This window comes from Bacteroides muris (ex Afrizal et al. 2022) (genome assembly GCF_004793475.1).
Lineage (GTDB): Bacteria > Bacteroidota > Bacteroidia > Bacteroidales > Bacteroidaceae > Bacteroides > Bacteroides muris.
Window position 1 is genome coordinate 1 of sequence record NZ_SRYZ01000010.1, and the last position, 57,671, is coordinate 57,671.

A 57,671-nucleotide genomic window follows, 5' to 3' on the forward strand; every position below is an offset into this window, starting at 1 on the left:
AGATACAAAGATAGCGATTTTATCTGACATTCACAAATAGAATCACTGTTATTTTAATGATAATCAGAGGATTATTCTAAAATTGTTGCTGACCAACCTGATTGTATTCGATTCGCTGAATAGTTACGAGGAATGGAATAAAACAAAAAAAGACTTAACTCCTAAAAGTTAAGCCTTTTCTGTCGGAATGAGGCGACTCGAACGCCCGACCCCTACGTCCCGAACGTAGTGCGCTACCAACTGCGCTACATTCCGATTGCTTTTGAAAAGTGGTGCCACCAGGAATCGAACCGGGGACACAAGGATTTTCAGTCCTTTGCTCTACCAACTGAGCTATGGCACCTTTTTCGTTTGCGGGTGCAAAGATAAAGAGTTTTTTTTATACTGCAAGACTTTTTGAGGAAAAAATATCTAAAAAGGTGCCTCTTACTCTATGGAACGAGGCACCTTACTTTTGAGAATCACTTGCTATCGAAGAAATTAGTCGATATTCGGATTGATGCTGTGCCAGTCTTTGATGGCAGGCAGTACACCCATTTCTATCACCTCGTCACGAAGTTTGCAGAGGTGGGCATAGCTTTCTTTCAGCTTGGTTTCTTCTTCGGGTGTGCCGTTCAGCTCCTTGTAGTGTACACCGTCTTTGGTAATTTCAGTTTCCATTGCCATCATGATGTGGTCGAAGCCGTGGCTGTGTACATATGTACCGGCAGGCCAGCGGAACGGTTTGCCCCCCATCGCTGCGGCTATCATTTCGATGGAGACGTATGCCGGGCTCTGGAAGGAAGAACGTCCACGGAGGGCGATGATGTTGGCACCGCCTTTGGTTACCTTAGTCTGGATTTCAGCCCATTGTTCTTTGGTCAAGGCAGGGGTACCGATGATGTCGAGCAACGGTTTACCGTCCACTTTGGCGGTAGAGGCGTATACGGCCATCTGCTCACCATGACCGCCATAGGTACGGCAATTTTCGATTTTGTCGGGAGCAATGCCGAAGTGCTTGGAAAGCTCGCTGCGCAGGCGGGTACTGTCGAGGGCAGCCAGTGTGGTCACTTGTGAAGGTTTCAGGCCGGAATACAATAGGGTAATCAGACCGGTGATGTCGGCAGGATTGAAAATAACAACCACGTGCTTTACATCGGGGCAGTAGGCTTTTACATTCTTACCGAATTCTTCGGCAATAGCGGCATTCCCCTTCAATAAGTCTTCACGTGTCATGCCTGCTTTGCGGGCGGCACCACCTGATGATACTACATACTTAGCGCCGGTCAGCGCTTCCTTGATGTCGGAGGTAAATGTGATGTTCATTCCTTCGAATCCGCAGTGGAACAGCTCTTCGGCCACACCTTCCAGTCCGGGAGCATAAGGGTCGTACAGACATAGGTTCGGAGTGAGATGCATCATGATTGCTGTCTGCGCCATGTTTGAACCAATCATGCCGGCTGCGCCGACGATTGTCAATTTGTCATTTGTCAGAAATTCCATAATCTTTTTTTATTTAAAAGTGAGTAATATCTTTTCTTGCTGATTGTCACGATACAAAGATAACCCTTTTTGAAGAGAGTTGTTCATAGAAAAAAGTTATCTTTTAGAGCAAAAAGTTATTTCTTCTTTCCTAACTGCTGTATTGTACCTAAATTACTTATCTTTGTTGGGAAAATGAAGATAAGTAAGAAACTATGAGCATTGAGTTAGGAAAGTACAATACGCTGGAAGTGGTGAAAGAGGTAGACTTCGGCATGTATCTGGACGGTGGCGAAGAAGGTGAAATTCTGCTCCCGTCGCGTTATGTTCCCCAAGACTGTAAAGTGGGAGATGAACTGAACGTTTTTATATACCTTGATAATGAAGAACGCCTGGTTGCCACTACCTTGACACCGCTGGTGCAGGTCGGACAGTTTGCCTGCTTGGAGGTGGCGTGGATTAACCAGTATGGCGCTTTCCTCAACTGGGGATTGATGAAGGATCTTTTTGTCCCTTTCCGCGAGCAAAAGATGAAGATGCAGGTGGGAAAGAAGTATGTGGTTCATGCCCATCTGGACGATGAGAGCTATCGCATCGTGGCATCGGCCAAGGTAGAACGTTATCTTTCCAAAGAGAAGGCTGCTTATGAGCCGGGGCAGGAGGTGGATATCCTGATTTGGCAGAAGACGGACCTGGGATTCAAGACAATCATAAACAATGAATATGGCGGCTTGCTGTACGAGAACGAGATATTTCAGCCACTGCACACGGGCATGACGATGAAGGCATACGTGAAGCAGGTGCGTGAAGACGGCAAGATAGACCTGCTGCTGCAAAAACCGGGGCAGGCCAAAGTGGAAGACTTTTCGGTCACCCTGCTGGACTATATCCGTGACCAGGGCGGACGGACGACCTTGAATGACAAGAGTCCGGCGGAAGAAATCTATGCAACTTTCGGTGTCAGCAAGAAAACCTTCAAGAAAGCTGTGGGCGACTTGTACAAGAAACATTTGGTTGTATTGGAGGAAGATGAAATCAAGATTAGGAATTAGTTCCTGTCATTAGGAATTTCCCTACTCGCAAATAGAGATAATCATTAGGGAGGGGAATTTCCTCTCCCTATTTTTGTCGTACAATAAAAAAAGAAAAGTTATGATACGTCATTTAATACTGAGTGGTTATCTGCTTCTGGCAACGTTGCCCGCAATGAAAGCGGTGTCCATAGATGGAATCCGTATAGAAAGTCCACACCGTAAAATTGTGGTATTGGTTGACGGGCAGCAGATTTGCCTGCCTACTTTCAGTTGTTTTGTTGCCAATCTGCATGGTAGTTACCAGGTGGAGGTTTATGAAGCACCATCCCATGGGGAGAATCCCCGAAGAGGAAAACTGTTGTATGATGAACGTGTGCATTGCTCCATCAATGAAGTGAAAGATATTCTCATTCCGAAAGACAAAAGAGTCAGTGGAAACCGGGGTACTTCCAATCATCACAAACCCGGCAGGCCAGGTGACAGACCGATAGAAGGACAGTATGAACGGGTAATGTCCCCTTCTGCCTTCGAACAGTTCATGGGGCTGATGGAAAAACAGAACTTCGATTCAGATCGCAAGGAAGTACTAGACCATGCCTTGCTGACCTCTTGGTTCACTACTGACCAGTGTATCCGTCTGATGGATTTTTATCGTTTCGATAGTGAGAAGAAGCAGTTGATGAAGAAGATTTATCCTAAAATAGCCGATAAACCGAATTTCTATTATGCGATAGACAAGCTGACCTTCTCGTCGGACAAGAACGAGATAAATGCTTTCATTAAACAATATCATGAGAAGAATAACTAAAAAAGGAGGGATTATGAAACGGATTATATTTATATTTCTTGCCGCTATGATGAGTACAGCTGTTTGCAGTGCGGCAATGAGCAACAGCAAAGTGCGTAAAGAGACCCGCTTTCTTACGGACAAGATGGCTTATGAATTGAACCTGAATACAGAACAGTATAATGACGTGTACGAAATAAACTATGATTTCATTTCCGGTATACGCTATTTGATGGATGACGTACTTCGGGGGGAGGAATGGGCTTTGAATCGCTATTACGATTATCTGGATGTGCGCAATGACGACCTTCGATGGGTGCTGAATAACCGACAGTACGGCCGTTTTATGCAGGCCGCCTATTTTTACCGTCCGGTTTATGTAAGTGGTGGGCGTTGGTCTTTTAGGGTTTACATCACTTACACCAATCATAATCATTTCTATTTCCCGCGGCCGTATCATTACCGTACATATTGCGGTGGGCATTGTCGTACGCACTATCACAACAGCTATTATCGCGGGCGTTACCATCATCCGCACTATACCGGTTCGTGGAGTATTCGGAATGAAAAGTCGTATCACACCAGCCGCCGTTCAGATTTCGGTTCGGTGAACATCCGCCCTAATTCGCATAAGCGTCCGGCAGGCAGGGATGATGTATATACCACGCGACGTAGCAACGGTAGTAATAATCGCATTAGCACAGGTACACGTAACAGCAGTACGCGACGTAGTAGTGTGGATAGTGGCAGAAAGTCGAGTAAAGAGAAAATAGAAACCACAAGAACTAAAAATAATGATAAGAGCCCCAGCCGTAGCAGGGTAAAGACGGCAAGCAAGGAAAGAAGAAATGCTTCCGGCGTACGGAGTTCCGAAAGCCGTCGCAGCAGCTCTTCAAGCACTACCCGCAGTTCTACCGGCAGTAGCTCTTCCCGCTCTTCGGAAAGGAGATAGAAGAACAAAAAACTCCCCTCTTGTCAGCCTGGAGGCAGGGAGAGGGGAGAATCAAACACAACAACTAAAATTATACATCTTTTTTTATTCAATCGGTTCTCCCTTATAGAAATCCAGAATCTTGGTACGGAACAGATAGTCATACTTGGCTTGCAACTCGTCTGATTGGGATTTCATAAGGTTCTGTTTTGCTTCATTGTATTCTACGGCATTTGCTTTTCCGTTCTCATACTTTTCGCTCATCAGCTTGAAAGACTCTTCGCTGGCAACGGTGGCTGTATGGCTGCTGGTATATTTGCTTTCGGCAGCAGCGGCGTTGTACCATGCCTGCTGGATTTCCTTGTAAAGCGTCTTTTTGGCATTATCCAGTTGCAAGGCATAGTTCTCGCGTTGCAGGCGTGCCGTGCGTACCCGGTTACGGGTAGAGAGGCGGTTGAAAATAGGTACGCTGAGGTTGAAGCCTACATATTTGTTGAAGTTATCGTTCATCTGCTGGCTGAAGGTACGGTCAATGGTAGAATAGTAATTCGTACCGAGACTACCGTTCAGACTCAGTTGTGGGTAGTAGTTGCTCTGGGCGATGCGGATGCTGTGCTTGCTACCCTCCAGACGGAACTGTGCAGCCTGGATGGAGGCTTTACTTACCATAGCTGTTTGGAATATTTCATCCGGAGGAGTGAGAGGAACCAGATTCAGATTGACTGCCGGAGATTCCAGATTGAACCCTTCCGGTGTTTCCAGTTCGATAAGCTGGCTAAGGTCGAGCAGGGCCAACTTATAGTTGTTGTTTGTCTGCACTACATTCATCTCGTCTTGTGCCACACGTGCTTTGGCTTCTGCCAGTTCTGCCGGAGAGGCTTTTCCCAAGTCGGCAAGCCGGCTGATGCGGACATATTGCTCTTTGCTCAATTGCACTTGTCCCAACGCCACCTGGTGGAGCTCTTCATTGAACAGCACCTGAAGGTAGGCCGAAGCTATATTGATGGCAATGTCTTCCTTGGCTTTGTCCAGGTCGGCAATGGCAGCTTTGAGGTTTAGTTTGGCCAATGCATACTGGTGGGGAATTTCCAGACCGGTAAAGATAGGTATGCTGGTATTGACAGACATATTAGTGCCGTGGCTGCTGGTGTTGACGTATACAGTGGAATAGTCTCCCGTATCCTCATTTTTGATGGCTGTTTGCGTACGTCCCCAGTTCCAGCTCTGACCGGCACTGGCATTCAGGTTCGGCAGTCGTGCCCATTTGGCTGTATTTACTTCGACAGCACTCTGTTCGGCAGCGTTGGCTGTCTGGCGGATACTGATGTTATGCTCGATGGCATAGTCTATGCATTGGCGTAAAGACCATCGTTCCTGCGCCTGCACTGAGATACTGCCGAATATTGCGAGGTATAAGAATATCTTTTTATTCATATCGTATATCTTTTTAAGCTATTCCGTTTGTTAATCCTTTTTCTCTGCACTGCGAATTTTGTCTTGGGCAGTGATGCCGCTTTTGATGGCAATTTTTATGCCGTCACTCATGCCGACCTGGATGGGGCGGCGTTCGAACTTCTGTACCGGTACGCTGTCCGTCATTACGTATACAAAGGTGCTGTCACCATTGAATTCAACGGTACTTTCCGGTACGGCAAGTATTTTCCGGGCACGGTCTAATACGATTTCTGCGTTGGCAGAATAGCCGGAACGTATCTGTACGCTGTCCGGTGCGGCAATGGCAGCTTTGATTTCAAACTGGTTGGCACCGTTTTCTTCCACACCCTTCGGAGATATGTATTCCAGCGTGGCATCGAACGAAAGATTCTGCAGGGCGCCGATTGTCAGTTTCACCGGCATGCCTTCGTGCACACGGCCCACTTCCGTTTCGTCAATGTTGCCGCGGAAAATCAAATCGTTCATGTTGGCAACGGTAGCGATGGTGGTTCCGTCATTGAAAGTGTTACTCATGATAACCGAGTTACCTACTTTGATGGGCACATCCAGAATCAGACCGGTGATGGTAGAACGAATCAATGTGCTGCTGAAAGAGGCGCTGTTCTTGGTGATACCTTCTTTCACGATTTCCAGATTGTCTTTGGCTGTTTGTAACTCTTCGCGCGCCTGCTTTACGCTCACTTCGCCTTTTTCGTATTCTTCGGCGCTGATAAGCTTGTCATTGTACAGTTTCTGGGTACGTGCAAAATCTGTCTCTGCTTGGGTTGCGTTGATTTCTGCCAATCGTACACGGCTTTCGGCAGAGTTCAATTGTCCTAATTCGGGTATTACCTTTACTTTGGCAAGTACTTCCCCTTGCTTTACGCTTTGTCCTGCTTCCTTGTATACTTCGGCAATGATACCGGAAATCTGTGGCTTGATAAGGACTTCATCTCTCGGTTCCACTTTGCCGGTGGCTACGGTAGTCTTTTCAAGGTCTGTCACTTCCGGAACTATTGTTTCGTATACTGTTACTTTAGGTTGGGACTTCTGGTACAGAAATATGAATGTCCAAATGAATAAGGCAGCAATTACTACCAATAATGCGATTTTCAGAAACTTCTTTGTTTTCATCTTATATTTACGATTTAATTATTTACGATTGATATAGCCATTATTTCATGGCTTACGGTTAGTGGTCTCTCTATAGTTTATTCATCCCTGATTGCTTCAATTGGCTTGATTGCCATGGCACGGTAAGCAGGTGCCAGTCCCGCAAGCACTCCCAATGCGATGAGGAGGATGCAGGTTCCGATAGCCAGTCCGAATGAAACCTGATAGTGGGTTTTGATGACTCCAGGGGCATTGGCTGCTTTTTCCAATATTTGCAGCACAAATACTGCAAAAGAAATACCTGCCATGCCTGCTATGGTTGTCAGTACCATGCTTTCCGAAAGAATTTGTTGCAGGATGTCTTTAGGACGGGCACCGATGGCACGCCGTATGCCTATTTCCGTAGTACGTTCCTTGACGGTTACCATCATGATATTCGATACGCCGATGGCTCCGGCGAACAATGTGCCCAGACCTACCATCCAAATAAGAAAGCGTACTCCGGTCATTAGGTTGTCCATCATGGAGAACATGGCTTCCGCATTCAGGAACATGACGGCTTGTTTGTCATCGGGAGCAATGTAATGTGCTGCTTTTACGAGGCGTTCTACTTCGGGTTGCACGTCTTTTACTCTTATTCCCGGTTTCATGATGAAACATATCAAATCCAGTTTCTTTCCGAGGTTGTAGGTCTGCTGCATGGTGGAGAAAGGCAATACAATGGCCTCGGAGGCTTGTCCTTGTATGTTGACATTACCTTCGGATGAACACATTCCGATAATCTGGTAATAGATGCCGTTCACCCGAACATATTTGCCGCAGGGGTCTTCTCCCGGTTTAAAGAGACTTTCGTATACACGTTTGCCGATAACACATACTTTACGTGACTCTTTGATGTCGACGTCGTTGATAAAACGGCCGTAAGCCATTTCCTGATGTTCTATCTGCTCATACTCCGGGTACAGCCCCTTTACGCTACATTCATATTTATTTTCTCCATAGACAGCGGTCTGTCCCCAAAGGGCAAATGAAGGTGTGGCGAGTGCGATGCCGTCCACACTGCGTACGCGGTCTACATCTTCCATCTCCAGATCCCACCAGCGTCCCTTGCGGAATCCCTTGTAGGCTTCGCTTGTCTTTTGTGTGGCGATAAAGCCCGAATTTGTAGCAAATCCTTCGAACTGGGATTTCAGTTCTTCCTGCATGCCTTGTCCGCCACCGATTAGCGCCACCAGCATAAAGATGCCCCAGAATACACCGAATGCCGTCAGCAGGCTTCTTGTCTTGTTTCTTGTTATTGTGATGAGGATTTCCTCACACGTATCTATGTCTATTCTCATAATCTTTAATCTGCTCTAAGTGCTTCGATAGGACTGATGCTCACGGCTTTCTTTGCCGGGAAGAATCCGGCAAGCGTACCCGCTATGATGAGGGTCAGAGTGGCTTGGACGGCAATGCCGAGGTCTACGGTGGGGTCGGAAAACATGGTCTGCTGGAACATGCCGGCATCCATCGTCTGGCTACCGAAAGCAGAGTTCATCCATTCCGTTACTCCGATTCCTGCTACCATTCCGATATAGCCGAAGAGTGTAGTGATGGTCACACTTTCCACAATAATCAGCCAAAGGATGGAGAAGGGCTTTGCTCCCAATGCCTTGCGGATACCGAATTCACGGGTACGTTCTTTAACGGTAATCAGCATGATATTCGATACACCGACAATGCCGCTCAACAATGTAAAAATGCCGATTACCCAGATGGCGGTGCGTAGAATGCCCATTGCGTTTTGGGTTTGCAGATAGTTGGTGAAACGGTTCCATATCCAGATGGCGCTGTCGTCGGTGGGGTCGAAGCGATGGTTGGTGGCAATGGCTTTACGGTATTCTTTTTCGAAGGCCTCATTGCTTTCCATGCTACTCAGGTTCTTGGTCGTAAAGATGATGTTATTCAGCTTGTCTCCTTTATTATAGATGGTTTGCAAGGTGGAGAAGGGGATATACGCTTCGTTTGCCTCGCGGTCTCCCTGGTCATTGTAGAGGCCTACTACTTGATAGGCCACTCCACTGGCATTGACAAATTGTCCGATGGGTTCAGTATGCGTTTTTCCGAAAAGGATATCTGCAGATTTCTTATGGAGGATGATGACTTTACGTCGGTCTTTCAGGTCGTTGTAGTTGATGAAACGTCCGTCCGCTGTTTTCACGGTTTCCACTTCGGTATAGTTGGGATATACGCCCAGCAGAGAGATATTGATATATTCTTGTCCGAAGCTGACGTTTACATTGCTTTGGCGCACTGTAGCACCGGCACTAATGACATTTTCAGTGAATTGCTTCTCCGTGTCATCCATGTCCCGGTTATCCAGTTGGACGCGGCGTCCTTCTTTCAGACCGTCGTATGACTTGGTGGTCCAGCCGGGGAAGATGCGGATAGAGTTCAAGGCACGCTCCGACGCATTTTGCTCGAAGGCATGTATGATACCGTTTCCGGCTCCGAGCAGCACGATGAGCATGAAGATTCCCCATGCCACGGCAAAGCCCGTCAGGAATGTACGCAGTTTGTTGCGTTTGATGGTTCCGTATATTTCTTGCCAAAGGTCTATCATTGATAATTAAAAATTAAGAATTAAAAATTAAAGGGGGAGGGGGCTCTTCCTTTATTATTTCATGAATCCGTCTTTTCCGAACGGGCTTGCATCGTGGTTCAGATTCGTCTCGATGCTACCTATGATACCGTCTTTGATATGGATAATCTTGTCCGTCTGGTTGGCAACACCGCTTTCATGGGTCACGACTACGATGGTCATGCCCGTATCGTGCAGTTCCTTTAGAATCTGCATCACCTCTACGGAAGTCTTGCTGTCGAGCGCGCCGGTCGGTTCGTCGGCAAGGATAATCTGCGGCTGGGTGATGAGGGCACGGGCGATGGCTACACGTTGTTTCTGTCCACCGGACATCTCATTCGGCATGTGGTGTGCCCATTCTTTCAGCCCCAGGCGGTCCAGATATTCCAGTGCCAGCGCATTACGTTTGCGGCGGCTCACTCCTTGATAAAAGAGAGGAAGCGCCACATTCTCCACTGCATTCTTGAAGGAAATGAGATTGAAGGACTGGAAGATGAAACCAATCATACGGTTGCGGTACTCGGCTGCCTTCGTTTCGCTGAGGTTCTTGATGAGGGTACCGTTCAGATAATATTCCCCCGTGTCGTAACTATCCAGAATACCCAGTATATTGAGTAAAGTGGACTTTCCTGAACCCGATGAGCCCATGATGGAAACAAATTCGCCTTTCTGAATGTCGAGGTTGATGCCTTTGAGCACATGCAGCGGTGCTCCGTTGTTGTAGGTCTTGTTAATGTCTTTTAGTTGTATCACTGTTTTCCCTGTTTTTGGCTTTACTCTTATTAATTTTCACTATTAGACGAAGCAATGCTACGAAAAGTTGCAAAAGTTGCAAACTTTTTTAAAAAAAGATTTTGCAGTGTCGTTTTTCTTTGTGATTTTTGTAACCATGAATGTGATTAACTAACCCTTTAAACAAACGTAATATCATGAATTCAAACATGGAAAAGCCCTATGTAGTGGGCATTGACATAGGCGGAACAAACACCGTCTTTGGTATTGTAGACGCACGCGGAACTATTATTGCAAGCAGTTCCATCAAAACCGGAGCTTATGAAGACGCTAATGATTACGTAGACGAGGTTTGCAAGAACTTGTTGCCGCTCATTATTGCCAACGGTGGTGTAGACAAGATAAAAGGTATAGGTATAGGTGCTCCTAACGGAAACTATTACAGCGGTACCATTGAATTTGCCCCGAACCTTCCCTGGAAGGGTGTAATTCCTTTGGCTGCCATGTTTGAGGAACGCTTGGGTATTCCCACAGCTTTGACAAACGATGCCAACGCTGCCGGTGTCGGTGAAATGACTTACGGTGCGGCTCGTGGTATGAAAGATTTTATCATGATAACTCTTGGTACCGGTGTAGGTAGTGGTATTGTTATTAACGGTCAGATGGTATATGGTCATGACGGTTTTGCCGGAGAGTTGGGACATACCATCATCCGTCGTGAAAACGGTCGTCTCTGCGGATGCGGACGTCACGGTTGTCTGGAAACTTACTGCTCGGCTACGGGTGTGGCACGTTCTGCCCGCGAGTTCCTGACCAAGAGTACCGAACCGAGTTTGTTACGCGACATTCCGGCAGAAAGCATTACTTCCAAGGATGTGTATGATGCTGCGGTGAAGGGTGACAAGATTGCTCAAGACATCTTTGAGTTTACCGGAACCATTTTGGGTGAGGCTTTGGCTGACTTCATCGCTTTCTCCAGTCCGGAAGCTATCGTATTGTTCGGCGGTCTGGCAAAAGCGGGAGACTATATCTTCAAGCCTATCCAGAAAGCTATTGATGATAATGTGCTGAATATCTACAAAGGCAAGACCAAATTGCTGGCTTCCGAGTTGAAGGACTCTGATGCTGCTGTGCTGGGTGCCAGTGCATTGGGCTGGGAGTTGAGAGATATCAAGTAATTAATATCAGGGAAACTGATAAAGGAGGGGATGTGTTAAAACTCCCCTTTTATCGAAATCACCCTCGCTACACCTATCTGTAGCGAGGGTGATTTTTAGTTTATGAGAGTTTCGACACACCTTTTTTGGGGGGATGGTACATATTCCTCAGCAATAAAGTTCTGTACAAGTTGCTTTCACACTTCCCCCATTCTCTGTATCCCTTTATTCATCGGGGTTGCGGATGCTGTGGACGCAACTTTTTCTTCTACCTTAAATTTACGCTGAATAATATGTTAATATATTGTAGTACAATAAATTAATAGGATGTGGAACAATTTATCAATATCGTGTAAACAAGCTATTAGTTTCCTGCAAACACGGTATTAACTTCGTAAAAGCCCGTGCGATAATAGGTGGAAGCCAGGCTTTTGGTATGGATAAGATAGGTATTCAGTATGGAAAAGCTATGCATATGACAGTTGTTTAACGGCCGTGAGGTGCTGATAAACTAACATATCAGCAAGAAGAAAGGCTTATGTGAAAGGAAAGGAGCGCAGGTTTACAATGTTTTGAATGAGGTAGTAGCAGTAGAGTATTGCATGGTGTGTATGCATACTGTGTATATTGCTAAAAAAGGGAAACCGACGCTGTCAGCTTCCCTTTTTTATTTCGAAATAGGAGTTCGGTATTAACCGTTAACTCTTTTTTCTTTGATTCTTGCTTTCTTACCGGTAAGAGCGCGCAGGTAGTACAGTTTAGCGCGACGAACTTTACCCACTTTGTTCACTTCGATGCTGTCGATAGCCGGTGATTCAATCGGGAAAATACGTTCTACGCCTACGGTTCCTGACATTTTACGTACTGTAAAACGCTTCTTGTCTCCGTGTCCGGCAATTTTGATAACAACACCACGGTACAGCTGTACACGTTCCTTGTTACCCTCGACAATACGATATGCTACTGTTACAGTGTCACCTGCCTTGAAGCTCGGGTGCTGTTTTCCGGTAGCAAATGCTTCTTCTGCAATTTTAATTAAATCCATTGTTTTTATTATTAAATTGTTTCATCGTTACAACGCAACATACCAGGCTTCTCTCTTGGTGTCCTGACAGCGATTGCGCGAAAGCGGTGCAAAGGAACGAATTATTTGCCAGATACACAAGTGCTTCAAACTTTTTTTTACCAGTTGGGCATGGCTTTTTCATTTTTATTTGAACTTTTATCTACACGACTCCCTGCAAGAAAACACGTTGAGCCTGAATCTGCATAAACATGCAGCGTATCGCATATCTATTTGCAAGATGCTGCATCTATAAATGTAGCACACCGGAAATATAGATGGAAAAAAGTGTATAAAGTTTCACCGGAAAAGCCGATGGATAGGGCGATATGCAGAAAAGGTAAAAGAGGCGAAGGGTGATAACTCCTTCTAACTCCCGATAACTCCTTTTTAAATGAACTTCCAAATTCAAGCCATCGGTCTGATGTCCGGTATGCGAAAAGTTACAGCTATCCCGATGACATGAAACAGATATTGGGCACCGGTGCGCAAACAATGAGTGCCTTGGAGTTTGATCGCGACGGTGAGATAGCCCAACAAGGAAATATTGCGCATCATCACCGCCCATCCCTTGCCCGATGGCAACGCCAAGCTGCTGATTACCGGCGGAGGTGCATTCAACAAGTTCCTCATAGAACGCATCAATGCCTTGTGCCCGTGTGAAATAGTGATTCCCGACTTACAAATCATAGAGTATAGGGAAGCCCTAATCTTTGCTTTCCTGGGTGCGCTCTATATGGCGGACAGAACCGGATGCCTCGACTACCAAGCGGTGTCCTATGAATATGCCCACTGCTTCAACAGCCGCTGCCACTCGCCGCCCCCTGTCTACATACTTCTGGAATCTATGATACCCATGCTGGGACTTTCCTGTTTACCGATTGATTTCCTTGCCAACTTATGAAGAACATCCGACAATTCCTCCCACACTCCTTCCGGTTTCTACTTGCGAAAATAATAATAAACTGTTTGCCGGGGGCAAAATCAGTCGGAAGCATACGCCATTGACATCCGCTCTTGATGAGATGAAAAATAGCGTTTATGATTTCTCTGAGAGAAGTTTTTCTGCTTTTTTCTTGTGATTTTACGATATTATTGATAACTTGCCATTGTTTTTCAGTTAGGTTAGTTGAATAATCGCTCATAACTTTTTTGATTAGGAATCTTAAAACTACGAGTTTTCTTAATTAACTAACTGACTAATAGGGTGATATTTCTTGTTTAATCATTTCAAATAAGGTGTATGAAAAAGAACTATGGAATTTACTTGTTAATTGCCTTTTCAATGTTAAGTTCTTGTAAGAACGAGGATATGGAAGACTACCAGTGCGCATCAACCAGAATGGTTTCTTCCATCATACAAGACGAATTTGATTGGGAAAATGCTGACTTTATGCCAACACCTGCAGGGAGCACACCCATTTCAACCCCATGGATAGGTCAAGGTAGTCTCATTGGTACTTATGAATTAGACGTCATTAATGACCGAAAAAAAACAGAGGGATGGTGTTTGTTATATAATTCCTTTTCAACAGACCCTAAAAACTACCAACAAAATCCATTCTTTATACTTTATAATGAGTATAGAGGAATAATGCGCATTTTTTATTATGCCACAGATAGTTTTGTCCAAACATCTTCTAATGTAGTAGATAATTTATCCATTATTTCTCCCTATCCTGTAAAAATGTTTAATTTTGCTGATAAGGAAATTGTCAAAGGGAGTGATACCAGAACCTCATTACGGCACATTCAGCCGAAGCCTTTTGACGGATTCCAGCCATTAGCGTCACAACGTTGGTATATGGCTTAATACGAACTTGCTTATAATCCTGAACTAAATTAAATTGTCACATTAAACGAAATACAAATTATGCATCAAAATTTTATTCTTACATCTGCAAAAAAAGCATTTAGGGTTATAGGACTACTCTTTATAACGCTGATATTTGCATCATCTTGTTCAGAAGATGATACAATTTATACAGGCATACTAAACATTGAAATTACCAATTGGCAGCCGGAATGGATTAGCCACTTGTTTGTTATAATATCTCCTCTTGAGCAACAAGATGAAATAATAAAGATTGTTAAATTAACAAGTGATGCCCCTAATCATGTAGAATTAAATCCCGGAAATTACAAAATTCTAATTAGAGCTGATAATAATGATTATACACCCTATATCACCGAATCTGTACAAATCCAAATAGGAAAGACAGAAACCGTTGTAATATAGCGTTGTTTTTCTGAAAGATACGGAAATTCCTGTTACTTTTGCCCTTTGCCTACCCCGGCAAGGGGTAATTTTTATGTGTAGGAGAACCTAATTGTGGCATCCCCAAGCATGAACCTCGATGTATAATGCGCCGAAATCATCTGCCAACTCTTCGCTACGGACAATCCGGAAGTACTGAAGAAAATACAACGTACACCGAAGAATACACAAAAAAACAGCAGGAGGTAATAGATGAACTTTTATCTTCCACTACAATAGTCACCGTACCGATGAGATTCTTTTTCTTGCGCACAAACATGCGCAAAGATAGCAAAAACAAAGCTTACGTCACCCAAAACACCCTTTCAGCTTTACTGTCTTATTGATAATCAAATAGAAGAAACACACAGGGTCAAAGTCAAACGCGGCTCTTTCATTTAAGGGAGTTAGAGGAAGTTAAAGGGAGTTAGAAGCCGATAGTATAGTTATACATCAATAAGAGTATCGGTCTTTAACTCCCGATAACTCTTTTAAATGAAAACTCCATGCATTAAATTATCATTTATTTGTGTGGCTCAGTCGCAAAAGAAAAGTATATTTGTAGCAATTTAAAACTAAATGAATATGAAGAAACAAACTTTCAGTCTCTTTTCGGGGGCAGTGTTGGCGGTTGCGCTTCTATTGGTTTCCTGCCATTCTTCCTACGAAGTGACCAAGGTGGAGGGAGGCAGAATTCCCATGAACTCTGTTTGGGATGCCGAGCCGGATGCCGAAGCCGTGGCTCTGCTGGCGCCTTACAAAGCCCGGATGGACAGCGTTATGTATCATGTGGTGGGAACCGCAGAGATGTCGATGGACAGATTCCGGCCCGAAAGCCTTTTATCCAATCTGATTGCAGATGTACTGCGTGAGGCTGCGGTGGAAGTGCTGGGCAAACCGGCCGATATGGGGCTAATCAATATCGGTGGAATCCGGAATTCCCTGACGGAAGGAGACATCACCATCGAAAACATCTATGAGATATTGCCTTTTGAGAATTCGCTCTGTGTGCTGACGATGAAAGGCTCTGCCATGAAGCACTTGTTTGAAAATATTGCGGTGAGACTTGGTGAAGGGGTGAGTGGTATGCAGTTGGAAATCAGCAAGGATGGCAAGCTGCTCCAGGCTTCCATTGCCGGCAAGCCGGTGGAGGATGACCGTGACTATACGGTTGCCACGATTGATTATCTGGCTGATGGAAACGACGGACTGACGGCTTTCCTGCAGGCGGATAAAAGGGAGTGCCCGGATGGGGCTACACTGCGTGGTCTGTTCATGAAGTATGTGGAGAAGCAAACGGCAGCCGGCAAGAAGGTGACTTCGCGCATGGAGGGAAGAGTGGTTGTTAAAGAGTAAGCATTAAAAAAAGAAGTTCTATGAAACATATATATTCCTTGGCAGCCCTGCTGCTTTTCATGCTCCCCGCATCGGCACAACAAGAGGAGCGTGTCATTACTGAAGAACCCCTTTGCCTGGTGTCCGCCGATTCGGTATCGTCCGGCCAATCCGGAAAACAACTGTTTATCCTGCACACCAGCGATACGCACAGCCGTATAGAACCCATCAGCGCCGAGGCTGCCGACGAGTATGCCGGGATGGGCGGTGTGGTGCGTCGTGCCGGTTTTGTAAAGCAGTTTCGCGGCAAGCATCCGGATATGCTGCTGCTGGATTGCGGAGACATCTCGCAAGGCACCCCTTATTATAACTTTTTCAAAGGCGAGCTGGAGGTCAAGATGATGAACCTCATGGGCTATGATGCCATGACGATAGGTAATCATGAATTTGATTTCGGACTTGAGAATATGGCGGAATTGTTCCGTATGGCGGATTTTCCCGTGGTCTGTTCCAATTATGACGTGACGGGTACGGTACTTGAAGGGCTGGTGAAGCCTTATATCACCTTGATGCGCGAAGGGGTGAAAATCGGAATCTTCGGCCTGGCCCCCAAGATGGAAGGGCTGGTGCAGGCGGATAAGTGCGTAGGCATTGTCTACAACGACCCGATAAAGGTAGCCCAGGAAATGACAGACCTTCTCAGGGAGAAGGAAAATTGCGAGGTCGTGATTTGCATGTCCCATTTGGGTATCCGCAGTGCAAATCCCGAAGGCGCTTCCGACGAGAACCTGGTAGGCAAGACGCGTGGCATTGATGTCATCTTGGGCGGACATTCGCATACCTTTATGGAAAAGCCTGCCGTTTATCTGAATGCGGACGGCAAGAACGTTCCCGTGCTGCACACCGGCAAGAGTGGCATCTACATAGGAGAAATGGTACTTACTTTAACAGAAAAATAGCATGATGAAAAAACTCACCCTCCTTTTATGGGTTGCAGGATTGTTTATATTGGGATTATCTTCACTTCACGCCCGAACGGGAGGTCCGTTTCTTCCTTCGGCTGCAGACGACCGGTGTCGGCAATGGGCAGACTCCGTGTTGTCAGGTCTGAATGTGTATGAAAAAGTGGGGCAACTCATCGTTGCCACCATTCCGGCCAGAGCAGACAAGGTCACGAAGAAACAGATGCGCGAGCTGGTAAGGAAATACAAGGTCGGTGGCTTGCTGTTTTCCGAAGGTACTCCGGAAGAGCAGGCTATCTTGACAAATATGGCCCGGAAGGATGCCAAGATTCCCGTTATGGTTACTTTCGATGGAGAGTGGGGACTGTCAATGAGGCTGCAAGGTGCTCCGGACTATCCTCGCAATGCCGCCTTGGGATGTATCGAAGACAATGGGCTGATTGAAGAATACGGGCGCGAGGTGGCCCGCCAGTTCCGCGAATTGGGGGTACACGTCAATTTTGCACCCGATGCGGATGTCAATACGAATCCGCTGAACCCGGTGATACACGTACGCTCCTTTGGCGAGAACCCGCAGCGGGTGGCGGAAAAGGTAGTGGCATACAGCCGTGGGCTCGAAAGCGGGGGCATACTTTCCGTTTGCAAGCATTTCCCCGGACATGGCGACACGGATGTGGATTCTCATAAGGCGCTTCCCGTTTTGCATTACGACCGTGCACGCCTGGACAGTGTGGAACTTTATCCCTTCAAGGAAATGGTACGTGCCGGATTGGGGGGTGTGATGGTAGGCCATCTGCAGGTGCAGGCGCTGGACCCGGACGGGGTGACTCCTTCCTCCTTGTCGCGGAATGTGGTGACCGGGTTATTGAAGGATGAACTCGGCTTTAAGGGGCTGGTATTTACTGATGCCCTGGACATGAAGGGTGTGTCTGCCATTCCGCAGGTAACTACCAAAGCGCTGTTGGCAGGAAATGATATGGTGCTGGTACAGTTCAATACGAAGAATGCCGTGCAGGAATTGGTAGATGCAGTGGAATCGGAACAACTGAGTAAGGACGAACTCGATGCTAAGTGTCGCAAGGTGTTGATGTACAAGTATATGCTTGGCTTAAGAGACCGCCAACCGCAACTTCGGGTCAGCGGAATGAGCTATCGCATCAATACGGAGGAAGCACAGGCGTTGGCTACCAAGTTGCGCCGTTCGGCAGTGACTGTATTGAGCAATTATTTTGATGTCCTGCCGCTGGCACCGGTGGAAGGTGATATTGCCGTGCTCAGCATCGGAGAGAAGGAGGCGGATGCTCCCTTTGTGGAAGCTATGAAAAAGAATGCAGGCATCAGCCATTTCCACTTGCCTTGGAATGCCGATGAGGCTTTCTGGCAGGAAGTGCAGGGACAGTTGGCTGCTTTCCGTCGCGTGGTTATCAGCATCACCGGTTCGGCTTATGTCAGCGACCGTGATGTGGCCTTTCTGGAAGGCTTGAACCTGCGTGCTCCGCTGGTCTATACTTTTTTTACTTCTTACCGTACATTGCAACCTCTGATGCCCGCACTTGCCAAATCCAGCGCTGTGGTGCTGGCACATTCGGCAGAGACGGATTTGCAGCAATACGTGGCTGATGTTCTTTTTGCCAAAAAGCCGGCCAATGGCAGAATGTCGATGAGTATCGGTAAACTGTTTCCGGCGGGAACGGGTTGTATAATTGAGCCGGGCATGAAACCGGGGAAGACTGTTCCGGAAGATTACGGCATGAAGTCGTATGTGCTGCAAAGTATCGATGCTGTTGCCCGGAAGGGACTGGAAGCGGGAGCTTATCCCGGTTGTCGCGTGCTGGTGTGGAAAGACGGACTGCCGGTATATGACAAAGGTTTCGGTACCCACTCTGATAAGGATACCACTGCTGTCCGTTCTTCAGACCTTTTTGATTTGGCTTCGCTGACCAAAACTACGGCTACGTTGCTTGCCATCATGAAACTGTATGATGAGGGCAAAATAAAATTGGATGATAAGGTTTCCGCTTATCTGCCCTTCTTGCGCAATGGTAACAAGCAGAACATTACTATTCGCGAACTTTTGTTTCATGAATCGGGGCTTCCTCCCTATATCCGTTTCTACCTGGACATTATAGACCCGAATTCGGTACACGGTCCGTACTCCCAGAGTTGGGTAGACGAATGGCACCGCACGCAGGTGAGCGAACATAGCTATTATTGTTCCGATTTTAAGTTCCGGAAAGGGGTGGTGTCCGACAAGAATACACCGGTTTATACCCTGCACATGGCAGACGGCATGTGGCTGAACAAGAGTTTCAAGAATTCTATCCTTCAGCGGATAGCCAAGTGTGAGTTAGGCGGCAAACGTTATGTTTATAGCGACCTCGGTTTCGTACTGTTGCAACAGGTGGTGGAGAAGGTGACGGAACTGCCGATGGATTTGTATCTTGCCCGTGAGTTCTATGCCCCGATGGGATTGCAACGTACTATGTTTCTGCCTTTGATGAAGTTTGCCAAAGCGGAAATCATGCCCACGGCATCCAATGACTTTCTGCGTCGCCAGGATATATGCGGATATGTGCATGACGAGACTGCTGCCTGCATGGGTGGAGTGTCTGGCAATGCAGGACTTTTCTCTACAGCCGAAGAGGTGGCAAAGGTTTATCAAATGTTGCTGAACGGCGGTAAATTCAATGGCAAGCGTTTCCTGAGTGAGGCTACCTGCCGTTTGTTTACGACGGAGAAATCCACCATCAGCCGTCGCGGTCTGGGATTCGACAAGCCGGATGTATCCATTGTGAAGCGCAGTCCTTGCGCTCCTTCCGCTCCGGAAACGGTATATGGACATTCCGGATTTACGGGTACTTGTGCTTGGGTAGACCCAGAAAACAAGACGGTGTATGTATTCCTCAGCAATCGCTTGTGCCCCAATGTATGGAACACGAAGCTGGGTGACATGAATATAAGAAGAGATATCCAGGAATTGATTTATAAAAGTATTATTTCGCAAATCCCCTAAAAATAATCTATCTATAGAAAAATGAAGAGAATATACCTGCTTGCCTATATTGTTATATTGTGTTGTTTTTGTCCGCTTCTGAAAGCGCAGCTTGGTCCCATGCCGTTTACTCCGGTGCCGCTGAACGATCCTTCGCTTGTACGTCTCTTGAACAGTGACGTGCGGTGCAGGCAGTGGGTGGATTCCGTCTTGCAGTGTCTGACTTTGAAAGAACGCATCGGACAACTGTTTATTTATACGATTGCCCCCCAGCAAGACAAGGCCAATAAGGAACTGCTTCGTAAAGTAGTGGAAGATTACAAAGTAGGTGGTCTGTTGTTCTCCGGCGGATTGATGCAGAACCAGGTGATGTTGACCAATGAGGCGCAGCGGATGGCGGAAGTTCCGCTGATGATTACCTTTGACGGTGAGTGGGGACTGGCCATGCGTCTTCGCGGTACCCCGAACTTTCCGCGAAACATGGTGCTTGGCTGCATACAGAACGATACACTGATTTATGAATATGGGCGAGAGGTGGCCCGTCAGTGCCGTGAACTAGGGGTACAAGTGAATTTTGCCCCCGTAGCGGACGTGAATATCAATCCCAAGAATCCGGTTATCAATACCCGTTCCTTCGGTGAAAGTCCGTTCAATGTGGCGAACAAGGTTGTTGCCTACTCCAAAGGGTTGGAGGATGGTGGTATACTTTCTGTCAGCAAGCATTTTCCTGGGCATGGGGATACGGATGTAGATTCTCATAAGGCGTTGCCTGTGCTGCCTTTTACCCGTGCCCGTCTGGACAGTATAGAGCTTTATCCTTTCAGAAAAGCCATTCGTGCCGGACTGGGAGGTATGATGGTGGGGCACTTGGAGGTGCCTGCCATAGAGCCGCAAAAGGGGCTTCCGTCTTCGCTTTCGCGTAAGGTAGTTTCCGGTCTGTTGGTGAATGACCTCGGCTTTCAGGGGCTTGTCTTTACGGATGCCCTTGCCATGAAAGGGGTATCGGGCAATGAAAGTGTCTGTTTGCAGGCGCTGAAAGCTGGCAATGATTTGCTGCTTGTCCCCCGACGTATTAAGGAAGAAGTGGAGGCTGTGCTTGCAGCTGTGAAAAAAGGGGAGCTGACAGAGAAAGAGATAGAGGCGAAATGCCGTAAAGTGCTGAAATATAAATATGCCCTTGGGCTGGAAAAGAAACCCCATGTGCGGCTTTCCGGTTTGGAGACTCGTATCAATACTCCGAAAACGCGCGATTTGATGCGCCGGCTGAACTTGGCGGCCATTACTGTACTGGATAATCGGGGCGAGGTACTTCCGCTAGACCCTTCTATCGGTGAAGTTGCCGTGCTCAATGTGGGAGAAGTGCAGGAAATCCGGCCATTCCTCAAAGAACTGTCGCGGTATACCCGTCCTGTGGAGTTCCATTTGGGCAAGAATCTGCCGGAGGCTGACGGGAACCGTTTGAGGAATGCTCTGGCCAAGTACAAACGTATTCTGGTCTGTGTCACCGAACACCGTTTGACGCCCTATCAGAATTTCTTTGCAAAGTTCGCTCCTGACGTACCGGTGGTTTATCTGTTCTTTATTCCTGGCAAGCAGGTATTGCAGATAAAGCAAGGGGGCACTGCTGCCGAAGCGGTGGTTTTGGCACACTCTTCCAACGAGGAGGTACAGCGGCAGGTCGCTCGGATTGTTTATGGAGGTGCTTGTTCGGAGGGACGCTTGTCTGCCAGTATCGGTAGTCGGTTTGCTGCCGGTGCGGGGGTGACGCTGACTCTTCAAAGTGTTCCCCGCTTTGTGCCCGAAGAGCATGGCATGAATTCCCGTCTGCTGGCTGAAATAGACAAGATAGCTGAAGAAGGCATTCGTGAAGGGGCTTACCCCGGCTGCCAGGTGGTGGTGCTGAAGGATGGCAGGGAGATGTATAATAAAGCTTTCGGTACCCACGTTTGGAACAAGGCCGGAAGCAAGGCGCCTCCCGTGAAGAAAACAGATGTGTACGACATCGCCTCGCTCACAAAGACCACGGCCACGTTACTTGCCGTAATGAAGTTGTACGATGGTGGGCGTCTCAGTCTTACAGACCGGGTGTCGGATTATCTGCCTTTCCTGCAAGATACGGACAAGAAGAATATTACGGTACGCGAGCTATTGATGCACGAATCCGGTCTACCTTCCACTTTGCTGTTCTATCAGGAAGCGATTGATGAGGAAAGCTACACCGGTACTTTGTTCAAGGTGCGCCCTGATGCCCAGCATTCCGCACGCATCGGACGGCAGACTTGGGCGAATCCTAAGTTCCGTTTCTGTCAGGGACTGACGTCGAAGGTGCAGACACCGGAATATACGATGCAAGTGTCCGATAGCCTTTGGCTGAACCGTTCCTTCAAGCAGAAGTATTTGCAGAAGATAGTGGATGCTCCGCTTAGGGATAAACGTTATCGCTATAGTTGTGTGGGCTTTATCTTATTGCAGCAGTTGGTCGAGGCGCGTACCGGCATGTCTATGGACGAATATCTGGCCAAGGAATTCTATACTCCGATGGGATTGGAGCGTACAGGGTATCTCCCTCTGCGCTTTTTGAAGAAGGAAGATATTGTACCTTCATCAACAGATCTTTTCTTACGTAAAACTACCCTGCAAGGGTTTGTACATGATGAATCCGCTGCTTTTCAGGGCGGCGTTTCCGGTAATGCCGGGCTGTTCTCCACTGCCGGAGAAGTGGCAAAAGTCTATCAGATGTTGCTGAATGGGGGTGAACTGGACGGTAAGCGCTATTTGAGCAAAGAGACTTGCAGGGTATTTACTACCACCGTCTCAAGGATAAGTCGCCGGGGGCTGGGATTTGATAAGCCCGACCGGCGTAATCCCCAGAAGAGTCCCTGCGCAGAGTCTGCCCCTGCTTCTGTCTACGGCCATACCGGTTTCACGGGCACTTGCGCCTGGACAGACCCGGAGAATGGCTTGGTTTATGTCTTTTTGAGCAACCGCACCTATCCGGATGTGTGGAATAACAAGTTGATGAGGCTGGATATAAGGACGAGGATTCAAGAGGCGGTATATAAAAGTTTGGTGAAGTAAAGCTTGCTGTTTGCATGAAAAATGATGTGGTGTGAAGTTTCTTTCTTATGAATTTGCACACAATTAAAAAGAGCCTTCCTTGTTCACGCAGGAAAGGCTCTTTTTTTCTTGAATTTTGAAACAATTAAATTCTATCTGTTAAGCTTTAAGTGGGTGTGTTATCAGAACGCAATACCTACGCGCAGACCGAAATTGCTCAAACCGTCTACGTTGTATGTAAAGAGGTCACCTTTGTTCGTACTGTAGCTGTAATAGGCTGCAACATGCAAGCCTGGTCCATAAGCCCAAGGATACACATTGAAACCAATTTCAGGTGATACATGGAAACCCCATGTATTCTTGTTGGCTTCGAATACGTTGAAGGTTGATTTCAATTGTGCGTATTCAGCACCCAGTTTTACACCGGCATACGGCTGGAATGCACCTCCACGGTTCCATACATAACGGGAGGTCAGACCGAAAGGCAGCTGGAATGCAGTGTGTTGCTGGTCGGTATTCAGACTGCCACCTTCGCCTACGGGAAGTGTCTGGCGACCGAAATACTCATGGTTGCTATGGTAGTTTAAGAAAGCTCCCAATGCAAAATTGTCTGTTAGAAAGTAGCCGCCTTCAAAATTCATGCCCCAGCCGCTTGATTTGTCAACGAAGTTGTTACTGAGGGGAAAATTATATTGCCAGTCGATATTGGCATAACCGTTATCGGTCATCTGCGCCTTTGTCGGTAGGGCGAATACGAGAGCAAGAGCGATAACTGCAAATACTCGTAAGGAAAGATATTTTATTGTTTTCATACTTTATTCTTGTTTTTGGGGTTCAATGGCCACCTCCCTGTCTGGATAAGGATGCTGCCGTATTATTCTTGTCACCTTATATCGGGTAACCGGTCATTTGTCACCTATGGTTCGTAGCTTGTCGCTACTTGTTGGTCAGGTAGGTTGATTGAGTGAAAGCTTGGTTCACACCTTGTACGGCAAGTTTGATATTGACAGAAGTAGAACCACTAAGTAAGCCGCTCATATAGCTGGTCCACAGAATAGGAAGTTTTTCGCTCTGGCCTTGCGGTGCATTCAGATTCAACAATTCGCTGATAAAGGAACCGGTGCTGTAGGAATAGTTCACGGCATAGGGATAATACCATCCGCCCCAGTTGCCCCAGTAAGGAGCATCCCAGTAGCCTGGATAGTTCCACCACCATTCAGGACGTCCGTAGTCGGTGAAGTAATAAGTACTTCTGACATAGCTTATCTGCAAGCCAAGGTCGGCTTCTTCCCGGTCATTCACACGGATGTAGCCGCGGCTGTTCATGTTAGTAACGTAAGCGCTGAGAATTTCCTGGGCATTCTCATCTTTCCAGTATTCGGCATTTTCCTTATCACCGATAACCAGAATGCTGTCCGGCAAGTAATAAGTTTCGAAGGTTCTGAAATCCGCCTTTTTGTCATAGTTGGTATAAACCAGATAATTATTGTCCAGCTTATCCATGTCAGGGTCTTTTTCGCAAGATGCAAGCGTCACTGCAAAGACCGCTAATAATAGGGGAATAAATTTTTTCATACTTTTATAATTGTCTAGGTTTAATATAAATTCCTGCCCTATGGTACCTTAGGCTTTTGTGAGAAAAACAAGATAGGATATAAAAAGTTCACGCAGAAGTGTGTTAAAAGTGAGAAAGGACGTACACTGATAGGACGATAGAGTGATAAATGAATAGGGTGACAGTACTTTTAATGTAACCGTCACCCTATTGCATTATGCCATTACTTTATCACCCTATCATTTTTTCCATATCCGTGCTGTCCATCCTCCTCCGGGTGCCATGCGTATGTTCAGCTTGTCTCCCGAAGTCACGGTGCGTACTTCTTTCTTGTAGTCGGTTGCTTCCCGCTCGGCATTGATGCCGTCGGAAAAGATTTCGGCTTCGTAACTTCCTTCTTCGAGGAAGGAAAGATCGATGACGCAGTTGCGGGGTGTCCAGTCGGTCATGGAGGCGATGTACCAGACGTCTCCCTTGCGGCGTGCCAATGTGAGGTATTCGCCTACTTCACCGTCCAGTGCTACGGTTTCGTCGAAAACGGTAGGCACTTTGGCAATGAAGTCCGTGCATTCTTGCTCCTTCATATATTTGCTGGGGCTGTCGGCAAGCATCTGCAGCGGGGCCTCGAAGAGGGTGTACATCGCCATTTGGTGTACACGTGTACCCTGGCTCATCGGATGGTCATTGACGGCACGGAAGGTTTCGCGGGTTGCGTTCATCGTGGCTCCCGGTGTGTAGTCCATCGGACCTATAAGCATACGCAGGTAGGGAGCAGTCACGTCATAGCGCGGGAAGTTGTGAAGGGGGGCCCCGTTCACTATCGGTTCCCATTTGGCGTTCTCCAATCCCTTTACACCTTCAAAGTTCAGGACGTTGGGATAGGTGCGCTGTATACCGTATGGTTTGAGACCGTGCAGGTCTAATACCAGGCGGTGCTCGGCGGCGCAGGCTGCAATGCGTTCTACGGACTGTACCAGTGGCTGGTCGTCACGGTCGAAGAAGTCTATCTTGAAGCCTTTGATGCCCATCTGTGCATAGTGGCTGAATACGGCTTCCGTATCTTTGGCAGAGTTTCGCCAGCTTGCCCAGAGAATGATGCCCACGCCCTTCTGGTTTCCGTAGGCTATGAGTTCTTTTAAATCGATATCCGGATTCAGGTCTTTCAATAAGGATTCGTTTCCACTCCAGCCGTCATCGATGATGATATATTCCAGTTTATTGTCGGCGGCAAAGTCGATGAATGCCTTATAAGTCGGGGTGTTCATGCCGGCTTTGAAGTCTACGCCAGTCAGGTTGCAGGTGTTCCACCAGTCCCAAGCCACTTTGCCGGGTTTAATCCAGGAAATGTCTTTGATGCGGCAGGCGGGAGCAAGACGCTGTGCCATGTCGTTGTCGGCAAGCTGCGTGTCCTTTTCGGTGACGAGCACCACACGCCAGGGGAGCTCCTGCTTGGCACAACGGGCGATGTAGTCTGCACGCTTGGTCGGTATCAGGTTCAGCCGGTTGTGTCCGCCGATTATTTCTTCCAGCGGATAGGGGGCAAATGCTGCCTGCACTCCTTGACGTGTCTGGGGATTTACAGTGAGGAACATGCCGGGATAGTTTTCCAATCCGGCTTCCATGATAACGGCTTTCTTTCCTCCCTCCAGGCAAACCATCAGTGGGGTGATGGAGAGTGAGTCGGTGTGCATTTTGGACAACGGGGCTTCGTCGTAGTAAGACTCGAAGGAGAAGCAATAGCGCTCACCGTTGCGGTTGTCGTTTATGTAAGGTACAAATGCCTGGTAATCCTTGTCGAAATTGAAGTCCGCTGTTTCGTTGAGGACGATAAACGGCTTGTTCTGTTCGGAAATGAAGCGATAGGCAGCGCCGTCATCGTATGCGCGGAACTGTACGCTGTAGCCTCCGCGGCATTTCAGAGTCAACTGGTTGTAGACATCCTTCACACTTGCTTTTTTATAGAGGGGAGTGGGGAAGGAGGACTCCACAGACTTGCGTTCTGCACGGATTACTTTTACATTTTTACCGAAAGTTATTGCTTTCTTGGCTGATTTTTCATCTCTGCCTTGCAGGGCGATGGCAGAGGGTTGCAGCACTGTGGTGCTGTCGTGTGCAATCTGCCAGGTGAGGGCTTCTCCGGCATCTACCGTAACGGATAGTTTTCCGTTGGGTGATGCCAGTTGGTATTGCTGTGCACGGACCGTGCCCAAGCAAAGGAATAATAAACAAAAGGTTTGAATAAGGAGGCTTTTCATGTTGATTTATTTTTGAATGATTTTCTTTATCTTCTCCAGTTCCTCGGCAGAGAAGTCTGTATTTTCAGTCGCTTTCAGGTTATCTGCCAGTTGGGCAACGGAGCTCGCTCCGATGATGACGCTTGTCACCAGGTCGTCCTTCAACAGCCAGGCAAGTGACATCTCGGCAAGGGTTTGTCCGCGCGTGCCGGCCACTTCATTAAGAGCCTTGATTTTTTGCAGCGTCTCGTCGGTCAGTGTTTCTTTCTTCAGGAAAGCTCCCTTTGCCATGCGCGAATCTTCGGGAATACCGTTCAGGTAGCGGTTGGTCAGCAGGCCTTGTGCCAGCGGGGAGAAGGCGATGAAGCCAGTCCCATTCCCTTTGGCTTGCTGCAGGATACCTTCTTCTTCCGGTTCGCGGTTGAAGAGATTGTATCTGCCTTGATAGAGCAGGCAGTGTACATCCCGTTCTTCCAGGTATTTGTAGGCAAACTCGGCCGCCTCTTTGGGATATTTGGAGATTCCTACATAGAGTGCTTTGCCTTGCCGTACGATATCAACCAGTGCTTGCAGGGTCTCTTCAAGTGGAGTAACCGGGTCGTAGCGGTGGGAGTAGAAGATGTCCACATAATCCAGGTTCATCCGTTTCAGACTTTGGTTGAGGCTGCTCATCAGGTACTTGCGTGAGCCCCACTCCCCATAGGGACCGGGCCACATGTCGTGTCCGGCCTTGGTGGAGATGAACAGTTCGTCCCGATAGGGCATGAAGGATTTCTTCATAATCATTCCGAAAGTCTCTTCGGCGGAACCGTAGGAAGGACCGTAATTGTTGGCGAGGTCGAAATGCGTGATTCCACGGTCGAAGGCATAGTGCGCCATGGCCTGGGAATTGGCAAATGTGTTCACGTCGCCGAAGTTGTGCCACAATCCGAGTGATATTTCCGGCAGCAGGATGCCGCTTTGCCCGCAACGGCGGAATTTCATGCCGTTATCATAGCGTTCGGACGCCGGAGAATAAATTGGGTTTATCATGATATTGTATTTTGTGGGTTACCCCATTATTACTTCTACTGTATGCGTGCCCGGCAGATGGTTTACTACATTGCCTTTTATCGGCCGGCCGTCTACTGTGATTGACTGGATGCCTTTGCACACACCATCGGGATTCTTCACGGTAATATGATATTCCGCTCCGCGGAACTTGCGCTTCACGTTGAAGCCTTTCCAGTCTGACGGGATACAAGGATTGATTTCCAGACCTTCATACGAAGGCTTGATGCCGAGTATGAATTGCGTAATGGCATACCACATCCAGGCAGCCGTTCCCGTCAGCCAGCTGTTTTTGCCTTCACCGGGGCGGGCGGCATCCTTGCCGGCCACCATCTGGCAGCATACGTAAGGTTCTACTTTATGCAGGGCACTGTGTTCTTCGGTGTACGACGGGCATATCTTGCGGAAATACTCCCAGGAACGGTCACCCCGTCCCAGTACGGTTTCTCCGATGATGACCCACGGGTTGTTGTGGCAGAAGATACCCGCATTCTCCTTGTAGCCGGCGGGATAGGTGGAGATTTCTCCATACTCCACAACATAGCGGGTGAAGGGTGGATTGTTGAGTACAATACCGTGCTCGCAGTCCAGGCGTTCCTTTACGGAGTCCAGCGCTTTTTTTACCATGCCTTCTTCCAGTCCGATGCCTGCCATGGTGCACCAGCCTTGCGATTCGATGAAGATTTGTCCTTCTTCGTTCTCTTTGGAGCCTACCTTGTGGCCGAAGTAATCGTAGGCGCGCAGATACCAGTCTCCGTCCCAGCCGTGTTTTTTTACGGCTTCCACCATATTGTCTATGTAGGTTTGCGCTCTGTTTGCTTCGTCGTCTTTACCCAGACGGCGGCATAGTTCCACATAGTCGCGTCCGCATACCACGAACAAGCCGGCAATCATCAGTGATTCAGCCTGGCTGCCTTCCGTCTGGTTTTCCGTGGTCTGGAAGGATTCATTCGGGTCCCAGGAGAAGCAGTTCAGGTTCAGGCAGTCGTTCCAGTCGGCACGGCCGATGAGGGGCAGCATGTGGGGGCCGAGGTTCTCGATGACGTGGTTGAAGGAGACGCGCAGGTGCTCGAACAGAGACACTTCCGAACCTTCCTTGTTGTCGAAGGGGATGGGCTCATCCAGGATACTGAAGTCTCCCGATTCCTTGATGTATGCCACCGTACCGAAGATAAGCCACATGGGGTCGTCGTTGAAGCCGCCGCCGATGTCGTTGTTGCCGCGTTTGGTCAGCGGTTGGTATTGGTGGTAGCATCCTCCGTCGGGGAATTGGGTAGAAGCTATGTCGATGATTCGTTCGCGGGCTCGTTCCGGTATCTGATGCACGAAGCCCACGAGGTCCTGGTTGGAGTCGCGGAAACCCATTCCACGACCGATGCCGCTCTCGAAGAAAGAGGCGGAACGGGACATGTTGAAGGTAATCATGCACTGATACTGGTTCCAGATGTTCACCATGCGGTCTAGCTTTTCTTCGTCGGTCTTTACGACGTAGATGTCCAGCAGGCGGTCCCAGTAGGCTTTCAGTTCGGCAAAGGCGGCATCTACTTTGGCGGTGGTGTCGAAGGCCGAAATCATCGCCTTAGCCTTTACCTTATTTATAATAGGTGAAGAGGGTACACTCTGCTTGAACGCTTCATGCAGAGATTCTTCACGTTCCTCGAACTTTGCCTCCTGCTTGTTTTCCACATAGCCCAGCAGGAAGATGAAGTCGCGACTTTCGCCGGGTTGCAGTTCTACTTCCAGATAGTGCGAGGCGATGGGACTCCAACCGTGGGCAATGCTGTTGCCCGGTCTGCCTTCTACTACCCGTTCCGGGGCGGTAAACTCGTTGTAGAGCCCCACGAACGTTTCGCGGTCTGTATCGAATCCGTCTACAGGTGTATTGACGCTGTAGAAGGCGTAGTGGTTGCGACGTTCCTTGTATTCCGTCTTGTGGTAGATGACGGACCCGTCCACTTCCACCTCTCCCGTGGAGAAGTTGCGCTGGAAGTTCTCCATGTCCGTAGCGGCATTCCACAAGCACCATTCGGCGAAGGAGAACAGTTTGAGTCTTCTCACTTTGGCAGAAGTGTTCCGCAGGGTCAGCTTCTGCACCTCTCCCCAGATTTTCAGTGGGACGAAGAAGAGCAGGCTGGCCTCAATGCCGTCTTTGGCTCCGGTGATGCGGGTATAGCTCATTCCATGACGGCACTCGTAGCTATCGAGGGCTGTCTTGCAGGGCTTCCATGTCGGCGACCATACGCTGCCGCCTTCGTTGATGTAGAAGTAGCGTCCCCCGTTGTCCATCGGCACGCTGTTGTAGCGGTAGCGGGTGATACGGCGGAACTTGGCATCCTTGTAGAAGGAGTAGCCTCCGGCGGTATTGGAGATGAGCGAGAAGAAATCTTCATTGCCCAGGTAGTTAATCCAAGGCCAGGGTGTCTTGGGGTCGGTAATGACGTATTCGCGGTTTTCGTCATCGAAATATCCGAATCTTTTGTCTTGCATATTATTTTTGTTTTTGGTTTGATTCATTTCCGGTAGTCGCGTCGTCCGGTCATTTTTCCGGAAGCACGCTTCAAATTTAAAAACTTTTCTCCTATCCCTCTTGTTTGCCCGGTGTGTTTTTTCCCTTTGGAAACATGAAGTACCGGAAAATGATACAAAAGTATCACTGTGCGAATCTTTTTCGCTCTATCTTTGTAAACACGTTTTATGATTAACCGATATGAGATACTTATTCGCATTTCTATTCTTTCTTGGAATCACTTTTTCTCTTTCCGCCCAATCCGTCCGCGAACGTATTTTGTTGGATGACGGCTGGCTGTTTGCTTTCGGCAATGCTTCCTCGCCGGAGAAAGACTTTGGCTGCGGAACGGAGTACTTCAACTATCTTACCAAAGCGGCCTCTATCCATAATGAGGGCCCTTACTCCCCCAAGTTCAATCCGGAGAAGTGGGGTGTGGAGTGGAAAACGGTCAATCTTCCCCATGACTGGGTTGTTGATTTGCCTTATGCCAAAGAGGCGAGCCACAGCCATGGCTATAAGACTGTCGGCTATAAATATCCCGAAACGTCGGTAGGATGGTATCGCAAGACATTCACCGTGCCGCAGGAGGATTTGGGCAAGCACCTTTATCTTCAGTTCGACGGTATTTTCCGCGATGCCCGCCTTTGGATAAACGGCTTCTATCTGGGACACGAGCCCAGCGGCTATGCCACGCAGGTGTACGACATTACGGAATACTTGAATTATGGAGAAGAGAATCTTATCTGCGTCCGTGCGGATGCCACGCTCGAGGAGGGCTGGTTTTACGAGGGTGCGGGCATCTACCGCCATGTATGGCTGAACAAGACGGCGCCGCTGCATGTGGAGCCATTCGGCGTGTTTGTTTCTTCACGTTTGGAAGAACCTTTTGACAAGGCATTGCTGGTGACGGAAGTCCGGTTGAAGAACTCGGGAAGCGAGCCTGTCCTCGCCAACGTGTTCTGCCGATTGCTTGATGCCGACGGGCAGGTGCAGATGGAAGACGAAGCAAGAGAACCGGTTAATTTACTCCCCCGCGAATCGCGTACCGTGAAAGTGTACACCAAGGTTTTGAATCCGCATCTCTGGAGCACGGATACTCCTTACCTTTATAATATGGAGACAAGTGTCCGGCAGAACGGCCGGCAAGTGGATGCCGTAGTCACTCCAATCGGTATTCGCCATATCCGTTTCGATGCCGACAAGGGCTTCTTCCTGAACGGACAGCCTCTGAAACTGAAAGGCGTGAACATGCACCAGGACCATCCCGGAGTAGGTGCCGGCATCCCCGATGCCCTGCAAGCGTACCGGCTGAAGGAACTGAAGAAGTTCGGCTGCAATGCCTACCGTTCTTCCCATAACCCGATGACTCCCGAAATGCTCGATGCCTGCGACAGCCTCGGCATCCTTGTGATAGAAGAAAACCGTCTGACGGGTGTCAACGAGGAACATACTCGCCTGCTGAAACGCATGATAGACCGCGACCGTAACCATCCGTGCATCATCCTTTGGAGTGTAGGCAACGAGGAGTGGGGCATCGAGTGGAAAGAAAGCGGTACACGCATTGCTGCCACGATGCGCGAATATTGCCACCGTTTCGACCCTACGCGCCTCATGACCGTTGCTTCGAGCAGTGGCCCTGCCATCTTGATTCCCGCAGACGTGGCCGGTTATAACTACATCCTTCAGAATCCGGTGGAGCGGCACCGCAAGGATTATCCCGGTCGCCGTGCGCTCGGCTCGGAAGAGACTACGGGCTGCGGTACACGCGGCATCTACTTCGATGCCCACGACAAAGGCCACATGGTGGCACACAACCGTAGACCGAACGGACCAGACAGTCTGCTGAACTGCATCGAGCGTGGCTGGAAATTCTATGACGAACGTCCCTATCTGGCAGGTCTTTTCTATTGGACGGGTTTCGACTACCGCGGCGAACCCAACCCCATGAAGTTCCCGGCTACGGGCTCGCAATTCGGCATTCTGGACTACTGCGGCTTCCCCAAGGACGAAGCCTGGTATCTGAAGTCCTGGTGGACGGATGAACCGGTGCTGCATATCCTTCCCCACTGGAATCTGCAAGGGCACGAAGGTGACAGTATCGACATTTGGGTATACAGCAACTGCGATGAAGTGGAATTAACTGTGAACGGCAAGAAACTGGATCGCAAACCGATGCCCCGAAACGGCCATCTTTCCTGGAAAGCCGTTTACCGGCCCGGTGCAGTGAAGGCTGTAGGCTATAAGAACGGCAAAAAACTATTGACCCGTACTGTGGAGACTGCCGGTGCTCCTGCCCGTATCTCCCTGACAGCGGACCGTCCCGTCATTCGGGCGGACAATCGGGACGTGGCGGTGTGCAACATTGAGTTGCAGGACAAGAAGAAACGTTTTGTTCCCACTGCCTGCAGCGACTTGACGATAACCGTCTCCGGTCCGGTACGCATCCTTGGGGTGGGGAATGGAAATCCCGCTTATCAGGCTACGGAACGTCCGGCCGACGCCGATGCCCGCACCTGTCAGGTAAAGACATTCAACGGACTTGCGCAGGTATTGCTGCAAAGCACCGGCGAAGTGGGAGAAGCCACACTGACGGTCGTTTCGGAAAACCTGCCGGAAACTTCCTGCGTTTTGAAGCTGCAGAAGTAAGCAGCTTATCATTCATATCATCCGGCGAAGCGGAGACCTTTCTTATGTCTATGGGGCAAGAGAAGGAACTCCGCTTCTTTCTTCCTCAAACTATAGTGTGCAAATGTACGAGATGCGCATCTCGTGCTGTATGAGATACACATTTCATGTAGCGTGAGATGTACATCTCACGCTTCCTTGCATTGGAGCCTGAGGGGGAGAAGGACGGAAGTTGTGCTTTCCCGGGCATCTGCTCATACATAACAATTCTTACCCCTAAATGTAACAAATGCTACTATTGTGGATTAAAAAGAATGAGTATATTTGTGGCATGATACTTTTTAGCCAATGCCTATGGAAAACCAGAACTATATCATGAGGGAGATAACCCCTCTGTCGGAACGTGACTGTTTCTATATTGCCGACCGTCACAAAACAGAATTCACCTACCCCATCCATTGCCATGCAGAATATGAACTGAACTTTACGGAACATGCTTCCGGTGTCCGCCGCGTGGTAGGCGATTCTGCCGAGATTATCGGTGATTATGACCTGGTGCTGATAACCGGTAAGGAGTTGGAGCACGTATGGGAGCAACATGAATGTACCTCCGGAGATATTCGGGAGATTACCATCCAGTTCTCTCCCGACTTGTTCTTCGGGAACGTCATCAACAAGAACCAGTTCGACAGTATTCGTCGGATGCTGGAGCGTGCACAGTGCGGACTTTGCTTCCCCATGCAGGCCATCATGAAGGTGTACAACTGGCTGGACAAGCTGGCTTCCGAGGAGCAGGGCTTTTATGCCGTGATGAACTTTCTCCGTATCCTTTACGAACTTTCCCTCTATGACAATGCCCGGGTGTTGTCCAGTTCTTCGTTTGCCAAGATAGAGACTTTCTCGGACAGCCGCCGGGTACAGAAGGTGCAGAAATACATTTCCACCCATTATCAGGAGGATATCCGTCTGGCTTCATTGGCCGATATGGTGGGCATGACCCCGGTCTCCTTCAGCCGTTTCTTCCGCCTGCGCACCGGCAAGACGCTTTCCGACTACATTATCGATATCCGTCTGGGCTTTGCCACGCGTATGCTGGTGGATTCCACGCGTACCATTGCCGAGGTGTGCTATGACTGCGGTTTCAACAATCTGTCCAATTTCAATCGCATGTTCAAGCGGAAGAAGGGATGCTCGCCGAAGGAATTCCGTGAGAATTACCGGAAAAAGAAGCTGGTGATATGATAAGAAAGTATCAGTATCCTTTATTGAAAGTGCCTATTTTTGCACCGATGATTAATACTAATATCTGATATTATGAAAAGAGTTTTTTCCTTATTCTTATGTTTGCTGTGTGTATGTGGTGTGATGGCGCAGATACGCGGCAATGAAGTCCGTGTAGTCGTTTCACCCGACCATGGCGATTGGGTGTATCGTCCGAATGAGAAGTGCACGTTTACTGTCCGGGTGCTGAAGGCGCAGAATCTCTTGCCCGACGTCAGGATTGACTATGAGCTGGGTCCCGAGATGTATCCCGCTGAAGTGAAGAAAGACGTGGTGCTGAAAGACGGTACCTTGAAGTTGCAAGGCACGATGAAGACTGCAGGCTTCTTGCGTTGCAAGGTCAAGGCGCATGTGGACGGCCGGACTTATGAAGGGCTGGCTACGTCGGCCTATGCTCCCGGGCAGCTGCAACCCGTGACGAAACTTCCTGCCGATTTTCGGGATTATTGGGCCAAGACCTTGGAAGAGGCGCGCAAGACCCCGTTGAATCCCCTTATGACACTGCTTCCCGAACGCTGTACGGAAACGGATAATGTATATCAGGTCAGCTTCCAGACAAAAGCTTGGGGAGGACGTTTCTACGGTATTCTCAGTATTCCCAAGAAAGAAGGGAAGTATCCGGCTCTGCTGCGTGTGCCCGGTGCGGGTGTTCGCCCTTATGCGGGAGATACGTATACCGCTCCCGGAAAGGTGATTACATTGGAGGTAGGCATCCACGGCATTCCCGTCACGATGCAGCAGTCTGTATATGATGCGCTGGCAGGCGGGGCGCTGAGCAATTACTGGACGTTCGGCCGCGACAGCCGGGATGCTTCTTACTATAACCGTGTGGTGGTAGGCGCTTTGCGTGCTGTGGACTTTATCTGTTCGCTGCCGCAGTACAACGGGAAGGCGCTGGGCGTTACGGGTTCCAGCCAAGGCGGTGCCTTGTCTGTGATTACGGCGGCTCTTGATTCACGCGTTACTTTCCTGGCGGCTGTTCATCCTGCCTTGTGCGACCACGAAGCGTTCTTCAAGAAGCGTGCTTGCGGCTGGCCCCATTATTTCTATTATTACGGTACTCCCGATGAAAAGCAGCTTGAAACGGTGCGTTATTATGATACGGCAAACTTTGCCCGCCTGCTGAATGTGCCCGGTTGGTTCAGTTGGGGATATAACGACGAGGTCTGTCCTCCCACTTCCATGTATGCAGCCTACAATGTGATTTCTTCCCCGAAAGAGTTGCATCTTTATCTGGAAACCGGGCATTACTGGTATCAGGAACAGTGGGATGAATGGCTGGACTGGATACGGAGACAACTTAATGTGTCAATGTGATTAATCTGATAATATAGTATCATTTTTTATGATATGAGCCACGTATCTTTGTGTATCGCTTAAAAACTGATAATATGAAGAAACAATTCCTTTTACTGACAGTACTTTTATTCCTTTTGGGAGCATGTGCCCCCGAGCCTGCGGAACATTCGTTTATCAGGGTCAATGCTGACGGACAGTTCGTTCGCGACGGAAAGCCCTATTATTTTGTAGGTGCCAATTTCTGGTACGGTGCCATTCTTGGTTCCGAAGGTGAAGGCGGCAATCGTGAACGGTTGCATAAGGAGCTGGACTTTCTGAAAAGTATTGGCATCAACAACCTTCGCGTATTGGTGGGTGCTGACGGTGAAAATGGCATAAAGACGCGGGTAGAGCCCTCTTTGCAAGTGGCACCGGGCGTCTATAATGATACTATTTTAGCCGGATTGGATTATTTTATGAATGAACTGCGTGAACGCGATATGACAGCTGTCCTCTATTTGAACAATTCCTGGGAATGGAGCGGTGGCTATTCCGTTTACCTGCAATGGTCCGGACACGGTGATGCCGTGGTACCTGCCGTAGACGGATGGCCCGCCTACATGGAGTATGTCAAGCAGTTCCCCCAATCGGACAGCGCGAAGGCCTTGTTTGCCAATCATGTCAATTATATTGTTTCACGCACCAATAGGTATAATCAGATAAAATATGTGGATGACCCTACTATTATGTCCTGGCAGATTGGTAACGAGCCTCGCGCTTTCTCTGACGAGAACAAGGAGCCGTTTGCCCGCTGGATGGCAGACGTGGCTGCACAAATCAAGTCACTCGACCCGAACCACATGGTGTCTTCCGGCAGTGAGGGCTCGTGGGGATGCGAAATGGATATGAATCTTTTCGAGAAGATTCATGCCGACCCCAACATCAATTATCTGAATATCCACATCTGGCCCTACAACTGGAGTTGGGTGAAGGCTGACAGCCTGACGGAACTTCTTCCGCGTGCCAAGGAGAATACCAGGAAGTATATAGATGACCACATGGTCATTGCCCGGAAGTACAGCAAGCCGATTGTTTTGGAGGAGTTCGGTTTTCCTCGCGACGGCTTCAGCTTCTCCAAAGAGGCACCGACCACTGCCCGCGATGAATATTACCGTTATGTATTCGACCTTATCCGCCAGGACCGTGAGCGAGGCGGGCTCTTTGCCGGATGCAACTTCTGGGCATGGGGCGGTTTAGCCGGACAAAATCCCGACCATGTATTCTGGGAAAAGGGAGATGACTATACCGGTGACCCGGCTCAGGAACAACAAGGACTGAACTCTGTCTTTGCCACAGACAGCACTATTGAAATAATCAAAGCGGAAAACCGGAAGCTGCAAAATTAGACCTGTCCGTGCTTTTTCGTGTAATCCCTGCCCGAAAATCAGAATATAAGCATGTGCAAAGCGTTCCTACCGTTATCAGGAAAGATGTATAACTCTAATTACTAAGTATGATATGAGAAGCATATGGAAAGTTATGTTGGCGGTTTGTTGCCTAGGTATGACCATTGGTTGTGGCACAAACCCGTCGAAGAATGAAAGTGCGGAGGAAACGCTTCCGGCATTGATAGTCAATGGTACGCAGCTGATGAATACCGAAGGCGACACGGTGGTATTGCACGGTGTCAGCTATGGCTGGCATCAGTTCTGGCCCCGTTTCTACAATGCCTCTTCGGTTGCTTGTCTGGTCAATGACTGGGGCGCGCAGGTGCTTCGGGCCTCTATGGGAGTGGATTTGGATAGCGCCTGCTATGTGAACAAGCCCGAGTTCGGCATTGAGTGTGTTACGAAAGTGGTGGACGCCGCTATCGAGAACGGCGTTTACGTCATTATCGACTGGCATAGCCACAATCTGCGGCAGGAAGAAGCAAAGGAATTCTTCACGCAAATGGCTACCCGTTACAAGGGGGTTCCGAATGTCATCTATGAGGTTTTCAACGAACCGGTGGAAGACAGTTGGGAGCAGGTGAAGGCATACTCTGTGGAGGTCGTCAAGACGATTCGTGCCATAGAGCCGGATGCCGTTATCCTCGTCGGTTGTCCGCATTGGGACCAGGACATCCATTTGGCAGCAGATGATCCTATTACCGGATATAGCAATATAATGTATACACTTCACTTTTATGCCAATACCCACGGACAGTGGCTGCGCGACCGCGCCGACTATGCTCTGGGAAAGGGTTTGCCGATTTTCGTTTCCGAATGTGCCGGTATGGAGGCAAGCGGGGACGGCCCCATCAGTAAAGAAGAGTGGAGGAATTGGTTGGACTGGATGCAGCGGCATTCCATCAGCTGGGTGGCCTGGTCTTTGTCTGACAAGGATGAGACTTGCTCCATGTTCTATCCGTCGGCTTCTTCCGAGGGAAACTGGAAAGATGCAGATATGAAGGAATGGGGAAGAATGGTACGGGACGAACTGAAGAAATGACCCTTTCGGGAAAAAGCAATATGATTTAACCATTAATAATTTAAGAAAAAAAGAATTGTGCCTATGGAAAAAAAGGAAAAACGGAACTATGAAGACATGGACTGTTTGGAAGTAAACCTAAATGTCAAGGCTGTGATAGTATATCAGGGCTTTTTGACTCAGTCTCATTTTTGTTAACTAAAAAAATCTTCTTTTGGGAGGTTTTGTGTTTGTTTTAAATCTAAGAAATACAGTATGAATTTGAATTTTAGAAAGACAGCGCTGCTTGCGGGGATATGCTCGGTGTTCAGTCTGGGTTATGCTCCTCAGCTTTTCGCAGTATCATCGACGGATACCGTTGAGGCAGTGCAGCAAACAAAGAAAATTACGGGTGTCGTCAGTGATGCTATGGGCCCTATTATCGGTGCCAATGTATTGGAAAAAGGTACAACGAATGGTGTAATTACCGACATTGACGGTAACTTTGCCTTGAATGTGAAACCGGGAGCTACCATTGTAGTCTCCTTTATAGGCTATGTCAGCCAGGAAATAAAGATAACGAACCAGACAACAGTGAACATCACGCTGAAGGAAGACTCTGAGATGTTGGACGAAGTGGTGGTTGTGGGGTACGGTACGATGAAGAAAAGCGACCTTTCCGGTGCTTCCGTTTCCATGAGTGAAGACAAGATTAAGGGTTCTATTATCACCAATCTCGACCAGTCCCTTCAAGGGCGTGCTGCCGGTGTGACGGCAGTCAGCACTTCCGGTGCTCCGGGTTCTTCCTCCTCTATCCGCGTACGTGGTCAGGCCACTATCAATGCCAATGCCGAGCCGTTGTATGTAATTGACGGTGTGATTGTACAGAGTCAGGGACAAAGCGGTTCATCTTATGGTTTGGGCGATGCACTGGGTAATGGCTCGGTTTCCACCATTTCTCCGCTTTCCACCATCAACCCTGCTGATATCGTCAGTATGGAAATTCTGAAAGATGCTTCGGCAACCGCCATTTACGGTGCGCAAGGTTCCAATGGTGTGGTTTTGATTACGACCAAACGTGGTAAGGCGGGTGAGGCTAAGTTTACTTATGACGGTATGTTTGCCGTTCAACGCCAGACAAAGCGTCTGGATATGATGAATCTGCGTGAGTATGCCACTTATTATAATGATTTGGCAAACATGGGTGAAATCTCTGACCCTAGTAATTATTATGCCGATCCTTCTCTGCTGGGAGTAGGTACAAACTGGCAGGACGCCATCTTCCAGACTGCTTTGCAGCATCAGCACCAGATTTCGGCACAAGGTGGTACAGAGAAGATACAATACTACGTATCAGCTTCCTATATGGATCAGGACGGTACCATCATCGGTTCAAACTTTAACCGTTACAGCTTCCGTGCCAACTTGGATGCCCAACTGAAGAAGTGGTTGAAACTCGGTTTGACCGCCACCTATACAGCAACGGGTGATGACCTGAAACTGGCAGACAGTGATGAAGGTTTGATTAACTACTCGTTGACCACTCTTCCTGATATACCTATCTATAATCTGGATGGCAGCTATGCCACCGTTGTTCGCGAAGGCTACACGAATCCTAACCCGATTGCCCTTGCCATGATGGATGACATTCTGCTGGACCGTCAGAAACTGACGGGTAATATTTTCTTTGAGGTTACTCCGATTAAAAATCTGGTATGGCATGCCGAATTGGGTTATGACATCAGTTCCAGCAAAGGTGAGCGCTACAAGCCGATGGTTGATTTGGGTGGATGGGTACGTTCCAGTAATGAAAGCAATATCCAGAAAAACAGCAGTACATTCTGGCAATTGAAGAACTATGTGACCTATTCCGGAAACATAGGCGACAAGCATCATTATACAGCCATGGTGGGCCAGGAGTGCTGGGAGTCCAGCTATGACTTCACGAGTGTGTTCAATAGCGGTCTGCCTTCGGATGAAGTGCACAATCCTGCCTTGGGTACGGGAACCCCGACTATCAATGCAGGTTTTGGAAGCTCGTCTATGGCATCTTTCTTTACACGTCTGACTTATAACTATGCCGACCGTTATTTGGGTACTTATACCTATCGTTATGACGGCTCTTCAAACTTCGGTCCCGAGAACCGTTGGGCAGGCTTCCATTCATTGGCTACTTCCTGGCGCTTTTCCAACGAAACGTTCTTTGAACCGTTGAAGAAGGTCATCAGTAACGGTAAGTTGCGTCTGGGATGGGGACAAACTGGTAATGCCAACATCGGTGGTTATGCTTGGGGTACATCCATGAGTCGTATGCCTTCCGGTCTGGGTATGGGGTATCGCCCCTCCAATATACCGAATACTTCCATCAAATGGGAGTCCCAGGAGCAATGGAACGTCGGTGTGGATTTGGGATTCCTGCACGACCGTATCAACCTGACGGTAGAGTGGTACAAGAAAACTTCCAGTGATATGTTGATGCCGTTGCAGTTGCCTTCTTATATGGGTACTTCCGGTAATGCCTCTTCTGCATTGGCTGCTCCGAAAGGTAACTATGGTGACATAGAGAATACCGGTTTTGAAATCTCTCTGAACACACATCCTATTACGGGTAAGTTTGAATGGGATTCTGACTTCCAGATTTCTTTCAACAAGAACAAACTGAAAGGATTGGCTGGTACAGCCAATGCGCAGATTGTGGGTTACGGACAGTGGACCGATGTAGTCAGTGTATCCAGTGTAGGCGAATCACTTTATAACTTCTATGGATTTGTTTGTGATGGTGTTTACAAGGACCTGGAGGACCTTCAGACTTCTCCGAAACCTGCCAAGTACCCGGCAAACGGTGTATTCGACCGTACCAATACCGTATGGGTGGGTGATGTGAAATATAAGGATATCAGTGGTCCTGACGGTGTGCCCGATGGCGTTATTGACGACTATGACAAGACCAATATCGGTTCTCCGATGCCTAAGTTTACTTTTGGCTGGACCAATACTTTCCGTTACAAGAACTTCGACTTGTCCGTTTTCATCAACGGTTCCTATGGCAACAAGGTGTACAACTACCTTTCCATGAAGCTGACACATATGAACTCTCCCTGGACTAACCAGCTGAATGCTGTAAACGGACGTGCACAGCTTGTTCCTATCAATCCGAACAAGGTCTACGAAGATGGAACGATGTGGTATAATGATGTGTCTAACGTCATGGTGGCAAACCCGGGAGCTTCCATTCCACGCGCCACTATCAATGACCCGAATGACAACGACCGTATCAGTGACCGTTATATTGAAGATGGTTCTTATATCCGTCTGAAGAACATCTCTTTGGGATATACTTTCCCGAAAAAGACGATTGATAAACTGGGACTGAGCAACTTGCGTATCTATGCCAATATCCAGAACCTGCTGACCATTACCGGTTATGACGGCTATGACCCTGAAATTGGTGCCAGCACTTCAAGCGTCAATGTCTATGGTTTGGACAACGGACGTTATCCGTCTCCTACAGTTTATTCATTCGGCTTGAACGTTTCATTCTAACACTTTAAATTGAAGAAAACATGAAAATCAGATATATTAAATATTGGGCGTTTGCAGCTGTACTCGGTATGGGAACAGTTTCATGCGAGGATTTCCTGAACCGTCCTACCGAAGACAATTATAACGAATCGAACTTCTATCAGAATGACGAACAATGTGTGCAGGGGGTTAATTATCTTTATAACTCACCTTGGTATGACTTTCAGCGCGGTTTTATTAAAGTCGGTGAAATCTTGTCCGGAAACGTATACGAGGGAAACAGCCCTTACTTGAATTTTACGGTGAATGGTACGGATGAAAACCTTGTGAACATGTCCTATTCTCTATGGGCAGTGATTGGCCATGCCAATACTGTATATACTCGTTTGAAGACGGCAAATGCGTCAGAAGCAGTGAAAAATCAGTGTATGGGCGAGTGTCTGGCATGGAAAGCCATGGCTTACTTCTATTTGGTACGTAGTTTTGGCGCAGTACCCATTATCCATGATAATACGGACGAATTGAATTCCGGTAATTATAACTCCAAATTCAAAGTGGAGGCAGCAGATGTGTACGAATATATCATTATGACTCTGGAGAAAGCTATGGAGTTGCTTCCGGCCAGAGGTGAAACGGGACGTATTGACCGCTATTGTGCCGAAGGTCTTTTGGCTAAGGTGTATCTAACTAAGAGTGGCCTTTCCGGTACCCGCAATGCGGATGATTTGGCGAAAGCGGCAGAATATTCCAAGGATGTAATTAATAATTCCGGCCGTAACTTGCTGGCTAACTATTCCGATGTTTTCCGTTTGGCAAACAACAAGAATGAAGAGTGTCTCTTCTCCTGGCACTGGTCGGCAGGACGTGACCCCTGGACACAGCAGAATACGTTGCAGTCGGACTTGGCAATGGTGGGATTCGATGAATTTGGTGATTGCTGGGGCGGCTATGCAGGTCCGTCGGTTGATTTGCAGGATGCATTTGGAATTTCCGCTTTGGAAAGTCCTGAGACGCGTTCGGATACGGATACCCGTCGTAAGGCTACTATGATGATGGCAGGTGATGTATACGATTATTTCTGGCAGGACAAGGGCGGATTTGATTATCTGCGGTTTATTTATGATGCCGAATATGGGAAGGGAGGACCTAATGGCGATTACCAGTCTCCTACCGGTGCCAATCACGTGAAGCATCTCTATGGTAACAATAATGACCATGTATTGGGCTTGGGCGTATCGGCTGGTAATATGTACAGCGGCCTGGCAACCCATATCCTGCGCCTGTCCGATATCTATCTGGTATATGCCGAGGCGAAAATGGGACTGGCTACCTCTACTACAGACCAGAGTGCACTGGATGCTTTCAATGCAGTACGTGGCCGTGCCATTCCGGGAGTTACTCCGAAAACCTCCATTACTTGGGAGGACGTCTGGAAGGAACGCCGGCTGGAACTGGCTTGCGAAGGCGACCGTTGGTATGATTATGTACGTTTGGCATATTATGATTCCCAGCGTGCTATCAATGAGCTGAAGGCACAGCGCCGTGATGTTTATTATAGTCTGGGTACTACTTATAAGGCTTATTATGAAAACGGCAGTTGGACGGTGAATCCGGACGAGACCCGTTACAATCCGGATGCAAAGGCGCCGAATGTGACAGTCTCCAGCTTTACATTGCCGTTCCCGACAGAAGACGTGGTGTTCAATCCTAATTTGATGAAAGACCCGGTACACGTAGATGTACGTTCTGAATTCAGTTATTAATTTAATGCTTGAAAAGATGAAAAATAATAGATATACGAATTGGTTCTTCGCGGCAGCTGTTGTTGTAGCAGGCTTTTCCATGGCGGCTTGTGAGGATGAACCGGATAAATATGAAGTGGCAGGGGGAAAGCCTACCTTGAAATATGTTCGTGTCCCTGATCCGGCAGCGGCAGACTCTTTGCTGACGGGGGCTTATATGGCGAATACGATTTGTCTGGTCGGTGAAAATCTGCGGAGTGTTTACGAGCTCTATTTCAATGACCAGAAGGCGATACTTAATACCAGTTACATCACTGACCATACACTTATGGTAGATGTTCCGAAAGAGATTCCTTCGGTAGTGACTGATAAGATTTATATGGTGACCAAAGCAAAGGATACCATAGATTATGATTTCAAGGTGTTGGTTCCGGCTCCTACCGTGAACTCCATTTCTTGTGAGTTTGCAAAGCCGGGTAGTGAGGTGACACTGATTGGTGACTATTTCATTGATGACCCGAATGTGCCGCTGACCATTACGATGGCCGGTAATGTGGAAGTGACTAATATTACGAACATAACCAAGACTGCGGTCAGCTTTATTCTTCCGGACAATGCTCCTGCAGGCTATATCAACGTGAAGTCCATTTATGGTACCGGACGTTCCAAGTTCCGCTATTATGATACACGTAACATTCTCTTTGACTGGGACGGTTCTCATGGCGGTATGGCTATTGCCCACGGTTGGCGCGATGGTAGCAAGGTGTTGAGAGAAGCCGATGAAAACAGTATTGACGGTGCTTATATCTGTCTCACCGGAGCACTTGACGGTGCTATCGGAGCTACTTGGGCAGAAGATGAGTTCTCGTTCAACTATTGGCCGGAACCGTCTGCCGGTTATCCCGAACTTTCTGCACGTCCTGAGTTTGCAGAACTGCTCGAGGAGTATGGCGTCAATGGCTTGCAACTGAAATTCGAGGTGAATATTCCTTCTTCCAATCCGTGGCAGTCTTGCGCTCTACAAGTGATGTTTACGGGTAATGATGTGGTGACTTATGCGACGGGAACTAATGCTTATTTTAGTGATACGAATGTGCCGCGTGGTTTGTGGTTGCCTTGGAAGAATACGGGTTCGTATGATACGGGTGGTAAATGGACAACCGTTTCCATGAATCTGTCCGAGTTCAACAAGACGCATGAAGGTAATAAGTGTGATAGAACTTTTGACAAGACTATGCTGACCGGATTGACATTCTTTGTCTGGGCAGGTGGTGTGGAAGGTAAGGATTGCAATCCGGTGATTATGATTGACAACATCCGTGTGGTACCTATTGAATAACCTTTTAAATAGAATACTGATATGAATAAAACATATAAATTTCCGGCACTGTGGATGATGTGCCTGATGCTCTTCAGTTGCTTGACGTTTACGGCCTGCGACAATGGGGATGATGAAGATACCAACCAATATAAAGGGGGAATCAGTCTGAATGTATTCGGACCGAGTCCCGTATCCCGCGGCGGTGTACTCCGTTTCCTAGGCAGTGGCATGGATAAAGTGACTGCGGTCGCTATTCCCGGTTGCGACGATATAACAGACATCGAAGTAGTCAGTGATACGGAAATCCGTGTCACTGTACCTCAGACAGCCCAGCCGGGGTTGGTTGTCTTGAAGACTCCGAAAGGGGATATTACAACAAAAACCGAGTTGACATTTACGGAGCCGATTGCTTTGGAGGCTTTTGCACCGGCAGAAGTAAAGCCTGGTAGTGAATTGACCATTACTGGTGAATATTTGAATTTGATTAAAGAAGTGATATTTGCTGACGAGGTAACAGTGCCTGCTGATGAGTTTGTCAGTCAAAGCCGTCAGGAGATTAAAGTTATTGTTCCTGATTCTGCTCAGACCGGTAAGTTCATCTTGTCTGATGGAGCTGAAATCCCCAATTGGATTTATTCTGAAGGGGAACTGGAGGTTACTTTGCCATCGGTAGAGGCTCCACTCGACCTGGTAGATAAGAAGCCGGGGGATGTCATTCGAGTTTCTGGTGAAAACTTTGATTTGGTGAAGAAAGTGCAGATGCCGAATGGGGATGAAGTTGAATTTACGATGACTGCCTCTTCCGAAGGAGATGAACTTACTTTTACATTGCCGGATAATGTCTCGGACGGAGAAGTTACGGTACTTCCTGCTTCGGATGTAAAAGTTGTGGTTGCTACTGTTGTAGTAGCTACGCCTTCGAACGTAGTGGCTGTTCCTGCTGTAAACTTGCGTGGTGGAGATATGATTACCTTGAAAGGTACCAATATGGATTTGGTGACTGATGTAACGTTCCCTGGTGTAGAAGAAGCAGTAGGATTGGAATCACAAAACTCGACTGAAATAAAGGTCTTGATGCCGGCTGCGGCTATTAGTGGTGATTTGCAATTGAATACAAATAGTGGAAAAGCAACTGCCGTATCTATTGCAACGGCAAAGCCGGAAAACATTTCTTATAGTGCGGCGACGGTCCCGGCAGGAGAGGCTTTGACTGTCAAAGGAGTAAATATGGATGTAGTTTCGGCTGTTGTATTCAGTGGTAATGTGGAGGTTACCGTATCCGATGCCACCGCTACTGCCATTTCCTTGACTGTACCCACAACTGCTGAAACCGGGGCCTTACTCTTGAAGATGGCCAATGGTGAATCTGTGGAAGCACCGTCTTTGACAATAGAGAAACCGGTATGTGCCTATTTGCCGGCATTGCCTGACAAATTGGTTCGGGGACGAATTGTGGAACTTGAGATTGTTAATGCTGATAAGCTGACAAATGTATTGCTGAATGAGGCTGCTGTTCAGTATATCAATGATGCAGCTAAAGGGGTATTGATGTTGAATGTACCGGCTGAGCTGGATGGAACTTATAGCCTAAAACTGATTTCTTCAAATGGTGAAATTGCTTATGATGTTCTTGTAGTTGCCAATGAAGAAACAGTTTGGGCTGGTCCGCTCGATATTAGTTGGGGTGATGGAGGACGTGTGTTGGTACCGGCTGTATCTTTTGCCAAGGTAACGGCAGGCACTGTCATGAAAGTCTATTTTGATCAGAAAGACCAGACTTGGGCACAGGCTCAGTTTAACTATGGCGATTGGAGTGGCATAGCTTTCTCTTTGTTTGATACGACTATGGTACCGACAGACATTTACGGCTGGAGTTTCGAGAGCCGTGTGATGGAGTTGACGTTGACTCAGGAGATACTTGATAATATTCAAGCTAAACAAGGAGATTGTGAAGACCAGACAAATGTAGGTATCATTATTCAGGGCAGTGATTTGACGTTTACAAAAATAACGATTGTAAATTGATGAATTGTGGCTTGAAGAATGTGACTATGGATGCCCTGATTAAGAATGAAATAAAATCATAATTAAGATGAAGAAACTGAATATAAAATGGATGCTTTCGTTGATAGCAGCTTTTACTTTTGCCTCCTGCGATACTGATGTCGATCATGATATCCCAGCAGTGGATGCACCGGTATTGGTGTCTACTACTCCTGAAAGTGGAGCAGCCAAAGTGAAAACGGGAGAAATCACTATTGAGGTGAAATATGACAAGAATATATTCTTTGCAACAGACAATCTGAGCGAAATCAAGTTTACCGGTGGTGAACTGATAAGTGCCGATGTACTTGGCGCAAGCAATATACTGACTGTAAAAGTGAATGTTCCCGGGAGAGAGACGGCTTGTTCTCTCTCTATCCCCGAGGGAATAGTAACCGGACCGAACCAGATGCCTGCTCCGGCTGTATCGGTTCAGTTCTCTACTGTTGCTTTGGACAAGACGCTGGTTGCTGCCACTTCGGCCAAAGCTGTGAAACTGTACAATTATCTACTGGATAATTTTGAGACGAAGACACTTTCAGCTATGATGGCCAATGTTGCCTGGAATACGGAAATGTCCGAAAAGGTGTATGGATGGACTGGAAAATATCCGGCTATCAACTGTTTCGACTATGTTCATCTGCCGGCATCTGTAGCTGGAGCAGACTGGATTAATTACGGTGACATTACTCCTGTTAAGGATTGGTCTGACAAAGGTGGCATCGTAGCTGCCATGTGGCATTGGAATGTACCCAAGAAAGCTGTAGGCGAAGCTTCTTCTACCCAAATATGGGAAGGAGAGACAGTAATGCCGGGTGATTGGAGTGGAAATGTACAGATGACGGATGATGCTGCAAAAGCTGTCTTTGCTGATGCACAAGTGGGTCAGGTGATACGCGTGGCTGTGAAGGATGTGGCAGCGGGTGCACAAGGTTCGTTCAAAAACAGTGGTTGGAGCGAGATTGCTTCAGGAACTGATTATTTTGACATATCCGGGGACTATACATTGGTGATTACCGAAGATGTTTTGAAATCCCTGCAAGAAGGTGGTCTCATCATTGGTGGACATGATTATACAGCAGTTGCTGTTTATCTTGAAAATAACGGTACAGCTCTCGACCCGAATAAGGATTATGCCTTTTATAAGGCAGATACGGAGTTTGATGCTACCAATGCCACAGTGGAAGGCACTTGGGAAAACAAGGTGTTTACCGAAGATTTGAAAAATGCTGCCGCTTACTTGAAGCTATTGAGAGATGCGGATATTCCGGTATTGTGGCGTCCATTCCACGAGGCAGCCGGTGGCTGGTTCTGGTGGGGTAAGGATGCTGCCAGCTTTAAATCTCTGTGGATTGCTATGTTCAATTACTTCAAGACTGAAGGATTGGATAATCTTATCTGGGTTTGGACTACCGAGGGCAATGATGCCGATTGGTATCCGGGAGATCAATATGTAGACATCGTGGGACGTGATGTTTATAATAAGGAAACTGCAGATTGTGTTTCAGAATATACTTCCATTGCCGAAAATTATGGAAACAAGATTGTTTCGCTGAGTGAATGTGGTACGGTCGGACTTATTTCCGAACAATGGGCATCTGGTGCACGTTGGAGTTGGTTCATGCCGTGGTATGACGGGACAAATGAGGATGGTAGCCCGGTAGTCCATGCTGATGAAGCATGGTGGAAGGATGCTATGAGCCAGGAATTTGTTGTTTCCCGTGAAGAGCTTCCTTCTATGGAATAGCAATTTTTAATAATAAAATAGAAAGGGTTGTCTCTGGTTAGTATCGGGGCAACCCTTTCTGTCTTTTATAGCTTTTAGTTGTTGGTTATAGAATTCATGCTTTATACTTTTTAGGAAAAATAGTAATGGATGTTAAATGAGTGTCGTTATTTGATAAAATAGTATTATAAGGTTTGCTGCTAAAAGTCTACTTTTGTCAAGCTTGATTAGAATTTGATAATAATCATATAATGTTTAACCGCTAATGAAATGAAAAATGCCTATGAGAAAGGAGTGATATGTATACCAACCACTTTATAGAATAAGGTATATTTAATTTTTCCTCAAAAAGAGAAGTTTAACCTTATATTAAACGGTAGATGCCGCCAGGCAATACCAATTCATTAATCTAAGAAAAATACAAGTATGAATTTAAATTTCAGAAGAACCGCGCTGCTCGTGGGTATCTGTTCGGCTGTCAGCCTGACTTATACTCCGCAACTTTTCGCCGCATCGGTCGATGCAATAGATGCTGTGCAGCAAGCAAAAAAAATCACAGGTACTGTAACAGATGCAATGGGACCGGTCATCGGTGCCAATGTATTGGAGAAAGGAACCACAAATGGTGTCATTACCGACATTGACGGTAATTTCACATTGAATGTTCAGCCGGGAGCAACGATTGTTGTGTCTTTTATCGGTTATCAGCCGCAAGAAATAGTGGTAGGTAACCAGACTAGTTTCAAGATTCAGCTAAAGGAAGATACGGAATTGTTGGATGAAGTAGTCGTAGTGGGTTACGGTGTACAGAAGAAGAAACTGGTGACGGGGGCTACTGTACAAGTGAAAGGCGAAGATATTGCTAAATTGAATACAACAAGTGCTTTGGGCGCCTTGCAAAGCCAGACACCGGGTGTGAATATTACTTCCAACAATGGTCAGCCGGGTGAAGGTTTTAAGGTAAATATCCGTGGTTTGGGTACTATCGGTGATTCTGCTCCCCTTTATGTAATTGATGGTGTGGCAGGTGGTGATATCAATACTTTGAACCCAGCTGATATTGAGAGTGTAGATGTCTTGAAAGATGCTGCCTCTGCTGCTATCTATGGTTCTCGTGCCGCCAATGGTGTAATTCTGGTTACTACCAAACAAGGTAGGATGGGGAAACTTGAAATCTCCTATGATGGTTATGTAGGTTGGCAGAATGTTTATAAAATGCCTGATTTGTTGAATGCACGAGAGTATATGGCAATGCAGGATGAAATCTTGTTTAATGAAGGTCAGTCAATGAATAATTGGGAGTCCCTTCTTGGTTCCAGAGTATATGGTATGGTACAGGACGGTTGGAAAGGGACTGATTGGTTTGATGCTATCCGTGAAAAGGATGCCCTTACGCAGAACCATGCAATCAACTTGACGGGTGGTAATGAGATGTCTAAGTTTTCAATGGGCTTCTCATATACTAATCAAGATGGTATTCTTGGCAAACCTTTTGCTTCAAGTTACGACCGTTATACAGCGCGTATTAATTCAGATCACGTGTTATTGAAAGGCAAGGATTTTGATATCATCAAAATAGGTGAAAATCTGAATTTTTCCTATAGTACCAAAAATGGTGTAGGACAAGGCAACCAATATTGGAATGATGTTTATTTGGCACTAAGTGCATGTCCTTTGCTGCCGATGTATGATGCGGAAGGCAATTTGTACGATCAGGCAGATAAAACGGCTGACGGTTGGAATCTGCAAGGGTCTATTGGTAATCCGGTTATTGATTTGGTCGCTAATCGTGGTCAGAATCTGAACCGTAATTATAATCTGAACGCTACTGCATATTTGGAAATCCAACCTATCAAAGGATTAAAATACCGTGGTCAATTCAGTTATCGCATGAGTTCTAGTAGTTATCGTTCTTTTACGACTCCATACAATGCCAGTACCACAGCTGCCAACAGTTCTTATTCTGTTACGCAAAATGCAAGTTTGGGACATAACATCTCACTGGAAAATGTTATTTCTTATGTGTTGCCAAAATTGGGTGGACACTCTATTGATGCCCTGATCGGACAGTCTTTTGAAAAGACAGCTGTAGGTGAAACAATAGAAGTGAAGAACTCGGTTAATGAAGGTTCACAACTTCCTACCTTGAATGGGCAGTTTGACCATGCCTGGATTACTAATACGGCCAATGTGAACTCTTCTTCTTTTAAGGGTGAACCATGGGGTGACTGGGCAATGGCTTCATTCTTCGGTCGTGTCAACTGGAACTATAATGAGAAATATATGGCAACAGCGATTATCCGCGCCGACGGTTCTTCCAATTTTGCCCGTGGTAACCGTTGGGGATATTTTCCTTCTGTTTCTGCCGGTTGGGTTATCAGTAATGAAAACTGGATGGAATCTACTAAAGGCTGGATGGACTTTCTGAAGATTCGTGCCAGTTGGGGACAGAATGGTAATCAGTCCATTAGTAATTTCCAATATGTTTCTTCCGTAGCCTTCGATAAATATAATGTATATAATTTTGGCTCCACTTCATTAGGTACCACTGACTCCAAGGCTACTGGTGGTTATGCCAAGAATCTGCCTAATCCGGATGTAAGTTGGGAAACTTCAGAACAGTTGAATATTGGTTTGGATGCACGTTTTCTGAATAATCGTTTAGGCTTTGCATTTGATTGGTATAAGAAAACTACAAAGGATTGGCTGATTACAGCTCCTATCGTGGCTACTGCCGGTACAGGTGCTCCTGTAATCAATGGTGGTGATGTTGAAAACAAAGGTTTTGAAATCGCTTTGAATTGGAATGATAATATTGGTAAGGACTTCCGCTATGGTGTAAACATTAACTTCTCACATAACAAGAATGAAGTAACTCGTATTGCTAACTCGGAAGGTATTATTCACGGTGAAGCAAATGTTTTGTCTCAAGGAACCAACGAAATGTATCGTGCGCAAGTAGGTTATCCTATTGGTTATTTCTATGGTTATCAATCTTCTGGTGTGTTCCAGAATCAAGCTGAAATAGATGCGTGGAAGGCTGCCGGTAATGGATTTTTGCAAGGTACTCCCCAGCCGGGAGATTTGATTTTTACCGACCGCAATCATGATGGTGTCATTAACGAAGCGGATAAAACTATGATTGGTGACCCTAATCCTGATTACCGTCTTGGACTTAGTATTAACTTGGCATACAAAGGGTTCGACCTCTCTGTTACTGCTAATGGCGCATTTGGTCAGCAAATCGCGAAATCCTATCGTCGTTTTGCCGATTCGAGATACAACAACTATACTACAGATGTTTTTAAACGTTGGCATGGGGAGGGAACCTCTAATAGTTATCCTCGTCTGACTGACGGTTCAAACGTGAATTTCAAAGAAATCTCCGATATCTATATCGAAGATGCCGACTACTTGAGAATCCAGAATGTAACATTTGGTTATGATTTCAAGAAGCTGTTCCCGAAGATGCCTTTGCAGCAGGCTCGTCTCTATGTGCAGGTTCAGAACTTATATACCTTTACCGGTTACAGCGGTTTGGATCCGGAAGTGGGATATGGTTTTGATAAATCTTGGGTAACCGGTATTGACCTGGGTTCTTATCCTCAGCCGAGAACAGTATTGGTTGGCGCTAATATTAAATTCTAATACATTATAGCAATATGAAAAAATATATATACATAGCAGCTATCGCACTTGCAGCCGTCACCCTGACCGGTTGTGAAGATCTTCTTGATAGCGAGAATTTTATTGAATCAAATACCGGTAACTTCCCGGCTTCACCGGCAGATGCGGAGAAGCAACTAACTGCAGTATATGCTACTCTGAATCAGGCTATGGCTACTCCTACTGCCAATTATTTCTATGTGTCGGAGGTTGCATGCGACGACCGCTTTGGCGGTGGCGGAGAAAACGACTTTGAGTCAATGGCCGACGGGCATTTGATGAAGGCTACCGATGTTCAGTTTGACTCTTTCTGGAAGTTCCGTTACAATGGAATTTTTCGTGCAAATTGTGCCATTGAAGGCTTGATTGCGCAGGAGTCGGCATTCACAGATAAGGAAGCTCATGGGCAATACTTGGGTGAAGCCTATTATTTACGCGCTTATTTTTATAACGAACTGGTTGAAATGTTTGGCGCCGTACCTTTGATTACTTCTACGGCTCAAGAAACCAACATCCCGAGAACTCCCGTAGATGAAGTCTATGCACAAATTGCTGCCGATTTGAAAAATGCCATTGAGTTGATGTCCGGCAAGAAGTATAACCAGTATGTGGAAATCGGACATGCAACCAAGTGGGCTGCCGAGGCTTTGATGGCGCGTGTGTATTTATTCTATACAGGTTTTTATGGTAAAGATTCTCTTCCATTGGTTACGGCAGATGGTGTGGGAAGTATTTCTAAATCTGAAGTTGTTGCTTGGATTGATGATTGCGTGGCCAATTCCGGACATTCTCTTGTCAATGATTACCGCAATTTGTGGCCCTATACCAATGAGTTTACTGTAGGTGACTATGAATACACCAAGAATGCCACCGATGCCGCTGGAAATGCTTTGCGGTGGGCCGAAAATGGCAATGAGGAAACTGTATTTGCCGTGAAGTTCTGTAACTATGCAGGCTGGGATTCTGATGGGCAGATGGGGTTCACCAACCAGTTTATTCTTTATTTTGGTCTTCGTGCTGATAATGGTGGTGAAAGCACATTCCCCTTCGGACAAGGCTGGGGACAAGGTCCTGTTGCAGCTACTATTTGGGACGAATGGCAGGCATCCGAACCGGATGATGTGCGTATGCGTGCTTCCATCTTGAATGTGAATGAGGAGTTACCGAATTATGTATTCGGCGCCGACAAGCAAATGGAAGAATGTGGTTTGTGGAGCAAAAAGATGGCACCGATTTTGGCTAAGAAGCCTATCGAGTCCGGTAAGGTTTCTGCATGGAATAAATCCTTGTTCTGGGTAGCTTATGATGCTTTTGATAAAGCTAATAACGGTGATGAAATGCAGGGAGCACATTTCCAGGATTTGATTACCATACGTTATGCCGATGTACTGTTGATGCAATCCGAGTTGAAGGAAGATGCTGCCGGCATCAATCAAGTGCGTGCACGTGCAGGGCTGGCTCCTATTCCGGGTTATAGCCTTGAACTGTTGCAGCGCGAACGCCGCCACGAACTTTGTTTTGAAGGTCGTCGTTGGGCTGACATCCGTCGTTGGGGTATTGCAGAAGAAATGCTGGATAAAAAGAACGGCGTGACTATCTGGAACAAGGGAGTACAAACCGTAATGAGGGACGGTAAGTATAAGGAACGCTATAAAGCTACTAACGGCTTCTTCCCCATTCCGAAAGCTCAAGTTGACTTATCAGCAGGTTTGTTGGAACAGAATCCCGGTTGGGATGAAGCCAGTGCAAACTTTAGTGGATGGAATTTCTAATAATTAAAATTGAAATACAATGAAAAAGATAATGATATTTTCGCTGTTGGTAGCTTCTTTGTCGTTTGCAGCCTGCGACCCTATCGAGGACAGAGAAGAAATGACTGGCAGCATTACAGTAGACCAAATTCAGGCTACTGTAACCGTAGAACAGATTGACGGTCAGAATGTAAATAAGGTCTTTTTTGAGTGTAAAAGTCCTATCAGTTGTCAATGGACCAATGGAGTTGATACGAAAGCGGGGGCAAGCGGTGAAATGTTTCTGCTTTTATCAGGTGAAAATACTATCACTTTGAAGGGGTTGTGTGCCGACGGTTCTATTGTGGAAAAAAACTTTCCTATAAATGTGGATAAAATACATTATGCCATTGATCCGGCTTATGGTTTATTGTTTGGTTCCGGTGAAAAGGTTTGGAAATGGGCTGAAACCGATTGTTTAGGAAATGGTGGATGGCGTGCAGATCAGCAAGGTCCGGAATGGTGGAAATTATCTCCAACAGATGTTGAAGGACAAATGGCTACGGAAGGAGGTAACGCAACTATGAAGTTCTCTTTAATCGGGAAAAAGATAGAGTTTAGTAATGGTAAATCTGGTGTTATTAATTTTACTACAGGAGATGCTTGCTTTAATGGTTGGTATGGTACATTTACTTCTACTTGTGGAGTTTTGTGTGGTAAGGCATTTAATGATTGCTATATATCTGCAGGGACTATGATTACAAAATATCAACTCGTTTCATTAACCGAAGATAGATTAGTGTTAGGTTGGTGCGAAAATGAGACCAATGCGGAGTGGTCTGGAACTGGCTGGTGGTGGGTCTTTGAAGCCCAATAAAATGGAGCATGGGGTGTAAAGTGTACGACTTTACACCTCACATACAACTTTAAAATCTTAGATTATGAAACGAATTTATTTATTTTCAATCTCTTTGTTGGTATTGTTGTTGCTAAATACATTACCAATAAGGGCAGATGTATTGGGTCCTTATATAGCGGAAGGTAATACTCCTGATATTCGTGTAGGATATGGGCGTATTGTGTGTGTTATGCAGTCAACATTACCAGTAACTGGAAGTGTTACAATTCGTGATGAAAAAGGGATTCAATATGTACTAAAAGCTCATGAGCCAGGAAGTGCTCCTAATTGTTACTTTGTTGCTTATGGAACATATAGCGTTGTTGGAATGGAATCTGGTATCATGAATTCTAATTGGGGACAATTGAAGGTCGGTTCTACATTTACTGTTGCTAGCAGCACTGGGTATATTGGCCTTACTTATACCGGCCCAACTCCAAGTATTATTCAAGCACCAGGTAGTTATGATAATGCACCTCCTGCAAAAGATGGTTACGCAATAATGGAAGTTTATGGGATTGGGGCTAATGGCAGTGGTACATTGATAGATTCTGATGGGGAAAACTATTCCATATACAATTATACTGGCTATATAGGTGGTTCTCATTATTTTTATATTAAGCCAGGTACATATACTGTTAAAGCTATAGGTACTAGTGGTAATTATATTTATATAGACATTAATGGGATGAAGAAATATCTTTCAGAAGGTGCATCTTTTACTATTCTACATGTAGGAAGTAACATTTCAATTGTTTTTAGTACAAAGCCTATTTGAAATTATTTAAAATTCTAGGATATTTCAACTCAAAGCAGTTGTCGTTACCTCCCCGACTTCATTAGTCGCCCGTAACATCGGATAATTGTAAATGCATTAACCGAATAGTACAATTGTTTAATGGTTAAATCAGGAAAGGCAGGTCGTGAGATTCGCCTTTTTATATAAATATGTGAAGTTTTCAATCAAAACAGTTATGAAACGAAGAAAGTGGAATTTGTTTTTTATTGTTGCTATCCCTTTAGTTTGCAGTTGCGGCACGAAGCAGCAGCAAGACACCGCTCAGTGTATCCCTGAAGAGGGTGTAAGAAAGACGATGAGATATTTGGTACCGGACGATTATATGGCAGATCCGGCTGTGCATGTCTTTAATGATCGGCTTTATATTTATCCTTCTCATGATTGGGAAAGTGGGATTGTTGAGAATGATAACGGTGACCATTTCAATATGAAGGATTATCATGTGTTTTCTACTACTGACGTGATGCAGGGGGAAATAAAAGACCATGGTGTAGTGCTTAAAGTGGAGGATATTCCTTGGGCAGGTCGACAGCTGTGGGATTGCGATGTGGTGGAAAAGGACGGAAAGTATTACATGTATTTTCCTTTGAAGGATAGGAATGATATTTTTCGTATAGGAGTAGCAGTGGGCGATTGCCCCGAGGGACCGTTTGTTCCTCAACCGGCACCTATCAAGGGTAGCTATAGCATCGACCCTGCTGTGCTTGATGATGGAAATGGCAATTATTATATGTATTTCGGCGGACTGTGGGGTGGCCAGTTGCAGCGCTACCGCGACAACAAGGCATTGGAGTGTGCCGTCTTCCCAGCTGATGATGAACCGGCGCTTCCTTCGCGTGTGGTGAAACTGAGTGAAGATATGCTGGAGTTTGCCGAAGTGCCTCGGGAGGTGATTGTATTGGGCGAGGATGGTAAACCGTTGCCGGCCGGTGACAATATGCGTCGTTTCTTCGAGGCAAGTTGGATACATAAGTACAATGGACGCTATTACTTTTCTTACTCTACCGGTGATACTCACCGCTTGTGCTATGCCATAGGCGATAATCCTTATGGCCCTTTCATCTATCAAGGGGTTATTCTTACTCCGGTAGTGGGATGGACTACGCATCATTCTATTGTGGAGTATAAGGGGAAATGGTATCTGTTCCATCACGATAGTGCTCCCAGCAATGGTAAGACTTGGCTTCGCAGTCTGAAAGTCTGTGAATTGGAATATGATTCCGAAGGACGTATCATCACAATTGATGGAGGAGGAAAATAGAAAGACTTCTTTTTCAGAATATTCAGCAAATGCCCCTTCTTGATAATTGGGGATACTCAAGAAAAGGCGGGTCGTGGGATTCGCCTTTTTGCTGTCATTCGCTATTGTGTTTCTGGATGCAATTCATATTCCTCTTTGCATTCCCTCTGATGTTAGGGTGCAAAATGTCCCTTTTTATCCTTGCACTTCCTTCACCTCCTTCTCCCATCCTCCTGTTTATCGGCTTTCCCGGTGAAACCGCTTTCCGTCCTCACCGCCCCGTCTTTGCATCGCGCGACACACCGTAGTATCCCGGCATGGCCCGGTAGATGGGTTGCGTGGGTTTCCCCACATTCTTCAGCTTGCCCTCTTGCTGCAACCGTTTCAGGTGGACGTTTGCGGTGGTGCGTGCCATGCCGCACAGCTCTTGGAAGTCACTGCGAATCAGCATGTCGTGGTCGGCAAAGTATTCTTTCAGCTTCATGTCTATCTCCACTTCCGAAAGCTTCAGGGAGTGGCGAGTGTATTTACTGCGGATGGCACTGACTCCCGTCATCGCTTGTTTCAGCCTGACGTCGGGACGGAAGCTGATGCTTTTCAGCCGGAGTTTCAGGTGCTTGTTCGGGGTGCTGCGGGTCACTTTCTGTGTGGCTTCCAGGGTGGGGGCGAAGTAGCCCAGCCCTTCGATGTGCACCTCGTGCCCGTCGCGCAGTTCTTCGCCGCAGATTTGCGTCAGGCAGTCTATCGCGTTCATCACGTCGCCCACCGTGAGCGAGCTGCGGGCATGCACGCGGTTGTAGAGCTGCCGCATGGTTACTTTCCCGTTGAGCAACGGGCGGGGATGGAGGCCTCTCTCTTCCGGGGTTTCCTCGTTGGTGCCGGGATTCTCGTACCAGTCATATAGTATTGCCATATCAATAGGTTTTAGTGCGTTCAACGTATTTGTTTCTTCCCTCGGAAGTGTCTTCCTGCAAGTGAACGACTCCGGTCGGCAGAACGAACGACCCGGGCCGTTCGATTGAACGACCTAGGTCAGCCGATTGAACGACCCGGGTCGTTCACTTGT

General features: G+C 47.1%; 40 protein-coding genes and 2 tRNA genes. 26 read left to right on the forward strand and 16 right to left on the reverse strand.

The window, feature by feature from the left end:
• Positions 1-182: 182 nt before the first annotated feature.
• From E5355_RS06490 to E5355_RS06500, 3 genes are all read right to left on the reverse strand, one after another.
• Positions 183-255, reverse strand: a tRNA-Pro gene (locus tag E5355_RS06490).
• A 15-nt stretch (positions 256-270) separates the two neighbouring features.
• A tRNA-Phe gene (locus E5355_RS06495) sits at positions 271-343 on the reverse strand.
• Between the two features lie 137 nt (positions 344-480).
• Positions 481-1,482, reverse strand: a complete 1,002-nt coding sequence (locus tag E5355_RS06500) for a malate dehydrogenase (protein ID WP_136009657.1) — start codon at positions 1,480-1,482, stop codon at positions 481-483.
• A gap of 194 nt (positions 1,483-1,676) precedes the next feature.
• Here E5355_RS06500 and E5355_RS06505 point away from each other — a divergent pair, with 194 nt between their 5' ends.
• The 3 genes from E5355_RS06505 to E5355_RS06515 all read left to right on the forward strand — a co-directional run bounded on the left by E5355_RS06505 (position 1,677) and on the right by E5355_RS06515 (position 4,234).
• Entirely contained in the window at positions 1,677-2,513 is an 837-nt protein-coding gene (locus tag E5355_RS06505; RefSeq protein WP_136009658.1) for a S1 RNA-binding domain-containing protein, read from the forward strand.
• A gap of 100 nt (positions 2,514-2,613) precedes the next feature.
• Complete coding sequence (locus E5355_RS06510; protein WP_136009659.1) at positions 2,614-3,303, forward strand: DUF4476 domain-containing protein; 690 nt, start codon at positions 2,614-2,616, stop codon at positions 3,301-3,303.
• A 13-nt stretch (positions 3,304-3,316) separates the two neighbouring features.
• Positions 3,317-4,234 carry a hypothetical protein gene (locus tag E5355_RS06515; RefSeq protein ID WP_136009660.1) on the forward strand — a complete coding sequence of 306 codons (918 nt, stop codon included), beginning with the start codon at positions 3,317-3,319 and terminating at the stop codon, positions 4,232-4,234.
• An 84-nt stretch (positions 4,235-4,318) separates the two neighbouring features.
• Here the strand turns inward: E5355_RS06515 and E5355_RS06520 are convergent, their stop codons facing one another.
• From E5355_RS06520 to E5355_RS06540, 5 genes are all read right to left on the reverse strand, one after another.
• A complete protein-coding gene (locus tag E5355_RS06520) occupies positions 4,319-5,647 on the reverse strand; it encodes a TolC family protein (protein ID WP_136009661.1) in 1,329 nt (442 codons plus the stop codon).
• A gap of 30 nt (positions 5,648-5,677) precedes the next feature.
• On the reverse strand, positions 5,678-6,781 hold the full coding sequence (locus tag E5355_RS06525) for an efflux RND transporter periplasmic adaptor subunit (protein ID WP_136009662.1): 1,104 nt from the start codon (positions 6,779-6,781) through the stop codon (positions 5,678-5,680).
• Positions 6,782-6,858: 77 nt separating this feature from the next.
• Entirely contained in the window at positions 6,859-8,100 is a 1,242-nt protein-coding gene (locus E5355_RS06530; protein ID WP_136009663.1) for an ABC transporter permease, read from the reverse strand.
• A gap of 5 nt (positions 8,101-8,105) precedes the next feature.
• On the reverse strand, positions 8,106-9,365 hold the full coding sequence (locus tag E5355_RS06535) for an ABC transporter permease (RefSeq protein WP_136009664.1): 1,260 nt from the start codon (positions 9,363-9,365) through the stop codon (positions 8,106-8,108).
• A 54-nt stretch (positions 9,366-9,419) separates the two neighbouring features.
• A complete protein-coding gene (locus E5355_RS06540) occupies positions 9,420-10,136 on the reverse strand; it encodes an ABC transporter ATP-binding protein (RefSeq protein ID WP_005825069.1) in 717 nt (238 codons plus the stop codon).
• A 176-nt stretch (positions 10,137-10,312) separates the two neighbouring features.
• On the opposite strand from E5355_RS06540, the gene E5355_RS06545 reads away from it, so the two are divergent.
• Positions 10,313-11,293 carry an ROK family protein gene (locus tag E5355_RS06545; RefSeq protein WP_136009665.1) on the forward strand — a complete coding sequence of 327 codons (981 nt, stop codon included), beginning with the start codon at positions 10,313-10,315 and terminating at the stop codon, positions 11,291-11,293.
• Between the two features lie 670 nt (positions 11,294-11,963).
• Here the strand turns inward: E5355_RS06545 and rplS are convergent.
• Positions 11,964-12,317: a 50S ribosomal protein L19 gene (gene rplS, locus E5355_RS06550; RefSeq protein ID WP_009122351.1), complete on the reverse strand. Its 354-nt coding sequence runs from the start codon at positions 12,315-12,317 to the stop codon at positions 11,964-11,966.
• Positions 12,318-12,882: 565 nt separating this feature from the next.
• Here rplS and E5355_RS19815 point away from each other — a divergent pair.
• On the forward strand, positions 12,883-13,239 hold the full coding sequence (locus E5355_RS19815) for a hypothetical protein (RefSeq protein ID WP_246866896.1): 357 nt from the start codon (positions 12,883-12,885) through the stop codon (positions 13,237-13,239).
• Here E5355_RS19815 and E5355_RS06560 read toward each other — a convergent pair.
• Positions 13,181-13,480, reverse strand: a complete 300-nt coding sequence (locus E5355_RS06560) for a transposase (RefSeq protein WP_136009666.1) — start codon at positions 13,478-13,480, stop codon at positions 13,181-13,183. The genes E5355_RS19815 and E5355_RS06560 overlap by 59 nt on opposite strands.
• A gap of 98 nt (positions 13,481-13,578) precedes the next feature.
• Here E5355_RS06560 and E5355_RS06565 point away from each other — a divergent pair, with 98 nt between their 5' ends.
• The 6 genes from E5355_RS06565 to E5355_RS06590 all read left to right on the forward strand — a co-directional run bounded on the left by E5355_RS06565 (position 13,579) and on the right by E5355_RS06590 (position 22,959).
• Positions 13,579-14,148 carry a hypothetical protein gene (locus E5355_RS06565; RefSeq protein WP_136009667.1) on the forward strand — a complete coding sequence of 190 codons (570 nt, stop codon included), beginning with the start codon at positions 13,579-13,581 and terminating at the stop codon, positions 14,146-14,148.
• Between the two features lie 60 nt (positions 14,149-14,208).
• A complete protein-coding gene (locus E5355_RS06570) occupies positions 14,209-14,574 on the forward strand; it encodes a hypothetical protein (RefSeq protein WP_136009668.1) in 366 nt (121 codons plus the stop codon).
• A gap of 603 nt (positions 14,575-15,177) precedes the next feature.
• Entirely contained in the window at positions 15,178-15,948 is a 771-nt protein-coding gene (locus tag E5355_RS06575) for a 5'-nucleotidase C-terminal domain-containing protein (protein ID WP_210434519.1), read from the forward strand.
• 20 nt (positions 15,949-15,968) lie between these two features.
• Positions 15,969-16,886, forward strand: a complete 918-nt coding sequence (locus E5355_RS06580; RefSeq protein WP_136009670.1) for a bifunctional metallophosphatase/5'-nucleotidase — start codon at positions 15,969-15,971, stop codon at positions 16,884-16,886.
• Position 16,887: 1 nt separating this feature from the next.
• Positions 16,888-19,902 carry a glycoside hydrolase family 3 N-terminal domain-containing protein gene (locus tag E5355_RS06585; protein ID WP_136009671.1) on the forward strand — a complete coding sequence of 1,005 codons (3,015 nt, stop codon included), beginning with the start codon at positions 16,888-16,890 and terminating at the stop codon, positions 19,900-19,902.
• A gap of 21 nt (positions 19,903-19,923) precedes the next feature.
• Positions 19,924-22,959 (forward strand): glycoside hydrolase family 3 N-terminal domain-containing protein, encoded by a 3,036-nt coding sequence (locus E5355_RS06590; RefSeq protein WP_136009672.1) that lies wholly within the window; start codon positions 19,924-19,926, stop codon positions 22,957-22,959.
• A gap of 161 nt (positions 22,960-23,120) precedes the next feature.
• On the opposite strand, the gene E5355_RS06595 is transcribed toward E5355_RS06590, so the two are convergent.
• The 5 genes from E5355_RS06595 to E5355_RS06615 all read right to left on the reverse strand — a co-directional run bounded on the left by E5355_RS06595 (position 23,121) and on the right by E5355_RS06615 (position 30,264).
• The gene (locus E5355_RS06595) at positions 23,121-23,750 is read right to left on the reverse strand and encodes an outer membrane beta-barrel protein (protein WP_136009673.1); all 630 of its coding nucleotides are present in this window, start codon (positions 23,748-23,750) and stop codon (positions 23,121-23,123) included.
• A 124-nt stretch (positions 23,751-23,874) separates the two neighbouring features.
• Positions 23,875-24,513, reverse strand: coding sequence for a DUF4136 domain-containing protein (locus tag E5355_RS06600; protein WP_136009674.1), 639 nt, complete (start codon positions 24,511-24,513; stop codon positions 23,875-23,877).
• Between the two features lie 219 nt (positions 24,514-24,732).
• Positions 24,733-26,748, reverse strand: a complete 2,016-nt coding sequence (locus tag E5355_RS06605) for a glycoside hydrolase family 97 protein (protein WP_136009675.1) — start codon at positions 26,746-26,748, stop codon at positions 24,733-24,735.
• A 6-nt stretch (positions 26,749-26,754) separates the two neighbouring features.
• Positions 26,755-27,759: an aldo/keto reductase gene (locus E5355_RS06610; RefSeq protein ID WP_136009676.1), complete on the reverse strand. Its 1,005-nt coding sequence runs from the start codon at positions 27,757-27,759 to the stop codon at positions 26,755-26,757.
• Positions 27,760-27,777: 18 nt separating this feature from the next.
• Positions 27,778-30,264, reverse strand: coding sequence for a GH36-type glycosyl hydrolase domain-containing protein (locus E5355_RS06615; RefSeq protein ID WP_136009677.1), 2,487 nt, complete (start codon positions 30,262-30,264; stop codon positions 27,778-27,780).
• A gap of 220 nt (positions 30,265-30,484) precedes the next feature.
• Between E5355_RS06615 and galA the strand changes: the two genes are divergently transcribed.
• The 15 genes from galA (at position 30,485) to E5355_RS06690 (ending at position 56,626) form a co-directional block, all read left to right on the forward strand.
• Complete coding sequence (galA, locus tag E5355_RS06620) at positions 30,485-32,932, forward strand: beta-galactosidase GalA (RefSeq protein WP_136009678.1); 2,448 nt, start codon at positions 30,485-30,487, stop codon at positions 32,930-32,932.
• A gap of 333 nt (positions 32,933-33,265) precedes the next feature.
• A complete protein-coding gene (locus tag E5355_RS06625; protein WP_016273973.1) occupies positions 33,266-34,153 on the forward strand; it encodes a helix-turn-helix domain-containing protein in 888 nt (295 codons plus the stop codon).
• Positions 34,154-34,225: 72 nt separating this feature from the next.
• On the forward strand, positions 34,226-35,509 hold the full coding sequence (locus E5355_RS06630; protein WP_136009679.1) for an acetylxylan esterase: 1,284 nt from the start codon (positions 34,226-34,228) through the stop codon (positions 35,507-35,509).
• A gap of 74 nt (positions 35,510-35,583) precedes the next feature.
• Complete coding sequence (locus E5355_RS06635; RefSeq protein WP_136009680.1) at positions 35,584-36,876, forward strand: glycoside hydrolase 5 family protein; 1,293 nt, start codon at positions 35,584-35,586, stop codon at positions 36,874-36,876.
• A gap of 112 nt (positions 36,877-36,988) precedes the next feature.
• Entirely contained in the window at positions 36,989-37,960 is a 972-nt protein-coding gene (locus E5355_RS06640) for a glycoside hydrolase family 5 protein (RefSeq protein WP_136009681.1), read from the forward strand.
• A gap of 234 nt (positions 37,961-38,194) precedes the next feature.
• Complete coding sequence (locus E5355_RS06645; RefSeq protein WP_005825021.1) at positions 38,195-41,461, forward strand: SusC/RagA family TonB-linked outer membrane protein; 3,267 nt, start codon at positions 38,195-38,197, stop codon at positions 41,459-41,461.
• Between the two features lie 20 nt (positions 41,462-41,481).
• Complete coding sequence (locus E5355_RS06650) at positions 41,482-43,203, forward strand: RagB/SusD family nutrient uptake outer membrane protein (RefSeq protein ID WP_005825019.1); 1,722 nt, start codon at positions 41,482-41,484, stop codon at positions 43,201-43,203.
• Positions 43,204-43,219: 16 nt separating this feature from the next.
• The gene (locus E5355_RS06655) at positions 43,220-44,521 is read left to right on the forward strand and encodes a glycan-binding surface protein (protein WP_005834814.1); all 1,302 of its coding nucleotides are present in this window, start codon (positions 43,220-43,222) and stop codon (positions 44,519-44,521) included.
• Between the two features lie 21 nt (positions 44,522-44,542).
• Positions 44,543-46,528, forward strand: a complete 1,986-nt coding sequence (locus E5355_RS06660; RefSeq protein ID WP_005825014.1) for a hypothetical protein — start codon at positions 44,543-44,545, stop codon at positions 46,526-46,528.
• A 67-nt stretch (positions 46,529-46,595) separates the two neighbouring features.
• Complete coding sequence (locus tag E5355_RS06665) at positions 46,596-48,293, forward strand: glycosyl hydrolase (protein WP_117589156.1); 1,698 nt, start codon at positions 46,596-46,598, stop codon at positions 48,291-48,293.
• A gap of 405 nt (positions 48,294-48,698) precedes the next feature.
• Positions 48,699-51,920 (forward strand): SusC/RagA family TonB-linked outer membrane protein, encoded by a 3,222-nt coding sequence (locus tag E5355_RS06670; RefSeq protein WP_136009682.1) that lies wholly within the window; start codon positions 48,699-48,701, stop codon positions 51,918-51,920.
• Between the two features lie 14 nt (positions 51,921-51,934).
• Positions 51,935-53,710: a RagB/SusD family nutrient uptake outer membrane protein gene (locus E5355_RS06675; RefSeq protein WP_136009683.1), complete on the forward strand. Its 1,776-nt coding sequence runs from the start codon at positions 51,935-51,937 to the stop codon at positions 53,708-53,710.
• Between the two features lie 19 nt (positions 53,711-53,729).
• Positions 53,730-54,545, forward strand: coding sequence for a hypothetical protein (locus E5355_RS06680; protein ID WP_136009684.1), 816 nt, complete (start codon positions 53,730-53,732; stop codon positions 54,543-54,545).
• A gap of 64 nt (positions 54,546-54,609) precedes the next feature.
• Positions 54,610-55,344 (forward strand): hypothetical protein, encoded by a 735-nt coding sequence (locus E5355_RS06685; RefSeq protein ID WP_136009685.1) that lies wholly within the window; start codon positions 54,610-54,612, stop codon positions 55,342-55,344.
• Positions 55,345-55,660: 316 nt separating this feature from the next.
• Positions 55,661-56,626, forward strand: a complete 966-nt coding sequence (locus E5355_RS06690; protein ID WP_136009718.1) for a glycoside hydrolase family 43 protein — start codon at positions 55,661-55,663, stop codon at positions 56,624-56,626.
• A gap of 250 nt (positions 56,627-56,876) precedes the next feature.
• Here E5355_RS06690 and E5355_RS06695 read toward each other — a convergent pair whose 3' ends face one another.
• On the reverse strand, positions 56,877-57,518 hold the full coding sequence (locus tag E5355_RS06695) for an HU family DNA-binding protein (protein ID WP_136009686.1): 642 nt from the start codon (positions 57,516-57,518) through the stop codon (positions 56,877-56,879).
• Positions 57,519-57,671: the final 153 nt, after the last annotated feature.

Coding starts and splice junctions, on each gene's coding strand:
- E5355_RS06500 (WP_136009657.1), bottom strand. CDS start 1,482: ATGGAATTTCTGACAAATGACAAATTGACAATCGTCGGCGCAGCCGGC.
- E5355_RS06525 (WP_136009662.1), bottom strand. CDS start 6,781: ATGAAAACAAAGAAGTTTCTGAAAATCGCATTATTGGTAGTAATTGCT.
- E5355_RS06510 (WP_136009659.1), top strand. CDS start 2,614: ATGATACGTCATTTAATACTGAGTGGTTATCTGCTTCTGGCAACGTTG.
- E5355_RS06610 (WP_136009676.1), bottom strand. CDS start 27,759: ATGATAAACCCAATTTATTCTCCGGCGTCCGAACGCTATGATAACGGC.
- E5355_RS06650 (WP_005825019.1), top strand. CDS start 41,482: ATGAAAATCAGATATATTAAATATTGGGCGTTTGCAGCTGTACTCGGT.
- E5355_RS06520 (WP_136009661.1), bottom strand. CDS start 5,647: ATGAATAAAAAGATATTCTTATACCTCGCAATATTCGGCAGTATCTCA.
- E5355_RS06605 (WP_136009675.1), bottom strand. CDS start 26,748: ATGAAAAGCCTCCTTATTCAAACCTTTTGTTTATTATTCCTTTGCTTG.
- E5355_RS06655 (WP_005834814.1), top strand. CDS start 43,220: ATGAAAAATAATAGATATACGAATTGGTTCTTCGCGGCAGCTGTTGTT.
- E5355_RS06660 (WP_005825014.1), top strand. CDS start 44,543: ATGAATAAAACATATAAATTTCCGGCACTGTGGATGATGTGCCTGATG.
- E5355_RS06630 (WP_136009679.1), top strand. CDS start 34,226: ATGAAAAGAGTTTTTTCCTTATTCTTATGTTTGCTGTGTGTATGTGGT.
- E5355_RS06695 (WP_136009686.1), bottom strand. CDS start 57,518: ATGGCAATACTATATGACTGGTACGAGAATCCCGGCACCAACGAGGAA.
- E5355_RS06675 (WP_136009683.1), top strand. CDS start 51,935: ATGAAAAAATATATATACATAGCAGCTATCGCACTTGCAGCCGTCACC.
- E5355_RS06595 (WP_136009673.1), bottom strand. CDS start 23,750: ATGAAAACAATAAAATATCTTTCCTTACGAGTATTTGCAGTTATCGCT.
- E5355_RS06560 (WP_136009666.1), bottom strand. CDS start 13,480: ATGAGCGATTATTCAACTAACCTAACTGAAAAACAATGGCAAGTTATC.
- E5355_RS06625 (WP_016273973.1), top strand. CDS start 33,266: ATGGAAAACCAGAACTATATCATGAGGGAGATAACCCCTCTGTCGGAA.
- E5355_RS06505 (WP_136009658.1), top strand. CDS start 1,677: ATGAGCATTGAGTTAGGAAAGTACAATACGCTGGAAGTGGTGAAAGAG.
- galA (WP_136009678.1), top strand. CDS start 30,485: ATGAGATACTTATTCGCATTTCTATTCTTTCTTGGAATCACTTTTTCT.
- E5355_RS06645 (WP_005825021.1), top strand. CDS start 38,195: ATGAATTTGAATTTTAGAAAGACAGCGCTGCTTGCGGGGATATGCTCG.
- E5355_RS06670 (WP_136009682.1), top strand. CDS start 48,699: ATGAATTTAAATTTCAGAAGAACCGCGCTGCTCGTGGGTATCTGTTCG.
- E5355_RS06570 (WP_136009668.1), top strand. CDS start 14,209: ATGCATCAAAATTTTATTCTTACATCTGCAAAAAAAGCATTTAGGGTT.
- E5355_RS06535 (WP_136009664.1), bottom strand. CDS start 9,365: ATGATAGACCTTTGGCAAGAAATATACGGAACCATCAAACGCAACAAA.
- E5355_RS06585 (WP_136009671.1), top strand. CDS start 16,888: ATGATGAAAAAACTCACCCTCCTTTTATGGGTTGCAGGATTGTTTATA.
- E5355_RS06665 (WP_117589156.1), top strand. CDS start 46,596: ATGAAGAAACTGAATATAAAATGGATGCTTTCGTTGATAGCAGCTTTT.
- E5355_RS06680 (WP_136009684.1), top strand. CDS start 53,730: ATGAAAAAGATAATGATATTTTCGCTGTTGGTAGCTTCTTTGTCGTTT.
- E5355_RS06580 (WP_136009670.1), top strand. CDS start 15,969: ATGAAACATATATATTCCTTGGCAGCCCTGCTGCTTTTCATGCTCCCC.
- E5355_RS06635 (WP_136009680.1), top strand. CDS start 35,584: ATGAAGAAACAATTCCTTTTACTGACAGTACTTTTATTCCTTTTGGGA.
- E5355_RS06590 (WP_136009672.1), top strand. CDS start 19,924: ATGAAGAGAATATACCTGCTTGCCTATATTGTTATATTGTGTTGTTTT.
- E5355_RS06575 (WP_210434519.1), top strand. CDS start 15,178: ATGAAGAAACAAACTTTCAGTCTCTTTTCGGGGGCAGTGTTGGCGGTT.
- E5355_RS06530 (WP_136009663.1), bottom strand. CDS start 8,100: ATGAGAATAGACATAGATACGTGTGAGGAAATCCTCATCACAATAACA.
- E5355_RS06600 (WP_136009674.1), bottom strand. CDS start 24,513: ATGAAAAAATTTATTCCCCTATTATTAGCGGTCTTTGCAGTGACGCTT.
- E5355_RS06615 (WP_136009677.1), bottom strand. CDS start 30,264: ATGCAAGACAAAAGATTCGGATATTTCGATGACGAAAACCGCGAATAC.
- E5355_RS06685 (WP_136009685.1), top strand. CDS start 54,610: ATGAAACGAATTTATTTATTTTCAATCTCTTTGTTGGTATTGTTGTTG.
- E5355_RS06690 (WP_136009718.1), top strand. CDS start 55,661: ATGAGATATTTGGTACCGGACGATTATATGGCAGATCCGGCTGTGCAT.
- E5355_RS06565 (WP_136009667.1), top strand. CDS start 13,579: ATGAAAAAGAACTATGGAATTTACTTGTTAATTGCCTTTTCAATGTTA.
- E5355_RS06545 (WP_136009665.1), top strand. CDS start 10,313: ATGAATTCAAACATGGAAAAGCCCTATGTAGTGGGCATTGACATAGGC.
- E5355_RS06640 (WP_136009681.1), top strand. CDS start 36,989: ATGAGAAGCATATGGAAAGTTATGTTGGCGGTTTGTTGCCTAGGTATG.
- rplS (WP_009122351.1), bottom strand. CDS start 12,317: ATGGATTTAATTAAAATTGCAGAAGAAGCATTTGCTACCGGAAAACAG.
- E5355_RS06515 (WP_136009660.1), top strand. CDS start 3,317: ATGAAACGGATTATATTTATATTTCTTGCCGCTATGATGAGTACAGCT.